The organism is Phenylobacterium sp., from assembly GCF_016793285.1.
Classification (GTDB): Bacteria; Pseudomonadota; Alphaproteobacteria; order Caulobacterales; family Caulobacteraceae; genus Phenylobacterium.
The window spans coordinates 1-41,541 of the sequence record NZ_JAEUMO010000154.1; the positions used below are offsets into that span (position 1 = coordinate 1).

The 41,541-nt window shown below is 70.9% G+C and carries 32 protein-coding genes; 6 read left to right on the forward strand and 26 right to left on the reverse strand.

Features of this window, described 5'->3' with window-relative positions; genetic code table 11:
- The 7 genes from JNL41_RS14175 to JNL41_RS14205 all read right to left on the reverse strand — a co-directional run.
- Positions 1-101 (reverse strand): CoA transferase (locus JNL41_RS14175; RefSeq protein ID WP_293476025.1); only part of this gene is annotated, 101 nt, incomplete at its 3' end.
- 233 nt (positions 102-334) lie between these two features.
- The gene (locus JNL41_RS14180) at positions 335-1,441 is read right to left on the reverse strand and encodes a phospholipase D-like domain-containing protein (protein ID WP_293475967.1); all 1,107 of its coding nucleotides are present in this window, start codon (positions 1,439-1,441) and stop codon (positions 335-337) included.
- A 7-nt stretch (positions 1,442-1,448) separates the two neighbouring features.
- Positions 1,449-3,170 (reverse strand): hypothetical protein, encoded by a 1,722-nt coding sequence (locus tag JNL41_RS14185; RefSeq protein WP_293475969.1) that lies wholly within the window; start codon positions 3,168-3,170, stop codon positions 1,449-1,451.
- Between the two features lie 133 nt (positions 3,171-3,303).
- On the reverse strand, positions 3,304-4,281 hold the full coding sequence (locus tag JNL41_RS14190; protein ID WP_293475970.1) for a substrate-binding domain-containing protein: 978 nt from the start codon (positions 4,279-4,281) through the stop codon (positions 3,304-3,306).
- Positions 4,278-5,033, reverse strand: a complete 756-nt coding sequence (locus tag JNL41_RS14195) for an ATP-binding cassette domain-containing protein (protein WP_293475972.1) — start codon at positions 5,031-5,033, stop codon at positions 4,278-4,280. The genes JNL41_RS14190 and JNL41_RS14195 overlap by 4 nt, the downstream gene beginning before the upstream one ends.
- Positions 5,030-6,040, reverse strand: coding sequence for an ABC transporter permease (locus tag JNL41_RS14200; RefSeq protein ID WP_293475974.1), 1,011 nt, complete (start codon positions 6,038-6,040; stop codon positions 5,030-5,032). The genes JNL41_RS14195 and JNL41_RS14200 overlap by 4 nt, the downstream gene beginning before the upstream one ends.
- A 72-nt stretch (positions 6,041-6,112) precedes the next feature.
- Complete coding sequence (locus JNL41_RS14205) at positions 6,113-8,128, reverse strand: TonB-dependent receptor (protein WP_293475976.1); 2,016 nt, start codon at positions 8,126-8,128, stop codon at positions 6,113-6,115.
- 118 nt (positions 8,129-8,246) lie between these two features.
- On the opposite strand from JNL41_RS14205, the gene JNL41_RS14210 reads away from it, so the two are divergent.
- From JNL41_RS14210 to JNL41_RS14220, 3 genes are read left to right on the forward strand one after another with little or no spacing between them, the layout of a single operon-like run.
- A complete protein-coding gene (locus JNL41_RS14210) occupies positions 8,247-8,567 on the forward strand; it encodes a PepSY domain-containing protein (RefSeq protein ID WP_293475978.1) in 321 nt (106 codons plus the stop codon).
- Positions 8,568-9,227: a response regulator transcription factor gene (locus JNL41_RS14215; RefSeq protein ID WP_293475980.1), complete on the forward strand. Its 660-nt coding sequence runs from the start codon at positions 8,568-8,570 to the stop codon at positions 9,225-9,227.
- Between the two features lie 3 nt (positions 9,228-9,230).
- Entirely contained in the window at positions 9,231-10,577 is a 1,347-nt protein-coding gene (locus JNL41_RS14220) for a sensor histidine kinase (RefSeq protein ID WP_293475982.1), read from the forward strand.
- On the opposite strand, the gene JNL41_RS14225 is transcribed toward JNL41_RS14220, so the two are convergent.
- The 8 genes from JNL41_RS14225 to JNL41_RS14260 all read right to left on the reverse strand — a co-directional run bounded on the left by JNL41_RS14225 (position 10,574) and on the right by JNL41_RS14260 (position 20,707).
- On the reverse strand, positions 10,574-11,368 hold the full coding sequence (locus JNL41_RS14225) for an inositol monophosphatase family protein (protein WP_293475984.1): 795 nt from the start codon (positions 11,366-11,368) through the stop codon (positions 10,574-10,576). The genes JNL41_RS14220 and JNL41_RS14225 overlap by 4 nt on opposite strands.
- Complete coding sequence (locus JNL41_RS14230) at positions 11,368-12,714, reverse strand: MFS transporter (protein WP_293475986.1); 1,347 nt, start codon at positions 12,712-12,714, stop codon at positions 11,368-11,370. Before JNL41_RS14230 ends, JNL41_RS14225 begins: the two co-directional genes overlap by 1 nt.
- Before the next feature lie 21 nt (positions 12,715-12,735).
- A complete protein-coding gene (locus JNL41_RS14235; RefSeq protein WP_293475988.1) occupies positions 12,736-14,244 on the reverse strand; it encodes a CoA-acylating methylmalonate-semialdehyde dehydrogenase in 1,509 nt (502 codons plus the stop codon).
- A 5-nt stretch (positions 14,245-14,249) separates the two neighbouring features.
- Positions 14,250-15,056, reverse strand: coding sequence for a 5-deoxy-glucuronate isomerase (iolB, locus tag JNL41_RS14240; protein WP_293475990.1), 807 nt, complete (start codon positions 15,054-15,056; stop codon positions 14,250-14,252).
- Positions 15,056-15,955, reverse strand: a complete 900-nt coding sequence (iolE, locus tag JNL41_RS14245) for a myo-inosose-2 dehydratase (RefSeq protein ID WP_293475992.1) — start codon at positions 15,953-15,955, stop codon at positions 15,056-15,058. The genes iolB and iolE overlap by 1 nt, the downstream gene beginning before the upstream one ends.
- A gap of 3 nt (positions 15,956-15,958) precedes the next feature.
- Positions 15,959-17,806 (reverse strand): 3D-(3,5/4)-trihydroxycyclohexane-1,2-dione acylhydrolase (decyclizing), encoded by a 1,848-nt coding sequence (iolD, locus tag JNL41_RS14250; protein ID WP_293475993.1) that lies wholly within the window; start codon positions 17,804-17,806, stop codon positions 15,959-15,961.
- Positions 17,803-19,725 carry a 5-dehydro-2-deoxygluconokinase gene (iolC, locus tag JNL41_RS14255; RefSeq protein ID WP_293476027.1) on the reverse strand — a complete coding sequence of 641 codons (1,923 nt, stop codon included), beginning with the start codon at positions 19,723-19,725 and terminating at the stop codon, positions 17,803-17,805. The genes iolD and iolC overlap by 4 nt, the downstream gene beginning before the upstream one ends.
- Positions 19,726-19,831: 106 nt before the next feature.
- On the reverse strand, positions 19,832-20,707 hold the full coding sequence (locus JNL41_RS14260; protein ID WP_293475995.1) for a MurR/RpiR family transcriptional regulator: 876 nt from the start codon (positions 20,705-20,707) through the stop codon (positions 19,832-19,834).
- 130 nt (positions 20,708-20,837) lie between these two features.
- Here JNL41_RS14260 and JNL41_RS14265 point away from each other — a divergent pair, with 130 nt between their 5' ends.
- Positions 20,838-21,821, forward strand: a complete 984-nt coding sequence (locus JNL41_RS14265; RefSeq protein ID WP_293475997.1) for a Gfo/Idh/MocA family oxidoreductase — start codon at positions 20,838-20,840, stop codon at positions 21,819-21,821.
- Between the two features lie 8 nt (positions 21,822-21,829).
- Positions 21,830-22,810, forward strand: a complete 981-nt coding sequence (gene iolG / locus JNL41_RS14270) for an inositol 2-dehydrogenase (protein ID WP_293475999.1) — start codon at positions 21,830-21,832, stop codon at positions 22,808-22,810.
- An 81-nt stretch (positions 22,811-22,891) separates the two neighbouring features.
- On the opposite strand, the gene JNL41_RS14275 is transcribed toward iolG, so the two are convergent.
- Together JNL41_RS14275 and JNL41_RS14280 are read right to left on the reverse strand one after the other, a co-directional pair.
- A complete protein-coding gene (locus tag JNL41_RS14275) occupies positions 22,892-24,142 on the reverse strand; it encodes a histidine-type phosphatase (protein ID WP_293476001.1) in 1,251 nt (416 codons plus the stop codon).
- Between the two features lies 1 nt (position 24,143).
- Complete coding sequence (locus tag JNL41_RS14280) at positions 24,144-26,765, reverse strand: TonB-dependent receptor (protein ID WP_293476003.1); 2,622 nt, start codon at positions 26,763-26,765, stop codon at positions 24,144-24,146.
- Positions 26,766-26,967: 202 nt separating this feature from the next.
- Between JNL41_RS14280 and JNL41_RS14285 the strand changes: the two genes are divergently transcribed.
- Positions 26,968-28,065 (forward strand): phytase, encoded by a 1,098-nt coding sequence (locus JNL41_RS14285; RefSeq protein ID WP_293476005.1) that lies wholly within the window; start codon positions 26,968-26,970, stop codon positions 28,063-28,065.
- 109 nt (positions 28,066-28,174) lie between these two features.
- Here JNL41_RS14285 and JNL41_RS14290 read toward each other — a convergent pair whose 3' ends face one another.
- The 9 genes from JNL41_RS14290 to JNL41_RS14330 form a co-directional block, all read right to left on the reverse strand.
- Positions 28,175-31,171 carry an amidohydrolase family protein gene (locus tag JNL41_RS14290; RefSeq protein ID WP_293476007.1) on the reverse strand — a complete coding sequence of 999 codons (2,997 nt, stop codon included), beginning with the start codon at positions 31,169-31,171 and terminating at the stop codon, positions 28,175-28,177.
- Positions 31,172-34,177, reverse strand: coding sequence for an LpqB family beta-propeller domain-containing protein (locus JNL41_RS14295; protein WP_293476009.1), 3,006 nt, complete (start codon positions 34,175-34,177; stop codon positions 31,172-31,174). It abuts the gene before it with no gap.
- Positions 34,178-34,209: 32 nt separating this feature from the next.
- Positions 34,210-36,414 carry a TonB-dependent receptor gene (locus JNL41_RS14300; RefSeq protein WP_293476011.1) on the reverse strand — a complete coding sequence of 735 codons (2,205 nt, stop codon included), beginning with the start codon at positions 36,412-36,414 and terminating at the stop codon, positions 34,210-34,212.
- A gap of 331 nt (positions 36,415-36,745) precedes the next feature.
- Entirely contained in the window at positions 36,746-37,096 is a 351-nt protein-coding gene (locus tag JNL41_RS14305) for a cupin domain-containing protein (RefSeq protein WP_293476013.1), read from the reverse strand.
- On the reverse strand, positions 37,087-38,070 hold the full coding sequence (locus JNL41_RS14310; RefSeq protein ID WP_293476015.1) for a zinc-binding alcohol dehydrogenase family protein: 984 nt from the start codon (positions 38,068-38,070) through the stop codon (positions 37,087-37,089). Before JNL41_RS14310 ends, JNL41_RS14305 begins: the two co-directional genes overlap by 10 nt.
- A 13-nt stretch (positions 38,071-38,083) precedes the next feature.
- The gene (locus tag JNL41_RS14315; protein WP_293476017.1) at positions 38,084-38,959 is read right to left on the reverse strand and encodes a 3-keto-5-aminohexanoate cleavage protein; all 876 of its coding nucleotides are present in this window, start codon (positions 38,957-38,959) and stop codon (positions 38,084-38,086) included.
- Positions 38,960-38,972: 13 nt separating this feature from the next.
- Positions 38,973-39,731 carry an SDR family oxidoreductase gene (locus tag JNL41_RS14320; protein ID WP_293476019.1) on the reverse strand — a complete coding sequence of 253 codons (759 nt, stop codon included), beginning with the start codon at positions 39,729-39,731 and terminating at the stop codon, positions 38,973-38,975.
- A 5-nt stretch (positions 39,732-39,736) separates the two neighbouring features.
- Entirely contained in the window at positions 39,737-40,594 is an 858-nt protein-coding gene (locus tag JNL41_RS14325) for a dioxygenase (protein WP_293476021.1), read from the reverse strand.
- Positions 40,591-41,541 (reverse strand): MFS transporter (locus tag JNL41_RS14330; RefSeq protein ID WP_293476023.1); only part of this gene is annotated, 951 nt, incomplete at its 5' end. The genes JNL41_RS14330 and JNL41_RS14325, both read right to left, overlap by 4 nt.

Sequence of the window (41,541 nt, forward strand, 5' to 3'; positions counted from 1 at the left end):
ATCACGTCCGCGCCCTGGTCCGCCAGCCACATCGCGCCAAATGGCCCCGAGACCACGCCGGTAAGGTCGAGGACCCGGACATCGTGCAACGGACCGAACATCGTCCCCCCTGAACTCGGCAGACACTTCCACGCCGACTCCCTTATTAACTGACATATTCGTCATTTGCAAAGCGCTCTTGGATCAGGGTTAAGAGCGTCTGTCGAAGCTGCGGCGGAGACGAAATGGACTGACAATCGCGCCACTCGCGAGAGCCGCCGAGGGCGCGGAAGCACCGAAAGTGCAGCCTCCCTGGCCGGGATGCGGGCAGGCGCGCGCCACGCGCGCCTCACGCCTATCGCAGCCGCGAAGGCGCGTCCGCGACGCCTGCGCGATACCCGGCATGGCACGACGCGGCCTCGCGTTCGGCCGTGGCCGAGATCGTCTGGAATCGGGCTTCGAGGTCGGCGATCAGCCGGGGATCGGTGCTGCGCGCCAGGATCTCCTTGTTGAGGAAGCGCGAGGCTCCGTTGAAGTTCAGGCTGCCGAACCAGGCCGAGCGTTCGCCGTTCCGTTGGATAATCAGGAACTTGGCGTGCATCGGCAGGGCCCCGGCGGTGCAGTAGCGTCGGATGCGCGCCCCCGCCTGGTCCAGCGCGTCCACCACGCTGTGCGGCGCCCGGCGTTCGGTGTCGTGGACGATCAGTTCGACGTCGGCGCCGCGGCGGGCGGCGCCCGCCAGCGCCCGCGCGAACGAGCCGCCGTCCATGTGCGAAATCGCGGCCTGCACCCGGTCGCCGTCGCCCAGGCGCGCGACGCGGCGCTCGACGACGTCGGGGTCCAGGCGCGGGAAGTAATAGAAGCGCACCGAACTCAGGTTCACCGCACGGTTCTCCGCGGCGCTGAAGCGGCCGGCCATGCCGATCCACAGGCGTTCGGCCTGCCGGCGGAGCGCCAGCGTCGCGGCGGGATCGCGGAACGCCACCAGCAGGTTCTCCCCGCGGTCCTGGTCGCCGATCTCGGCGAGCACCTCAGGCGCAGGCGTGGCGTCTCCCGATGGGTTGAACGAGCCGATCAGGACCTCGGGCGTCGGCCCGGAGAAGGCGTAGACCTTGGCATGAAGGCGCCCCAGGCCGAACCATGCGCGGTGAACCCGCAACCCGTCGCCCAGTCCGGCGCGCAGCGTCGCGATGACGCGGTCGTTGGCCCGTTCGCGCCGCGGCCGGCCCTCCACGCGCACGAGCACCCGAACGCCGCGCTCGCGGGCCGCGACCAGGCGCTCGGCCAGGTCCTGGTCGCGGAAGTAGTAGGTGGCCCAGATGATCTCGCCGCCGGCCGGCGTGGCGTCCACCTTGGCCACCAGAAGGTCACGCAAGGCGCCCTGCTTCTTGTCCGGGCCTCCGTAGTGGATCTCGGCCGCCACAGCGACGGGCGGTTGCGGCGGAAGGTCGACCGGGGTCATCGCGGCGCTAGCTCTCTTTCCGGCTGCGGCGCGCGATGCGTTCGCCGGGCGCCAGTTCCGCGGCCAGCCGCAGCAGCCGCTCCGCCGGGATCGCGCCGACCACGCCGAAGGCCTGGCCCCGATCCTCCCAGTAGACCACCCGCTCGCCCTTGTAGGTCTCGAGGATCGGCTTCGCGCCGGCCGGGGTGTCCATCCGCATCGCCACGAAGGAGATCGGCTCTCCGCGATCGGTCGCAGCGGCGATCTGGACGATGGGGCCCCGGTTCGACGGGAATATCTGCACGTCGGCGAGGAGGAGCGTGGACGGCAGGCGCGGCACGGACAGACCCGTGGCCGCGCGGATCTCCGCCGGGTCGAACTCTCGCACCTCGGGCTGCGACTTCATCGCCGCGCGGATCAGGGTGGTTCGGTGCGACGTCACCGCCTCGTCGACGAACCCGCGCGCCTCGGCGAGAGGGGCCGGCGCCTTCTCGAGCGCCGCGTTCGCCATCCAGCCCGCGCCGGCCGCCACCGTCAGCGCCGCCGCCTGCCGCCATCCCCGGCCCCGCGCGGGCGCCGGCCTTCGGCCTCCGCGTTCCTGCGCGACGAAGCCGGCGATCGCCTCGGCCGCGCGCGCGGACGCGGGCTCGGCGGCGGTATCGAACGTACCCGCAAACCCTTCGATCTGCGGGGCAAGGAACCGCCAGTGCCCGGCGACCGCAGAGTCGACGGTCTCGACGAGCGCCGCCGGGTCGGTGACGACGGGCCCGAAGCGCCAGTGGCTATAGTTCTCGTCGGCGGCCCAGTCGACGCCATGGGCGTCCAGGAATACGCACGGCCGGGGCGTGCGGAGAAACTCGTAGACCTGGCTGCTCACGTCGCCGAGGTAGACGTCGGCCAGCGTCGTGTAGGTCATGTCGATGCAGCGGTCGCTGCCGGTGTCGAAGTGGATGTGCCGGCAGCCGGCGTAGCGCGCGGCCAGCTCGCGCCAGAGCGCCTGCCGTGCGCGGCCGTCCGTCATGCGCACGTGCGGCGCGACGATGAGGTTGTAGCGCGCCTGGCCCGCGAAGGCCGCGATCACCCGTTCGCCGAAGGCAGCCCACGAGCCCAGGCCCGAGAAGTGAGGGTTGTAGAGCACGGTCGGTCGGCGATCGTCGAACGGTCGCCAGTCCGGATCGCGGATGGCGTCGGCGGCGTCGAACTTGGGATAGCCGGCGACCGCGTAGGCGCCGTCCCGGATCAGTCCCTCCCTCGTCAGCCGCTCGCGATGCTTCTCGCCGGCCATCAGCACGAAGTCGAACTCACGGATGCGGGGATCGAATCCGGCCGCCCGGTCGCCCGCGCCGTGGTCGAGATGCACGAACAGCGGCCCGCGGACGCCCAGCCGGCGCAGCAGGATCGAGGTCCGCTCCGGGACCGCGATGGCGTCGAACCCACTGAGTCGGCGGGCGAGCAGCGCCAGGCTGACCAGCTTGGGCGGGCTCGACGCGCCGGTGGCCTGACGCAGGGCCGACAGCAGCCCGGGACTGACGGTCGAGAACACCACCGGCGCGCCGCCCAGCCGCTCGACCAGCCGGCGACCGTAGGCGACGTGCTCGGGACACGGCGACAGCAGATGCGCCTCGAACCCGGGCGTCCGCGCCAGTTGCACGGCGGTCGAGACGCCGTGCAGCATCTGGTGGCGCTGCGCATTGAAGAAGAAGCACACCCGCAGCGGGCGGCCCGGGGCCGGGGATCCGAGACTCGACATGCGACCACTGTCCGAGGAGACGTCGGACGCGAAGTCGCACGCGCTCTTATCGGCGGGGCGCCGCGAACATTTGCGCGCCGCCATGTTCTGGGGAAGGACGGGCCGTCGGGGGCAGGCCGGCGATCCCGATGGCTCAGCGCGTGCCTTTTGCGGCGAAGCCCTCGAGCTGGTCGACGTTGGAGCGGTCGACGAAGTAGGGTCCGGTCAGCACCGCCGAACCCCCGCCGATGACGTTGCCGTTCATGCGCTGCAGCCAGAGCGCGTCGACGGCGAGGTAGCCCTGCAGGTAGGGCTGCTGGTCGATCGACCATTGCAGCTTGCCCGAGCGGATGGCGGCCGGGACCTGGGCGTTCGTGTCGAAGGTGGCGATGCTGGCCGCGCTGCCGGCGTCGCGCGCGGCCTCGGCCGACGTGAGCGCGAACGGGGCCCCCAGCGCCACGACGAGGTCGATCGACGGGTCCTGCCGCAGCTTGGCCGCGACGGTGGAGCGCACGGACGGCATGTCGGTCCCGATGACGTAGACCTTGTCGAACCGGCCGCCGCCGAACCCGCGCCTCAGGCCGTCGCAGCGCGCTTCCAGCGCGACGTGCCCCTGCTCCTGCGAGACGCAGAGCAGGTGCTTGAAGCCCGAGGCCGCGGCCCGCTTGCCGGCCTGCACGCCCGCCTCGCCGTCGTCGGAGCCGAAGTAGTTCATCGCGCCGGCGGCCTTCCAGTCGTCGAGGCCGGCGTTCAGCACCACCACCGGGATGCCGGCCGCCCGCGCACGCTGGACCGCCGCGGACACTGCAGCGGGCTTGGCCAGGGTGACGGCGATGGCGTCGACGCGGCTGTCGATGGCGTTCTGCACCAGCACCGCCTGGGCCGCGCCGTCCGCGTCGCTGGCGTAGCGCAGGGTGACCTGGTCCTTGGCGGCGGCCGCCTCGGCTCCGCGGCGCACGATGTCCCAGAAGGCGTCGCCCGGGGCGGCGTGGGTGATCAGCGCCACCGTCATCGGCCCCTTGGGCGCGCCCTCGGCCCGCTTCGCCGCCGCCTTGCCGCCCTGCGAGCTGCAGGCGCCGATGGCCAGGATCGCGACGGCGGCCAACGCCGCCGAAAGGATGCGCCGCCTCATGCGCCCTGCTCCGCCAGCTCGCCGGCCATCTGGCGGGCCAGTGCGTCGACGGTGATCTCGGCGCGGCGGAACGCGCCCTGCCCGGCGCCGCGCTGGAGCACGAGGAAGCGGTTGCCGACGGCGTAGGCGTGATTGGGATTGTGGGTGATCAGGATCACGGCCAGCCCCCGCGCTTTCGCCGCCGCCACCTGGCGCAGCACCATGCCTGCCTGGCGCACGCCAAGCGCCGCAGTAGGCTCGTCGAGGACGAGGGCCCGAGCGCCGAAGTGGATGGCGCGCGCGATCGCCACGCACTGGCGCTGGCCGCCGGACAGGTCCGCGACCGGGCGGTCGACGTCCGGCAGATCGGTCCCGAGATCGGCCAGCGCCGCGCGGGTCACCTCGCGCATGCGGGCCACGTCCATGCGGCGCAGCGGCCCCCACCCGGCCTCCAGTTCCTGGCCCAGGAACAGGTTGGCCCAGACCGGCATCAGCGGCGCCAGCGCCAGGTCCTGGAAGACGGTGGCGATGCCGTGGGCCAGGGCCTCGCGGGGCGAGGCGTAGCGGACGGCATTCCCGTCGACCTCGACCACGCCGTCGTCGTGGGGGTGCAGGCCGGCGACGATCTTGATCAGGGTGGACTTGCCGGCCCCGTTGTCGCCCAGCACGCAGGTGACCTCGCCGGCATGGGCTTCGAGGTCGACGGCACGCAGAGCCTCCAGCGCGCCGTAGCGCTTGCCGACGCCGGTGAGGCGGATCAGGGGCGCGCTCATCGCCCCGCCGCCTGCCAGCGGCGCACGCCGGCGTTCAGGAGGATCACCGCCAGCAGCAGGACGCCGACGAAGAACTTGAACCAGTCGGGGTTCCAGCCGGCGTAGATAATGCCCTGGGTAGTCATGCCGAAGATCAGCGCGCCCAGCACCGCGCCCACCGCCGAGCCCTGGCCGCCGGTCAGCAGGCAGCCGCCGACCACCGCGGCGATGATGTAGTAGAACTCCTTGCCCACGCCCTCGCCGGACTGGACCGTGTCGTAGGCGAAGAGCTGGTGCATCCCGACGAACCAGGCGGCGAAGGCGGTCGTGGCGAAGAGCGCGATCTTGACGCGGCGCACAGGCACGCCGACCGCCCGCGCCGTCAGCGGCGCGCCGCCCACCGCGAAGATCCAGTTGCCCACCCGCCTGCGCCACAGCACCCACGACGCCAGGGCGGCGAAGGCCAGCCACCAGAGCACGGTCACCCGCACGTCCACGCCGCCCACGCTGAAGCTGGAAGCGAACACCGCGCGGGCCGAGGCGAAGCCGTCCATGTCGGCGATGCTGCGGGTGGCGACATTGCCGGTGATCAACCGCGTGCCCGCCAGGTTCAGGCCCGCCAGCATGAAGAAACTGCCCAGGGTGACCAGGAAGCTCGGGATGCCGGTGCGCACCACCAGCACGCCGTTGAGCACGCCCACCGCCAGCGCCACAGCCAGCGAGACGCCGACGCCGACCCAGACGTTGGCCGTCATCTCGTAGCTGAACATCGAGGCCGTCAGCGCCGCGGTGATGACCGCAACGCCAGCCGAGAGGTCGAACTCGCCGCCGATCATCAGCAGCGCGACGGCCAGCGCCGGGATGCCGTAGATCGAGCTGACGTAGAGCACGGTCGACAGCGACGACAGGTCCCGGAAGGGCGGCGCGACGGCGAAGAAGAACAGATAGACCAGCACCGCGCCCGCCAGCGCGCCGGCCTCCGGCGTCGCCAGGCGTCGGGTCTTCCGCGACGCGCCCGTCTCGCTCACCAAGCCTCCCCGCAGCCGACTTCGCCGGTCTTGCGGAAACTAGAGCCCAGCCGGGGCGGCAAGGCAACGGCGTCAGCCGCCGAAGGCGCGCTGGACGGTGACGCCGACGAACGGTCCGAAGTCCATCCTGCGGGTCTCGATGCGCCTGAGGGGCGCTGCGCCGCGCACGCCGGCGTACTGCTCGCGGCGACGGTAGACCTTGCCGTCGGTGAGGTTGTCGGCCTGGACGCGGATGTTCCAGGCCGGGGTCGGCCGGTATTCCGCGAAGAGGCCGAGGCGGGCGTCGACCCGGTCGGCCTTCACCTCGTTGAACAGGTACTCGACCTTGCCCTGCGCCAGGATCGCATCGACGCCCCAGCGGGCGCGCCAGCGCGGCAGGTCCTGGGTGAGATGGACGACGCCCTCGAAGCGGGGCTCGCCCGAGATCCCGCGCGATACGCCCGACGCCGGGTCGGTGACGCGGCTACGCCGCCAGGTGAGATCGGACTTCAGCACCACCGCGGGCAGGCCCAGGCGATCCAGCGGCGCGGTGAGCGCAAGCTGGGCCTCTTCGCGGACGCCGCGGCCGATGTTGCCCGGCGCGTCGAAGGCGTAACCCGGCCCGACGACGGGGACCCTGTCGACCACGCCGCGGATCATGTCGCGCCGCACGGTGGCGACGAGCGACCCCGCGCCCGCGAAGCGCCGCTCCCAGGTCAGCGCGGCGCGCCAGGCGCGGTCGGGCTCCAGATCGGGGTTGCCGGCGGTCACGGTGTTGGAGGTCAGCGAGGCCGAACTGACGAAGTCCTCGAAATCGAGCTGGCCCACCCGCCGCTCGACCGCCAGGCGCAGTTCGTCGTTCGCCGAGGGCCGCCAGCTCACCAGCGCGCGGGGCTTCGGATAGACGAATGTCCGGGTGAGCGAAGCGTCCCCCGACTGGGTCAGCCGCGAGACCTCGATCCGACCGCCGGCCTCCACCGTCAGGCTGGGGCGCGGCCGCCAGGTCAGGGTCGCGAACCCCTCGGCGCGGCGCTCCTCGACACGAACGCGGGCGGCCGGCAGGTCGACCTCGACGCCGTTCTCGGCGAGGCCGTTGCGGCTCGAAAGCGTGTTGAGCGCCGCCTCGCCCCCGACCTCCACGGTGGTGGCCGCGCCCGCGCGCCGGGCGACGGCGCGTGCGATGCTCTCACGGGCGTCCAGGGACACGCGGGCCACTTCGCGCTCGGCGCCCTCGTCGGCCTGGTCGCGCGCACGGGTGCGGCTCCACCGGCTGAGCGCCAGGGCCTCCAGGGTCCACGGCCCGGCCAGGGCGCGCTCGTAGTGTCCGCCGAGTTCGCCCTCGGTCACGTTCTCGCGTTCGCCCACGACCTCGGCAGAGGGCGCGGGAAACGTCGCCGTCTCGAGGATGTTGGCGCGTGTGCGCTCGGCGCGCGCTGAGCCGTCGAGGCGCAGCTTCCCCCCGGCCAGGGGCCGCTCGTAGGCCAAGGCGCCCTCGGCGACGTCGGTCCACTGGTTCTCGCGGTAGGTCGCGTCGCGCAGCGGCGCGCCCGCCGGGTCGACACGGTTGCGCGGTCCTTCGCCTTTCTCGGTGTCGATCTCCCGGGCGACCGAGGCCGAGGCCTCCAGCAGGTGTTCGCCGCTGCGTCGGCTCATCTCGCCGGCGAGCCGCGGCGCCTGCCGCCGGCCTGGATAGGCGCCGAGGCCCGCCTCGACGCGACCACGCGTCACCGCCTCGCGACGGCGCACCACGTTGGCGACCGAGGGCCGCCCCTGCAGGTCGAAGCCGGCCGCACCGGCGCGCACCAGGTCGATCCGCTCGACCGATCGCGCCGGGATGCGCCGCAGGATCGCCTCCAGGCCCTCCTGCTTGCTCGTGGGCCGCTTGCCGTCGATCAGCACATTGCCCGACGCGCCGCCGAACCCGCGCACCTCGGCGTCGCCGGGGTCGAAGGTGAAGCCCGGCAGCCGCTGCAGCATGTCGAACGCCGAATAGGGCTGCGCCGGCGCGAAGAAGGCGGCGGGATAGGCGGTGACCGGCCCCTCCTGCGCGTGAGCGGCCAGCGGAACCAGCAGCAGAGCCGCAACGGCGCAGGATCGGATCGCAGACATGAGGCCCCTCGTGCGGGGACAGCGCGTCCCCGGACCTCTTCCTGCGCCCCCGCCCCTGACGGCCCGGCCACGACGGCCGTCAGCGGCGTGTCAGCGTCGGGGCCGTAGGAGAGTGGCCATGACCCAACGCTTCCTCACTCCCCTGGCCGCCGCCGCGCTCCTGGCGCTGGCGGCCATCCCCGCCACCGCCGCCGACGGACACAAGCCCAAGGACCACGAGGCCGCCCGCGCCGCCCTCGCGCGCGGTGAGATCCAGCCGCTCACGAAGGTGCTGACCGCCGCCCAGGCCAAGGCGCCCGGCGACGTCATCAAGATCGAACTCGAAGACGAGAGAGGCCGCCTCATCTATGAGGTGAAGATTCTGGGACGGGACGGCCGCGTGCGCGAAGTGGAGCTCGACGCGCGCACCGCCGCGGTGCTGAAGGTCGAGGACGATTGATTGCGCGCCCTGGTCGTCGAGGATGATCCGCACGTCGGGCCGGACCTCGTCCGCGCCCTGACGGCGGCCGGCTTCGCGGTGGACCTGGCCCGGGACGGCGAAGACGCCTCGTTCCGGGGTTCCGTCGAGGACTATGCGGCCGTCGTGCTCGACCTCGGCCTCCCGCGGCTGGACGGCCTTTCGGTGCTGAAGCGCTGGCGCGCCGACGGCCGGGCGTTTCCGGTGCTGATCCTTTCGGCGCGCGGCGACTGGACCGAGAAGGTCGAGGGCATCGAGGCCGGGGCCGACGACTACATGGCCAAACCGTTCGAGATGGGCGAACTGGTGGCGCGATTCCGCGGCCTCATCCGCCGCGCGGCGGGCCGCCTGACGCCTGTCGTGAGCGTGGGCCGGCTCAGCCTCGACACGCAGCGGCGCTCGGCCAGCCTGGACGGCGCGCCCCTGCGGCTCTCGCCGCTCGAATTCCGCCTCCTCGACTGCCTCGCGCACAACCCCGGACGCGCCGTCTCGGCAGGCGAGCTGGCCGACCACCTCTACGGCGTCGGCGACGGTGGCGACGCCAACGCCATCGAGGCGTTGGTGGCCCGCCTGCGCCGTAAGGTCGGCGCCGAGGTGATCGTGACCCGGCGCGGATTCGGCTACGCGCTGGCGGCGGCCTGAGGCGTGGCCGCGCGGTCGCTGCAGCTTCGCCTGCTGGCCAGCGCCGCGGTGGCCGTGTTCGTCGCGCTGGCCGTCGCGTGGCTGGCGATGACCTGGCTGTTCGAGCGCCACGTGGAGCGGCGCGAGGCCGCCGAACTCGCGCGCACCGGCGACGCGCTGGCCGCCGCGCTCGCCATCGACGCCGCGGGGCGGCCGGGGCTGGAGCAGACGCCGCTCGACCCCCGCGCGATGCGCGCCGCCAGCGGTTTCTACTGGCAGGTGAGCACGGACCGCGGCGTCGTGCGCTCCCGTTCGCTTTGGGATCAGGCGCTGCCCGTCCCGGCGGAGGCCTCGCCCTCGGACTGGGCGACCGACGCCACCCCAGGCCCGTTCGGCCAGCGGCTGCTGCGGGTGGCGCGCGCGATCCGGGCGCCCGGAGCCGACGCACCGGCGGTCATCCAGGTCGGCGTGGACGTGCGCGAACTGACTGAAGCCCGCACCCAGTTCGGCCGCGAGCTGGCGCTTTTCCTCGCCGGGCTCTGGGCGGTGCTGGCGCTCGCGGCGCTCGTACAGGTCCGGCTGGGCCTCGCCCCGCTGGCGCCGCTGCGCGAGCGCCTGCAACGCATGCGCCGCAATCCGACCGCGCGGCTAGGCGAGGATCATCCCCGCGAGGTCGCCCCGCTGGTCGAGGCGATCAACGCGCTGGCCGAGGCGCGGCAGGCCGACGTGGCGCGCGCGCGCCGACGCGCCGGCGACCTCGCCCACAGTCTGAAGACCCCGCTGGCGGCGCTCGGCGCTCAGAGCCGGCTCGCACGCGACGCCGGCGCGACGGAAGCCGCCGACGGCCTCGACAGCGCCATCGCGGCCATGGCGGCTGCGCTGGAGGCGGAACTCGCGCGCGCCCGGGCTGCGGCGGCTCGGGACGCGGCGCAGGAGGGCGCCTCGTCGCCCGCCACCGTCGCCGAGCAGCTCATCGACGTGCTGGAGCGGACGCCTGCGGGCGAGCGGATCGTGTTCGCGCAGGAGATCGACCCTTCCCTCGCCGTCCCGGTGGCGGCCGACGTGCTGGCCGAAGTGCTGGGCGCGCTGATGGAGAACGCCGCCCGTTTCGCGCGCCGGCAGGTCCGGCTGACCGGCGCGCCGTCGACGGAAGCCGTGTCGGTCACCGTAGAAGACGACGGCCCGGGCCTGGACGCCGAACGTACCGAGGCGGCGCTCATCCGAGGCGGGCGGCTGGACGAGGCCGGGCCGGGTCACGGCCTGGGCCTGGCCATCGTGCGCGACCTGGTCGAGGCCACCGACGGCGCCGTGGCGCTGGACCGCTCGCCGCTGGGCGGGCTACGCGTCGTCGTGAGCTGGCCGGGCGCTTAGCCGTCGATCGGCCGAAGGACCTCGAGCAACGCCGCGTGGATGCCCGGCGCCGAGTTCAGGACGTTGCCGCCCATGATGTCGAGCGGGCCGCCCGCGGTGTTGGTGACCACGCCGCCAGCCTCGCGCACCAGCACTGCGCCGGCCGCCATGTCCCACGGGCTCACCGACTGCTCCCAGTAGGCGTCGAAGCGGCCGCAGGCGACGTAGGCCGTATCGACCGCGCCGGCGCCCAGCCGCCTCACCGAGGCCACACGGTGGGTGAGCTGGGCGATCTCATGATGGAACTGCGCCTGGCGCGGCTTGCCGGCGAAGGGGATGCCGATCGCCAGCACCGAATCCTCCAGGCGCGCGGTCCCGGCCACCCGGATCGGCGCGCCGTTCAGAAACGCGCCGCCGCCGCGCTCGGCCCAGAACATCTCGTCCATCATCGGCACGTAGGTGACCCCGGCGAGCACGTCGCCGGCCTTCGCCAGGGCGATGTTGACCGCGAAGAAGGGCACGCCGCGGACGAAGTTCATGGTGCCGTCCAGCGGGTCGACGACCCAGACGTGGTCGGGATCGGACCCGGGGACCAGCCCGCCCTCCTCGCCCAGGAAGCCGTACGCGGGTCGGGCCCGCGCCAGCATCGACTTCACCGTCTCCTCCGCGCGCAGGTCGGCCTCGGAGAAGGGATCGCCCGCACCGTTCTTGAAGCGGACGTCCAGCGACGCCAGGTCTGCGAAGTCCTGCTTCAGGCGGTCGCCCGCGACGCGGGCCGCCTCGATCATGGTCTCCAGAAGCTGCGACGGCATCAGTCCCTCAGTTTTACGCGCCACAGGCTCGACGCCAGCAGCAGAGACACGACCGACGCCCCGATCCAGAAGGTGATGGCGGGGCCGAAGTCGTAGTGGCGGACGCCCGCGACCATGGTCGTGCCGCGGTCGATCAGGATGCCCGAGATCTGTTCCTGCACCGCGGCGCCCAGATAGCTGAAGACGCCGATCAGGCCCATGGCCGCGCCGACGACGCGCTTGGGGCAGATGTCGGTGGCGAAGAGGCCGCCGACGGAGGTCACGAGCCCCGTCATGCCCAGGCCGAACAGCACCATCCCGGCCACCAGGACGAAGTGGTTCTGCGGCCCGAAGAAGATCAGGCCCAGGCCCGCCAGCTCGATGAGTCCGAAGATCAGGTTGGCCGGCGGACGCTTGGCCGCGAAGAACTTGTCCGAGATGTAGCCGAAGGCCACGGCCCCGCCGATGCCGGCGAGGGTGGACGTGAAGAGCAGGCTGCCGGCGGCGGGCAGGCTGTAGCCCCTGGCCTCCTGCAGGTAGAGCACGCCCCAGCTATTGATGGCGTAGCGGGTGACGTAGGTCATGGCGCTGGCGAGCGCGAGGATCCAGACCGCCGGGATCCTGAGGATCGAGAGCTGGGTGGCGAGCAGCGGCGTCTCCGCCTTCAGCGCGTCCGGGCCCTGCCAGTGGTCGTTGCGGTAGTCGGCGACAGGGGGCAGGCCGTAGCTCTTCGGCGCGTCCCGGACCCAGCGGAGCATCCAGACGCCGGCCAGCGCGCAGATGGCCGCCGGGACATGATAGCCCATGGACCAGCCGAAGGCGGCGACGATGGCGCCGGTCATGAGGAAGTTCAGGCCCTCGCCGATCGAGTGCGCGGTCGACCAGATGCCGTAGTAGCGGCCGCGCTCGCGGTTGGAGAACCATGACGTCATCGCCACCACGCAGGCCGGCGCGCCGAAACTCTGGAACCAGCCGTTCAGCCCCCAGAAGATCGCCGCGGCCGTGACGCTGGTCGAGAAGCCCATGCCCAGGTTGCAGAGCGCCGAACCGATGAAGCCGGCGGCGATGAACCGGCGCGCGTTGGCATGGTCGGCCAGGAACCCGTTGAAGAGCTTGCCGATGGCGTAGCTGTAGAACAGCGCCGAACCGATCAGGCCCAGGTCCGCGGCGGTGAAGATGCCACCGTCGATCAGCGGCTTCTTCACCACTCCGATGGCCAGGCGGCCGGTGTACGACAGCCCGTAGCCCAGGGTGATGGCCATCATCACCTGGAAGCGGTAGCGCCGGTACAGCGTGTCGGTGCGCGCCGGATCGTCGATCGGCGGCGCGGCGGCGGCCGGGGCGAAGAAGGCCAGCGGGTTCGGCATCGATTTCCCCCGGATCTGCCGTTAGCGCATCGTCGGAATGACGAAACTCTGGTCGGCGACCTCGCCGTCCGCGACCCGCTTCGGCCAGCGCTGGGTCACGATCTTCTGGCGCGTGTAGAAGCGCACGCCGTCCATCCCGTACTGGTTCAGGTCGCCGAAGCCCGAGCGCTTCCACCCGCCGAACGAATGGTAGGCGACCGGCACCGGTATCGGCACGTTGATGCCCACCATGCCCACCTCGACCTCGGCGGCGAACTCGCGGGCCGCATCGCCGTCGCGGGTGAAGATGGCCACGCCGTTGCCGTAGGCATGGCGCGTGGGCAGGCTGACCGCCTCGGCGAAACTCTGGGCGCGCACGATCTGCAGCACCGGACCGAAGATCTCGTCCTGGTAGGTCTGCATGGCCGGCGTCACGCGGTCGAACAGCGTGGGCCCCACGAAGAAGCCGCCTTCCGAGCCCTGGAGCGTGAAGCCGCGGCCGTCGACCACCAGTTCGGCGCCCTCGTCGACGCCCATCTGGATATAGCCTTCGATCCGCGCCTTGTGGGCGGCGGAGACCACGGGGCCGTAGTGGGCGTCGGGATCGGTGGAAACCCCGATCCGCAGGCCCTCGATCGCGGTCACCAGCTTGCTGCGCAGTATGTCCGCGGTGTCTTCCCCCACCGCCACGACCACCGGCAGCGCCATGCAGCGTTCGCCGGCCGAGCCGTAGGCCGCGCCCACGATGTCGGCGACGGCCTGGTCGAAGTCGGCGTCGGGCAGGACCACGCCATGGTTTTTGGCGCCGCCCATCGCCTGGCAGCGCTTCCCGCCGGCCGCGGCGCGCGCATAGACCGCCCGGGCGATGTCGGAGGAGCCCACGAAGCTCACGGCCTTGACCGCCGGATGATCGAGGATCGCATCGACCGCGACCTTGTCGCCGTGGACGACGTTGAGCACGCCCGGCGGCAGGCCCGCCTCGATCATCAGTTCGGCCAGCCGCAGCGGTACCGACGGGTCACGCTCGGACGGCTTCAGGATGAAGGCGTTGCCGGCGGCGATGGCCGGCCCGAACATCCACATCGGGATCATGGCCGGGAAGTTGAACGGGGTGATCCCGGCCACCACGCCCAGGGGTTCGCGGCTCGAGAAGACATCGATGCCCGGCCCCGCGCCGCTGGTGAAGTCGCCCTTCATCAGGTGCGGGATGCCGCAGGCGAACTCGATGACCTCCAGCCCGCGCTGGATGTCGCCGCGGCTGTCGGCGACCACCTTGCCGTGCTCGGAGGACAGCAGCGCGGCCAGTTCGTCCATGTGGACTTCCAGCAGCCGCTTGAACTCGAACATCACCCGCGCCCGCCGCTGCGGGTTCACCGCGGCCCAGGCCTTCTGCGCGACGCGGGCGTTCTCGACGGCGGCGTCGAGTTCGGCGGCGTTCGCGAGCGGGACGCGGGCCTGCGCCCGGCCCGTGTTGGGATCGAAGACGTCGCCGAAGCGGCCCGAGGCGCCCGCGACGGCGCGGCCTCCGATGAAATGGGGAATGTCACGCACGGGGGTCAGGCCTTCTTCGCAATCCAGTCGTGGGCGGGGTCGTTGCGGAAGATCCACTGCCGTTTCGGGCCGGCCATGACGTTCAGGTAGTAGAGGTCGTAGCCGTGCGGCGCGCCGACCGGATGATAGCCGCGCGGCACCATCACCACGTCGCCGTCCTCCACGGAGATCGTCTCGTCCAGGCTGCGGTCGTCGGTGTAGACGCGCTGGATCGCGAAGCCCTGCGGCGGGTCGAGGCGGTGGTAGTAGGTCTCCTCCAGCGCGGTCTCCTCCGCGGGCGTGGCGGTGTCGTGCTTGTGGGGGGGATAGCTCGACCAGTGGCCGCCCGGCGTGATCACCTCCACCACCAGCAGGCTCTCGGCGGGCTCGGTCTCGGGCAGGATGTTGCGGACATAGCGGGTGTTGGTGTCCTTGCCGCGAACCTCGCGGCTCATCCGCGCGGGGTCGATCAGGCGGGGCGCGCCGGGGCCGGTCCCCGGCGCAGTGCAGACGGCCAGCTCGACAGGTCCCCTGGCCGTCACCGTCCAGGCCACTCCGGCGGGGACGTACACCGCCGCTGGCGCCCGGTCCTCGAACACGCTCCCGCGGCCGCCGACGCCCGGATAGTCCGTTCCGCCGGCCTGGACGTCGGCGGTCCCCGTCAGCACCACGAGGCAGGCCTCGCGGCCCGGCGCGCCGCCGCGGGCGACGCGCCCGTCGGCCAGTTCATGCACAGCGAAACCGACATGGTTCCAGCCGGCGCTCTGCGGGCTGACGTCCAGGACCTGGCCGTTGGCGTCGGGGGCGTGCGGGCGGACGCGCAGGTCGGGCATCAGGCGGCCTCCTCTAGTCCGGCGGCCGCCGCCTCGCGTTCGAGGGTGCGCAGGCCGAGTTCGCCGTAGGTGCGCGGGTTGGCGATGGCCGGGTCCTGCTCGGCCTCCACCACGATCCAGCCGGAGTAGCGGATATCGGCCAGCGCGCGCATGACCTTGGCGTAGTCGATGCCGCCGTCGCCCGGCACGGTGAACATCCCGGCCAGCACGCCGTCCAGGAAGCTCTGGCCGTTGCGGCGCACGCCGGCGAACACAGGGCCGCGGACGTCCTTGCAGTGGACGTGGGCGATGCGGCTCGGGTGCGTGCGGATCGCCGTCACCGGATCGACGCCGCCCAGCGCCGCGTGACCCGTATCCAGCGTCAGGCCCACCGTTTCACCCGTGGCCCCGATGAAGGCCTCCAGGTCGTCGGACCGCTCGACCACCGTGCCCAGGTGGTGGTGGTAGGCGAAGCGCAGGCCGTGGCTGGTGATATGGTCGGCGAAGGCGGTTAGGCGCGCGCCGAACGTCTTCCACGCCTGCGCGTCCAGGCGCGGCGTCCCGCTGAGCGGCGCGCCCCTCTGGCCGTGGATGGCGTTGGACGTCTCGGCGTGGACCCACACGGTCGAGCCCATGGCCTTCAGCAGGCGGAGATGATCTTCGGCCGCCGCGATCTCGGCGTCGACGTCGTGGGCCAGCAGCGCGCCGCTGAACCAGCCTCCCACGAGGTCGAGGCCGTAGGCGTCCAGCTTCGGCTTCAGGACCGCCGCGTCGCGCGGGAAGATCCCCCCCAGCTCCACGCCGGAGAAGCCGATGTCGCGCGCGTCGCTGAGGATGGTCTCCAGCGGCGTGCCGGCGCCCAGCTCCGGCATGTCGTCGTTGACCCAGGCGATCGGGCTGACGCCGAAACGGATGGACATGCGCTACTCTCCGGTACGCTGCTCTTTGACGGCGGCTTCGTAGGCGGCCCGCGCGGCGCGGACGGACCCGCGGCTCGACACTTCGGGAACCGCCACGTCCCACCAGGCGCCGCCCGCCTCGGTGGAGATCATCGGATCGGTGTCGATGACGATGACGGTGGTGCGCTCGTTGTCGCGGGCGCGCGCCAGGGCGGCCTCCAGTTCGGCGATGCCGGCCACCTTCTCGGCCAGCGCCCCGAGGCTGGCGGCATGGGCGGCGAAGTCGATCTGGGGGAGCGTCTCGTGCGCCGCGTCGGCCAGCAGGTTGTTGAACGGCGCGCCGCCGGTCCCCTGCTGCAGCCGGTTGATGCAGCCGAACCCGCGGTTGTCGAGGACGGTGATGGTCAGCTTCTGGCCCAGCATCACCGACGTCGCGATCTCGGAGTTCAGCATCAGGTAGCTGCCGTCGCCGACCATCACATGCACGTCGCGCTCGGGCGCCGCCATCTTCACGCCCAGACCGCCGGCGATCTCGTAGCCCATGCACGAATAGCCGTACTCGACGTGGTAGCCGCCAGGTCGCGCCGTGCGCCACAGCTTGTGCAGTTCGCCCGGCAGGCCGCCGGCCGCGCACACGACGACGGCGTCGGGCCCCGTCGCGCGCTGCACGGCGCCGATGACCTGGGCGTCCGAGGGGAGGGCGGCGCCGGGAGATGCGGTCACCGCATCGGCCGCCGCGTTCCAGGCGATGACGGCGTCGCGGCCATGGGCGCGCCAGGCGTCCGGCGCGCGCCATCCGTTGAGGCGCGCCTCCAGCGCCTCCAGCACGACGTCCGCATCGCCTACGACGGTCGCAGCGCCGTGCTTGTGGGCGTCGAAGGCGCCGACGTTGATCTGGAACAGCCGCCGGTCCCTGGCGGCGAACAGGGCCCGCGAACCGGTCGTGAAGTCCTGGAGGCGCGTGCCGATGCCGACGACGACGTCGGCTTCCGCCGCCGCGCCGTTCGCGGCGCTGGAGCCGGTGACGCCGATCGAGCCCAGGTTCATCGGATGATCCCAGGCGAGCGCGCCCTTGCCGCCCTGCGTCTCGGCGACCGGCACGCCCAGCGTCTGGGCCAGACGCGCAAGTCGGCCCTCGGCGCCGGCGTAGAGCACGCCGCCGCCCGCGACGATCAGGGGCCGCTCCGCGGCCCGCAGCGCGGCGACGAGGTCGTCGAGCTCGCGTGCGTCCGGGCCCGAACGGCGCACGCGCCAGACGCGCCGCTCGAAGAAGGCCCTGGGCCAGTCGTAGGCCTCGGCCTGAACGTCCTGGCAGAACGCCAGCGTCACGGGCCCGCAGTCGGCCGGATCGGTCATCACCGCCATCGCGCGCGGCAGGGCCGCCAGCAGTTGTTCCGGCCGCGTGATGCGGTCGAAGTAGCGCGAGACCGGACGGAAGCAGTCGTTGGCGCTGACCGTGCCATCGGCGAAGTCCTCGACCTGCTGCAGCACCGGGTCGGGCCGACGGGACGCGTAGACGTCGCCCGGCAGGAACAGCACCGGCAGGCGGTTCACGTGCGCCAGCGCCGCGGCCGTCACCATGTTGGTCGCGCCCGGCCCGATCGAGGTCGTGCAGACCATCGCGCGGCGCCGCCGCATCTGCTTGGCGTAGGCGATGGCGGCATGCGCCATCGCCTGCTCGTTGTGCGCCCGCCAGGTCGGCAGGGTGTCGCGCAGCCCTTCCAGCGCCTCGCCCAGGCCGGCGACGTTGCCGTGGCCGAAGATGGCCCACACGCCCGCGAAGTACGGGACCTCGACGCCGTCGACCTCGATGAACTGGCGCGTCATCCAGCGGACGGTCGCCTGGGCGGCGGTGAGGCGCAGCGGGCTCATGCGGCGCGTCCCACCCCGGCGCGTGCGCGCCGCCAGGCGTCCCACAGGAACGACAGCGTCTCCGCGAGGCGACGCACCGCCACGGCGTCGTCGATCTCGCCCGCGAGCCAGGCGCGCGCAGGCTCGTGGAAGATCGTCCGCCCCACGGCGAAGCCCTTGACGACCGGAGCCTTCGCCGTGGCCTCGAAGGCCGCGACCAGCGTCTCCAGCGGCTGCGACAGGCCGAGCAGCACCACGCCGCGGCAATACGGATCCCTGCGGGCGATCACCGCCTCGATGTTGCGCCAGGCGGCCGGGTCGTCGAGCGGCTCCAGCTTCCACCAGTCGGGCTTCACGCCGAGGTCGTAGAACCGGTCGACGGCGCGGGCGATGGTCGCGGCGTCGCAGGCCATGCCGGGCGGCGCGATGATCTCCAGCAGGAGTTCGTGGCGGGTCTTGCGGCAGGCGTCGTACAGCCGCAGCACCTGACGCTCCTGGCGCTCGCGCAGGTCGGCCGGATCGTCGGGGTGGTAGAAGACCAGCACCTTGACCACCTGGTTCAGCGGCCAGGTCGCCAGTTCGGTCGCCACGTCGTCCGAGCATTCGAACTGGACCGGCCGGGAGCGAGGGACCTCGATACAGCGCCCGATCCAGTAGGGATGATCGGCCGCGGCCGCCAGGGCGTCGAAGCCGTAGCCGCCGTCGAGGAGGATGCCGAAGCGCCGGTCGCCGGCCGCCACCTGATGCAGCGCCTGCAGCGCCAGCATCTTGAACGCCGGCAGGCGGGCCGGATCCGCGCCGACTTCGACGGCCAGTTCCTCGAGCTGCACGCGGTGGTCGATGGCCAGGACGGCGAGTTCGTCATAGGTCCCCGCGCGCGTCGTGGCCCAGTGGACGTGCTCGAGTTCGGCGTCCTCGCGCAGGCGGAACGGGCGGTCGCGCTTCGTCAGGAACGCTTCCATCTCGGGCCAGGTCGGCATGGCGGGCGCGCAGCCGTGGCGCGAGACGACGATGGCGCCGGCGGCGTTGGCCAGTTCGCAGCAGCGCTCCAGCGGCAGGTCGCGCAACCAGCCGCGCAGGAAGCCGCTCATGAAGGCGTCCCCCGCGCCCAGGACATTGAACACCTCGACTTCGAAGCCCGGACCGACGACGCCGTCGTCCAGGCTGTCGGGGATCGCGCCGGGGAAGGCCGAACAGCCCTTGGGCCCGCGCTTGCAGACCAGGAGCGCGCCCGTCCGCTCGCGCACGGCTCTGAGCGCCGCGACGGTGTCGGTCGTGCCGCCGAGGATATGGATCTCCTCTTCCGTGCCGACCACGAGGTCGCACAGCGGCAGCACCTTCTGCAGGATCGCGGTGACCGCCTGATGGGCCACGAAGCGGTCCTCGCCCATGTCGCGGGACGTCAGCCCCCAGAGCACGGGCCGGTAGTCGATGTCGAAGACGACCTTGCCACCCGAGGCCTTGGCCAGTTCCGCCGCCTTCATCGAGGCTCCGAAGACGCCGGGTTGCGACAGGTGGGTGCCGTTGATCAGCACGGCGCGCGCGGCGCGCACCTGCGCCTCGTCCACGTCGTCCGTCGAGAGCGCCATGTCCGGGCAGTTCTCACGGTAGAAGATCAGCGGGAAGCTCTCGCGGTCGCGGATGCCCAGGATGACCAGCGCGGTCAGCCGGTCCGGGTCGGCGATGACTCCCGACACGTCGACCCCCTCGCGGACGAGCTGCTCGCGGATGAACCGGCCCATGTGGTCGGCGCCCACCCGCGTCAGCAGCGCACTCTTCAGGCCCAGGCGCGAGACGCCGATGGCGGTGTTGGTCGGACTGCCGCCCACGTACTTGGCGAACGACCCCATGTCCTCGAGCCGGCCGCCCACCTGCTCGCCGTAGAGATCGATGCTGGACCGGCCGATGGCGAGCAGATCGATCGACTTTTCCTCGGCCACCCGGTTCAACACGCCCTCCCCGTCGCGTTCATCGCGACGCGTCTTGGAACGTGTATTCCAATGACGGTCGGATTGCAATGTTCATTTCATGCCCGGAACGGATGTTTCAAGCCTTCCGCCGCCGGCCCTTTGCGTCTTCCCTGCGCGAGTTTTCGAAGGCGAAGCCGATCACCAGGGCCTGGGCGAGGCACATCGACGCCGAGAGCGAACGGAAGGCGCGGATCTCCGACTCGCGGACCTGCAGCGTCACGGTGGCGGGCTTGGCGATCGGGCTGACCAGGCTGTCGCTGATCGACAGCACCTTCGCGCCGCGCGCCGCCGCCGCCTCCACCGCGTGGACCGTCTCCTCGGCGTAGGGCTGGTAGCTCACGGCGAGCAGCAGGTCCCCGGGCCGGACCATCCCCACCTGCTGGCGCGCCAGGCCCGCGACGCCATCCACGAAGATCGTTCGCTTGCCGGCCTGCTGCAACGAATAGGCGAGGTAGGCGGCGATCGGGAACGCCCGGCGCACGCCCACGACGAACACGGCTTCCGCCGCCTCCACCAGCTTCACTGCGGTCGTGAGGTCGCTGTCGCTCACGGTCTGCGGCAGGTTCTGCAGCGCGATGGTGTTGCCTTCCACGAACTCGGAGAGCAACTCCGCGCCGCCCGACGCGGCGCTGTTGTCGACCGCGCGGCTGAAGTTGCGCACCCGCTCGGAGTAGCCGAGCGCCGCGTGCCCCGAGAGCAGGCCGTCGCGGAACAGGCGCTGCATCTGGCTCGCGCCATCGAACCCGAAGCTCTTGGCAAACCGCACGATGGCCGAGGGCTGCACCCCGCTGCGCTCAGCGATCACCGCCAGGGTCTCCAACGCGAGTTCGTTCGGCTCGTCGAGCACGTAGCGGGCGATCTGTTGCAGGCGCTTGGACAGCCCGTCGTAGCGTTCGAGAATCGCGGCGCGCAGCTCATCGGCCGTGGCGGGCGGGGTCTGCGCGTCGGACATGCTGCCTCGGATACGGATATTCCTAGTCTAGAATATCTGTTCCGCCCGGAACCGCAACGCGCTCGACATCGCGTTCCATTTCACTTGTGAACGGAAATTTTGTTCCATAGAACGGCGGCACGGAGGGCCCATGCACAGAATCGCCCAGATCGGCGCCGGACGGATGGGTTCCGTCCACCTCAGGAACGCCGCCGCCAACCCGAGCCTGGACCTCGCCTTCGTGGTCGACCCACGTCCCGACGTGGCCGAGGTGGCCGCGGGCGTGGGCGCCCGCCCGGCGCGCCTGGAGGATGTGCTCGCCGATCCGTCGGTGGAAGGCGTGATCGTCGCCAGTTCCACCGACGCCCACCTCGATCACGCGCTGGCGGCCCTCGACGCCGGCAAGGCGGTCTTCTGCGAGAAGCCGCTGGACCTGGACGCGCGCCGGCTGAGAGCGTTCGAAGGCGTGCTGGCCAAGCCGGCGGCTCCGCTGTTCGTCGCCTTCAACCGTCGCTTCGATCCCCACTTCCGCGCGCTCAAGGCCAGGCTGGACGGCGGCGAGATCGGCGACCTCGAGACCCTGCAGATCGTCAACCACGACCCGGCGGCCCCGCCCGCTCACTTCCTTCCGACCAGCGGCGGTCTCTTCAAGGACTTCACCATCCACGACTTCGACATGGCGGGCTGGCTGATGCCCGACGCGCCGAGCGAGATCTTCGCCTGGGCGAGTTGCCTCGTGGACCCCGCCATCGCCGCAGTGGGCGACGTCGACACCGCGCGCGTGATGCTGAAGGACGCCAGGGGGCGGCTCTGCGTGATCTCCAACACGCGCCGCTCGGGCTGCGGCTACGACCAGCGGATCGAGGCGTTCGGGTCCCGCGGCATGGCGGTGGCCGGCGACCTCGTGCAGGACACCGTGCAGGTCTGGCAGGACGACGGCGCCCGCGGCGCGGCCCTGCATCCCGGCTTCATGGCCCGCTACGCCGAGGCCTACGCCGCGGAGATGGCCCACTTCGCCGCCATCCTCGCCAGCCAGGCGACGCCCGAGACCGGATACGAGGCCAGTCTCAGGTCGCTCGAACTGGCCGAAGCCGCCGCCGAATCGGCCAAGACCGGCGCGCCGGTTCGTCTCTAGGAGTTCCGATGCACAAGATCGCTCTCATCGGCGCCGGCCGCATCGGCCGCATCCACGGCGCCAACGTCGTCGCTCATCCGGGCCTGACGCTCAGCCACATCGTCGATCCGTTCGCGGAGAACGCCCAGGCGGCCGCCCGCGACCTCGGCGGCGCCGTCGCCGACCTCGACGCCGTGATGGCCGATCCCTCCGTCGCCGGCGTCATCGTGGCCAGTTCCACCGACACGCACCTGGACTACAGCGTCCGCGCGCACCAGGCCGGCAAGGCGGTGTTCTGCGAGAAGCCCATCGACATGGACCTCGCGCGCGCCCGTGCGGCCGCCGACAGCCTGAAGGGCGCGCGGATGTTCCTGGGCTTCAACCGCCGCTTCGACCCCAACTTCCGGGCGCTCAAGGCGGCGCTGGACGCCGGTCGCGTCGGAGGGCTGGAGAGCCTGCAGATCACCTCCAACGACCCCGCCCCCCCGCCTGTGGCCTACGTGAAGGTCTCGGGGGGGCTGTTCAAGGACATGGCGATCCACGACTTCGACATGGCCCGCTGGATCCTGGGCGAGGAACCCGTCGAGGTGTTCGCCTGGGGGAGTTGCCTGGTCGATCCGGCCATCGGCGAGGCCGGCGACATCGACACCGCCCGGTGCGTCCTGAAGACCGCGTCGGGCCGGCTCTGCGTCATCGCCAACAGCCGCCGTTCCGGCTTCGGCTACGACCAGCGCCTGGAGGCCTACGGCGCGGCCGGCATGATCCGCGCCGACAACGTCACCGAGAGCACGGTCCAGGTCTGGACCGAACAGGGGTCGCAGGCCGACCGGTTCCAGAACTTCTTCCTCGACCGCTACGCCGCCGCCTACCGCGCCGAGATGGCCCACTTCGCCGACATCCTGGACGGCAAGGCGGCGCCCGAGATCGGCTACGCCGACGGCGTGGCGGCGCTCGCCCTGGCCGAGGCGGCCGCGCAGTCGCTGCGCTCGGGCAAGCCCGTCCGGCTCTGATCGCCCAGGAAAACGGCCACGTCCCGCCAGGGACGTGGCCAACAGTCGGTCGGGGAAGGAAGGCCCCGCGCCCCGGGTTGCTCAGGGCGCGGGGTGGTCCAGCTTGCGCTGGACGATGGCCCGGAACCGGGCAAGCGGGCACGGGTCCGAGGCCAAGGTCGTGCAGCCGGGAAGGGGCAGGTAGTCGTGCGCCGGCGGCGCCTCGAGCGTGAGCGGCGTCAGGTTGCGGAGTTGGTCCATCGTCTGCGCCTGGTAGAAGGCCCTGACGAACCGATGGCCCCTGGCGTCGCGGAGGAGTTCGAAGCCCAGCGCCCCGCCGGGCGGCGGATCGTCGGGCGCGTAGTCGCCGGCCTGCCAGTGCAGGTCCAGCATCCCGCCCAGTTGGGCGATGTTGGTGTCGTGGCCCACGAGCAGGGTGAGCTTGCCGGTTCCGGGTTCGCGCGTCATGGCCTGCAGGATACGGCGCGCGATCGGCGCCGCGGCCCGCTCGGCGACGTAGGGCGTCCGGGCTTCCCACTGGAACTTCGTCGCGTGGAACCCGAGCAACTGGGTCAGGTCGGCCTTGGTCGCCCGGCCCCAGCCCACCTCGGACATCGGCTTGCCCTCGACGTAGGAGAGCATGAGCGTGCTGCCCGCCGTGGAGGCCGTCCCCAGCGCGCCGGTCAGGTCGGGCCCGTCGTGCGGACTCGACTCGAACTGCGATGGGATGTCGGCGAGGTTGCAGCCCGGCGCGGCGCACTCGGCGGGCTTGCCCAGGATGCGCTGCAGCAGTGCGAAGTCCTCGGCATGGCCGGCCTGCACCGCCGCCAGCCCGCCCGCCGGCAGGCGCGCCTGCGTGGCCGCCAGCGCTCGCGCGCCGTCGATCGTCGCGCCGGAGTCCAGGGGGTGGAACACCGGGTCGTTGTTCTCGTCGACCGGATGGTCGACCTTGACGCCACAGCCCGGGAACATCGCCTCGGCGTAGTTTTTCGCGGTGTCGATCGAGCGGCTCTTGCCGCTGGCCCAGACCGCGATGTCGCCGCGCCGGGGACAGCCCTGGGCCGCCAGCATGCCGCGCGCGGCGAACGCCTGGCGGTCGTAAGCGCCCATCAGCCGGGCGCCGGCCGCGCCATGCGGCGTGAGTTCGCCGAACGGCGTGGACCACGCCGGCCAGGCCTCGGCGGCCCAGCCCGGCGGGGTCACCTTGGCGCTGGTCGGCGGACGCACGCTGTGGCGCATCAGCATGACCACGCGCTCCAGCTTGAGCGCCGCCGGCGCCGGCTCAGCGGCAGCGGCGGCGGCGGGCGTGGCGATCGCCGCCGCGCACGCCAGCATCAGGGCCCTCGCGCGCATCCTAGTAGGTCAGCGTCAGGCCCAGCCGCATCGAGCGGCCGTACTTCTCCGCTTCGCGGAAGCGGTCGGAAGTGCGGAAGAAATAGTAGTCCTTGGCGTCGGTGAGGTTGTTGCCTTCCACGAACACCTCGACGTTGCGGTTGAACCGGTACGCCGCCCGCGCATCGAAGGTCGACAGCGCGCCGAAGTAGCCGTCGGACCGCCCGGTCGGGTCGGCGACGTTCAGGCCGCCGTCCGTGTCGAGGTAGGACGAGTGGTAGGTGTAGGCCAGTCGCGCCGAGACACCGTACTTCTCGTAGTAGAGCTGAACGCTGGCGATCTTGTCCGCCTGGCCGATCAGCGGCGTCTTCACGGTCCGGCCGGGCACCTTGAGCTTGCCGTCGGTCAGGGTGAGGTTCGCGTTGACGCCGAAGCCGTCCAGCGGCGACGGCAGGAAGGTGAGCGGCTTCTGGAAGGCGAGTTCGAGGCCGGTCAGCTCGGCCGAGTCGCCGTTGCCGAACGAGTTGACGATGGCGTTCGTGAGCGCCACGCCGCCGAAGGTCCCCGTCTGGCCGGTCATGGTGGTGGCGAAGACCGGATCGTCGATCTTCTTGTGGAACAGGGCCACCGAAACGCCGCCCTCGCTCTCGAAATAGTATTCCAGCGAGATGTCGAAGTTCAGCGACTTCTGCGGCTTCAGGTTCGGATTGCCCTGCGAGACCGTGTTCGAGCCGGTGTCGACCGTGACGGTCGGAGCCAGGTTCACGAACCCGGGCCGGCCGATGGCGGTGGTGATCGCCGCGCGGCCCAGCAGGTGGTCGCTGAACTCGTACTTGGCGTTCACGCCCGGGAAGAAGTCCGTGTAGCTGTAGTGACCGAAGGAATCGAAGGTGCTGGTGAGCGTCGTCACGCCGGCGCGGTAGATGATCGCAGCGGTGTCGCCCTCGGTCCGCTCCATGCGCACGCCGGGGATGATGGTCAGCGGCCCGCGGACGATGCCGGCCATGATGTAGGCCGCGGTGACCTTCTCCTTGACCTTGTAGTCAGACGTCTTGGACTGCGAGACCTGGTCGGCCGCGTTGACCGTGAACTGCGTCGGATTGCCGAACACGAAGGCCTGGGCCGAATCGATGCTCGTGGTCGGGCCGAAGGTGAAGCGGTTGTCGAAGATCACGCCGGCGTCGCGGTCGAGGTCCGAGGCCAGGGTGCGCGTGCCCGCGGTGGCCGCGACGGCGGTGAAGGTGCGCCCGGTCTGGTCCTGGAAGCGGTCGCGCTTCAGGTACTTGGCGCCCACCTTCAGGTAGCTGCCTTCGCCCAGCGCCTCGACCGGCAGCTTGTAGTCGATGCGGACCTGGTCGAGATCCTCGCCGGCTCTGCGCGATACCTGCTTGTAGTTATTAAGGCGATAATTCCCTGCATTGAGGGCCGCGGCGTTCGCCGTGAAGGTGTCGAGCAGCCGGTCGCCGGTCGTGAAGGTGGCGCCCAGCCCCGTGGAGGCCGCCGCGCGGTACTCCACCTCGTCGCGGATCGGATCCTTCTTGTTCGATTCCGCGTGGGTGGCCTCGATCTTCAGTTCGCCGGGCCCGACGTTGAACTCGCCGCCGACGTTGATCGTGGTGGTGTCGGTGATCTCCTGGCGCTTGCGCAGCAGCCGCCGCGCGGTCGTGGAGTTGATCGTGCCGCCCGAGGCGCTCAGCGCGGAGTAGCCGGGCGGCAGGGTCGTCGTGTCGGCCGCGTTGTTGTCGGCCGGGAAGAAGAAGCGGAAGCGGTTGCGGAGCTCGCGGTCGGCGAACTGCGAATACAGCAGGCGCGCGTAGAGCTTCACGTCGTCGGTGGGCCGGTAGTCGAAGTTGGCGACCGCGCCTTTGCGGGTGCGGATGGCGGGATCGTAGATCCGCATGTCCATCTCCGCCGGCAGGTCGATGCCGTTCACGAGCTGGCGGCTCGTGGAGAGGATGTCCTCCGAGTACGAGGGCCGGCGCGAGTAGTTGCCCGCCAGCACGGCCCCGAACTGCCTGTCGGCGCCGAACAGCCCGCCGATCGAGGCGTCGCCTTCCTTCGCGTTGCGGTTGGTGTCGTCGTAGATGCCGTAGACGCCGCGCGCGCTGCCGAAGAAGCGGCCCTTGTCGAAGGCCGACAGCGTGTTGATGTCCACCTGCCCGGCGATCGCGTTGGCGTCGAGGTCGGGGGTCAGCGACTTCACCACGGTGACCGAGCCGATCAGCGCCGAGGGGATGTCGTCCAGCTTGACGTTCCGGTTCTCGGGTTCCGGCGCGGAGGCGGTCTGATTGTTGATGGTGACGTTGGCGAGGTTCGGCTCGATGCCGCGGATGATGAGATAGCGGCCTTCGCCCTTGTCGGTCGCGACCGACACGCCCGTCAGGCGGCGGACGGCCTCGGCCACGTTCTGGTCGGGCAGCTTGCCGACATCGTTCGCCGACACCACCTCGACCTGGCTGTCGGCGGCGCGCTTGGCTTCCAGCGACGCCTTGTCCGAAGCCCGCTGGCCGGTGACGACGACCTCGTCCACCTGGTCCGACGCCGCCTGCGCGAGCGCTGGGCCCGCGCCCAGACACACCGCCATCGCCAGTGCGCTTGCGCCTGCGAGGCAGCCGTTGCGCAGCGCCATTCCCCGATCGTTCATCGTCGCCTCCCCTGGCCGACGCCCTGCCCGCACGACATCCGCGAGTCTTTCAAGCGTCAGCCCGGAAACGATACGAACAAAAATTCCAAGTTTCAAGCGAAATGGAATTTCTCTTGCACGTATGGAATGGCCGACTAGTTTTGCGCTGACGCTCGACAGACAAATCGCGAGCGCGCCAATCGCATGGGGAGATGACACGCCGATGACGCCCGCCCGCTTCCGGACCCTCCCGGCGCTCGCCGCCGCCCTGGCCCTCGGCGGCGCGGCCCGCGCGGCCGAGGTCGCGCCCACGCACGATCTGCCGTTCCCCGTGGGGACGCCGGCGGTCATGCCGACACTCGAGACCGTTCCGGTCGCGCGCGCCGAGGACGCGGCCGACGATCCGGCGATCTGGGTGAACCCCAGGGACCCGGCGCTCAGCGCGGTGATCGGCACCGACAAGAAGGGCGGGCTCTACGTCTACGACCTCGCCGGCAAGCCGCTGCAGTTCCTGCCCAACGGCCGCATGAACAACGTCGACCTGCGCGCCGGCTTCAAGCTGGGCGGCCGCGACGTCGTGCTCGTGACCGCCAGCGACCGGACCAACAAGGCGATCGCGATCCTGGCGCTCGATCCCGACAGCCGCCAGCTCACCGACGTCGCCGACGGCGTCCAGGAGTCGGACCTGTCGGACCCCTATGGCCTCTGCATGTATCGCGACCGCAGGAGCGGCCAGACCTATGTGTTCGCGAACGATCCGACGGGCCTGGTGCGCCAGTGGCGACTGGTCGCCACGCCGGCCGGCAAGGTCCGCGCCGAAGTGGTCCGCTCGTTCGCGCTGAACAGCCAGGTGGAGGGCTGCGTCGCCGACGACGACAACGGCGCGCTCTACATCGGCGAGGAGGACGTGGGGCTCTGGCGCTTCGCCGCCGCGTCGAAGGCGGGCGACAAGCGCCGCCTCGTCGCCGCCATCCGGGACAATCCGAAGTGGAAGGACGACTTCGAGGGCGTCGGCCTCTGGGCCGGCAAAGGCGGCCGCGGCTACCTGGTCGTCTCCAGCCAGGGCAACAACACCTACGCGGTGTTCGAGCGTCAGGGCCGCAACCGCTACCGCGGTTCGTTCGCCATCGCGCCCGACCCGGCCAAGGGCATCGACGGCGTCTCCGAGACCGACGGCCTCGACGTCGTGAGCGCGCCCCTGCCCGGTTTCCCGCGCGGCCTGCTCGTCACCCAGGACGGCTACAACGTCAGTCCGTCGGAAAACCAGAACTTCAAGTTCGTCTCCTGGGCCGACGTCGCCGCCCAGCTCAAGCTCGACTGAAGAAGATCGCGCCGGCGTGAAAGGCCGCTCCGGAACCCCCGCTCACGGCGCCGCCTTGGGCGGGGGCGCCCGGCCGGGCCGAGTTCCCCCACACACCGTCACGGCCGCTCTAGTTGGGCGTCTTGAGCAGCTCGCCCAGCGGGATGGCACGGCCGTCCTTCACGACCGTGTCGACCTTGAAGAGGTCGGCCACGTCGGCGAGGGGATCCCCGTCCACGATCACCAGGTCCGCGAGCTTGCCGACTTCCACGCTGCCGAGATCCTTGTCCACGCCGGTGATCCTGGCCGAGTCGATCGTCGCGGACTGCAGGGCCTTGTAGGGGCCGAACGCCTCCGCAAAGTGGATCGCCTCCATCACCACCGAGAAGCCGGTCTGCACCGTGCCGCCGTCCGTGCCCGTGCCGATGAGCACGCCGGCCTTGGACATGGCGGCGAGCGACGCCTGTTCGCCGCGGGTCTGCTGCTCGTCACGTCCCCCGTAGGCTCGGCGCAGGAAGGTCATCATGTCCGCGTGCGCCGACTGGTACTTGGGTGCGAACGCCCGGAACTGCGGCGAAGTCAGGATGCCGGGATGGCGATCCATCTGCGTCAGGTACGAGGGCCCCGGCGCGCGCCCGGCCGCCGTCGGGCTGATGTACATGCCCGAGTGCGCGAGCAGTTGGACCACGTCGTCATAGGAGCGCCGACGGATTGAAGCGCGATCCGAGAACTCCATACGGTCCCGCGTGCCGAGGTGCTCGATCGCGTCGACCCCGTAGGTCGCGGCCGGATAGAGCTCGTGGGACGCCACCATCAGTCCGTGGCCGTGGGCGAAGTCCACGATGCGCTTCTGCACCTCGTGATCCATCGTCTCGTATGTCTTGATAAAGTCGTAGTCGAGATCGATCGCCCGCTTCAGTTCGCGGTTGAGGTGGCTCTCCGAGTCGATCGCCGAGTTCATCCAGTAGTAGAGGCGCGGCCCCTCCAGGATGTTGGAGAAGAACTGGCGTGGACCGAGCCGCTGGCCGCTCATCCAGGCCTCGCGCCGCTCCAGCGCCTCGTAGGGTTCGGCGCCGGGCTCGCGCACCGAGGTCACGCCGAACGACAGCCAGATGCGGCCGACCTTCTCGCCGTCGCTGACGAACTGGTGGATGTGCGTCTGGAACAGGCCCGGCACGACCGTCTTGCCCCGGGCGTCGATGACGTCGGCGCCGGGCCACGCGGCGCGACGCGGCGCGATCTCGACGATGCGGTTGTCGTCGATGACGATGTCGACGTCCTTCAGGTAGTCGGGGGACACGGCCGTGAAGACACGGCCCGCCTGGATCACGGTGCGGCCCCGCTGAGCGGGCCGGGTCCAGTTCATCCGGAAGGGGATGTCCTCCACCGCCCGGTCGGCGACGCGCACGCGGCGGAACCGATTGTTGTCGAGGTACACCAGCGAGCGGGAGTCGCCCGTCCAACTGGGATAGGAGGCGTAGTCGTCCGTCAGGCGGACGGGCGGCTTGAGGAACCTGCCGTCGGCATCCGCCTCGCCGGACCAGAGGCGGCCCTCATGCACGTAGGCGATCTGCTTGCCGTCCGGCGACCAGATCGGCCCGAACTGGCTGCGGGTCGAAACCGAGCCGTCCGTCTGCGGCGACGAGAAGACGCCCTTCCCGGTCGCCAGGTCGATCGTGAAGAACGCATTGCCGCCCTTGCGGAAGCGCGCCGACCAGGTCCTCAGGGCCAGCACCGAGATCTTCTTCCCGTCGGCCGTCCACGACGGCGGAGACGGCAGGAACAGCGCGTCGTGCGCCTTGCGCATCGCGCCCGTCTCGACATCGACGACATACAGCGTGGCCGCATGCCAGTCGTCCGCATCGCGCATGAAGACCGCGATCGAGCGGCCGTCGGGCGACCAGCTCGGCTGCATCAGATCGTCCTCGGTCGTGGTCAGCCGCCGCTCGGCGCCGTCAGCCATGTTCCGGACGATCAGGTCCATGGCGCCGGTTCCGCGGCGGTCGGAGACGTATGCCAGCCGCTTGCCGTCGGGCGACCACGCCGGGTCCACGTCGAGGAAGGGGTCCCTGGTGAGTTGCGTCGGCTCGGGGTCGCCGACCTTCAACAGCCACAGATCGCCCAGGGCGGTGAAGGCGATGCGGCCCCCGTCCGGCGACACCATCGGCCGCATCACGCCCAGCAGCGGACGCGGCCCCGTGGAGTTGAAGTCGAAGACCTTCTTCCGGAACTCGGGGCGGGACATCACGTCGAAATGCGCCTGAAACGGGATGCGGCCAGCCTCCCCGCTCGCCGGCGTCCACGTGCGCAGGCCGCCATCGGCCGCATAGAGGATGCGCTCGCCGAGCCAGGCCGCGCCGGTCGGGAAGATGTCCTCGTCGCCGCGTCGCGTGGCGACCACCTTGCCGGTCGAGGCGTCGACGACATCGATGCGCGTGTCGCCGCGCTCGGGGTTGTAGACGTTGACCGAGATCCGCGCCCCGTCCGCACTCCACAGGGGCCTGCCGAGTTGCTCGGCCGACGCGAGCAGCTCGCGGCTCCCGGCGTCGTCCAGCACCATGAGGCTGACTTTGCGACCCTCGGCCCGGATATAGGCGATCCGCCGGCCGTCCGCGGAGACGCTGGGGTAGTAGTCGTCGGCCGGGCCCGTGGTGAGCGGCCGGGCGGGGCCCCCGTCCACGGACAGCTCCCAAAGGTCGAGGCTGCGCGTGCGGTCGGAACTGAACACCAGCGTGCGCCCGTCGGGTCGCCAGGCGGGCTCGCGATCATCGACCCGACCGGTGGTCAGTTGCCGGAGCGCGGAGCCGTCGCGGCCGGCGACGGCCACCCGCCAATTGCCCTGAGCATAGTACTGGAAGGCGATCCGGCGGCCGTCGGGCGACCAGACGGGAAACCGCGCCTCGCGCATCAGCGGGGTGATGGGCCGGGCGCGCCCGCCCGCCGCCGGCAACGTCCAGATGCGCCCCTGCAGGTCCATCGCGAGCGTCTTGCCGTCGGGCGACGGGGCCGCAGCGAACATGGTGCCTTCGCTGACGTCGAACCCCACGGTCTTCGCGGCCGCCGCGGCCGCCAGCGAGGCCGCGGCCGCAAAGGCGGCGAGGAAGTGTGCCAGAGCCGTCGGCCTCATTCAGTGCGCTCCCAAGTTGGCGCCTGCCGCAAGCTCGTCGAAGCGGTAGGGCCTGCCATCCTTCATCACCAGGTCGACGTTCAGCACATCGAGCACGTCGGCGAGCGGATCGCCGTCGACGACGACCAGGTCCGCGAGTTTTCCGGGCTCCAGGCTTCCCAGCCGGTCCTCGACACGGTTCAGCCGCGCCGAATCGAGGGTCGCGGCGCGCAGCGCCTCCCCCGGGGTGAACCCCTGATCGACGTAGTAGCGCAGCTCTGCCACGATCCCGAAACCCAGGTTGAAGAACGATGTGTCGGTTCCAGGGGGCAGCGCGACGCCGGCCGCCTTGAGACGCCCGATCGGGTTGTCCGCCGCGGCGCCCGCGCTCGGATCGTTGAGGCCTTCGCCCGCGATGGCGGACCTGAGATACCGCGAGGCCCGCACCCGCTGCGGAAGCAGGCGCAGTTGCTTCAGGTCTGCGAACGCCTTGCCGTCGCGCCTGAGATAGAACGCGCCGACGGCGGGGTTGCCGCCGACCGCCGTGGGGACGACCGCGACGCCGGAGGCGACGTAGAGCTGCAGGACGTCGTCGTAGAGGCGCGCGGTGAGCGAGAGCCGGTCGCCGGCGATGATCCGGTCACCGCTGACCAGGTGCTCGATGGCGTCCACGCCGAAGGTCGCCGCCGGGTAGAGGTCGTGGGAGGTCACCGGGATTCCCCGCCGGTGCGCCCACTCGACGACATGCTGGAGGTCAGCGCTGTCGAGGCGCTCGTAGGTCTTGATGAAGTCGTAGTCCAGGCGCGCAGCCCGCTCGAGCTCGAGGTCGAGCACGGCGCGGGAGGTCACGGGCAACGACATCGGGTAGTACAGCCGCGGGCCTTCGATGAGGCCCGTCGTGAACAGGCGCGGTCCGGCGCGACGACCGCTGGCCCAGGCCTCCCTCGTCTCGACGGCTTCGCTCGGATCGGCGCCGGGCTCGCGGATGGAGGTGATCCCGAACGACAGGGCGATGCGGCCCGTCTGCTCGCCGTTCACGATGAAGTTGTGGATGTGGTTCTCGAACATCCCCGGCATCACCGTCCGCTTCGTCGCGTCGATGATCCGCGCATCCGGCCAGGAGGCCCGTCGGGGAACGACCTCGGTGATGACGTTTCCATCGATCACGATATCGACGCTCGTGCGGTAGCTGAGGGTCTTGCCGTCGAACAGGCGCCCCGCCTGCACCACCGTCCGTCCCGTGGGACGGACGGGCGACCAGTCGAGCCTGAGAGGGATGTCTTCGACGCGGCCATCGGCGACATGCACCCGCTTCAGCCGGTCGGTGGCCAGGAAGACGATGGTCTGCGAGTCGCCCGTCCAGCTCGGTTCGTCTGCGAGTTCGCGGGTGAGCCGCCGCGGCTTGCCGAACGCGCCGCCAGGACCCACGGGCGCGGTCCACAACACCCCGTCCTGCACGAAGGCGAGGCGACGACCGTCGGGCGAGAGCATTGCGCCCGCCTTCGCGCGGATGCCGAGGGTGCGGCCCGGGGTCGGGGTCGTGAACCGCGGCGGCCCGCCATCGACCGGGATGGTCAGGATCTCGTTGAGGCCGTGCCGGAAGCGCTGCGACTTGGGCTCGAGCGAGACGTAGCTCACCGCGTCGCCGCCCCTCGACCAGCTCGCGACGCTCGGCTTGAAGAGCCAGTCGTGGATCTTGCGCAGCTCGCGCGTCTCCAGGTCCAGAACGTGCGGAATGTTGGCGTGCCAGTCGCTGGAATCCAGGACCGTGAGCGCGATCCGCCGTCCGTCCGGCGAGAACACCGGGGCGCTGACGCTCTCCGAGGTGTCGGTGAGGCGCTCCTCGCGACCGGTCCGCATGTCGCGCAGGTAGAGGTCCATGGTCCCGGCGCCGCGGCGGTCGGACGTGTAGGCGAGCTTCGATCCGTCCGGAGACCAGGCCGGCTCGATGTCCACGAAGGGGTCGTCTGTGAGGCGAACGGGCTTCGGGTCGCCGATTGTCAGCAGCCAGAGGTCGCCGAGCGCCGTGAACGCGATGCGCTTCCCGTCGGGCGAGACGACCGGCCGCAGGATGCCCTTCGCCGGCTCCGGACCGGACGCCGCCAGACCCGGCGTATGGCGGCGGTAGTCGCCCGCCGGCCGGACCCGGAACTCGGCCGTCATCGGTATGGTCGCGACACCCGATGTACTGCGGCGCCTGATCCCTCCGTCGGCGGTGTAGAGCACGTCGCCCGCGCCCCAGGCGGCGCGGCCGATGAAGACGTCTTCGCCCGGCGCGGAAACCGCGGTGACGGCGTTCGTCGCGAGGTCGACCCTTTGCAGGGCCGCACGGCTCGCACGCCCGACGCGTCCCGGCATGTAGACGACCGCCGCGACGGACTTGCCGTCCGCGGTCCACGACGGCAGCGCAATCTCATCGGCGGTGCTGAGGATCGTGCGGGTGGCGCCGCCCGCCGCCATGACGCGCAGTTCCTGCCCCTTCGCCGTGTCGGCGACGAAGGCGATCGACCCGTCCGCCGGCGACTGCACGGGCTGGCTCTCGTCCACCTCGCCCGTCGTGACCTGGACCGGCTCGCGGTCGTTCAGGCCGGTGCGCCAGACGTCGAAGTTGCCCGCTCGGTCGGACGAGAAGAGGATCGTGCGGCCGTCCGTCGACCAGGTCGGCTCGCGGTCGTCGGCCGACCCTGCGGTGATCTGGCGAAGGCCGGTCCCGTCCGGGCGCACGACGTAGATGTGCCAGTAGCCGCCCTGGTAGCCCTGGAAGGCGATCCGCTTGCCGTCCGGAGACCAGGCGGGCAGGCGTGCTTCGCCGGTGAACCCCGGAATGACGACCGCCGCGCCGCCGGTGGCGGGCAGCAGCCTCAGTTCGCCCTGGAGGTCGAGGACGATGGAGCGGCCATCGGGCGAAGGCGCCGCCGCGAAGTTGGTGCCTTCCATGACGGTGACCCTGCGGGTCCCGGCCGCGTCGGCGGTGGCCGCCCAACCCGCGAGAAGCACGGCGAGAAACGCAACCTTCGCCCGGACCATACGCATCTCCCCCCGCCCCGCGGGCTCCACGCCTAGTAGCGCACGCTCAGGGTCACACCGTAGGTGCGCGGCGGCGCATAGAGAGCGTAGCCGTCGCCGGTGACGTCGGAGATCGTCGTGATCTTCAGCTCGTTCGACAGGTTCTTGCCCCAGATTTCGACGCTGTAGGGCTTGCCCGCCGGCGTGAGCGTGAGACCCGCGTCCCAGTTCTCCTGGCTCGGGATGACCTCGGACGGCAGGTTGTTGATCGAGCTGAAGAAGTCGGACTGGTGCGAATAGTCGACCCGGCCCGTCACCGTCACGGGGCCGAGATCCCGCGTGAGGCTGGCGCCCAGGAAGAGCTTGTTCTTCGGCGCGCGCGGGATCTCCTTGCCGGCGAGGTTCAGCGTGCCGCTCACCAGGCTTTTGATCTTCCCGTCGGTGTAGGTGTAGTTGCCGTAGATGTTGAGGCCCGGCAGGGGCACCGCCGTCCACTCGAGCTCCAGGCCCTTGATCGTGGACTTGCCCGCGTTGCCGCTCACGCCGGTCGGCGGCAGGCCGGGCGTGACGGTGGTGATCACCGTCACCTGCAGGTCGGTGTAATCCATGTAGAAGGCCGTCGCGTTCAGGCGAAGGCGCCGGTCGAACCACTCGGTGCGCGCGCCGAACTCGTAGTTCCAGACGTACTCCGGATTGAACGGCCGCAGCGCCGACTGCAGATCGTTGTCCGTGTCGTTGAAGCCGCCGCTCTTGAAGCCGCGCGAGATGGTCGCGTAGACGAACGCGTCGTCGGTGACCTGGTAGTTCACGGACGCGGTCGGGGTCCAGGCGTCCCACTTGGCGCGGCCTGGCGCGGTGTAGCCCGGAATGGTGACGCCCGCGTTCCGGAAGCGCGAGAAGTTCGCGCCGGAGCCGACGGTGACGTGGTCCTTCTCGTCCTGGCTCCAGCGGATGCCGGCCTGCACCTTCAGGCGATCGGTGACCTCGTAGATCCCGTTCAGGAACACCGCATAGGCCTTCGTCTCGTTCGTCGAGGCGAAGTTGAAGCGGCCGTCGAGCGGATTGGCCCCGAAGTTGTAGAAGCGATAGTCCGTCAGCCGGTTATGGAAGACGTCGTCCTGGTAGTAGTAGAGGCCGGCGACGTAGCTGAAGTTCTCGCCGATGTTCGAGGCGAGGCGGAACTCCTGGGTGAACTGCTCCGTGCTTTCGTCGTCCTGCTGGATGAAGAGGGTGTGGTGGAACACCCGCCGGTTCGCGACATCGCTCAGCGGCGCGACCAGGAGCCCGGTGGTGTTGGCGCGGTTGTGGTTCTGGGCGTTCCGGTAGGCCGAGATCGAGGTCAGGGTCCCGAGCGGCGAATCCCAGGTCGCGTTCAGGCTCGCGCCCGCGTTGTCGATGTCCGCGTAGCCGTCCTCGGCATGGCCGCGGCCGCGGCGCGGATCGGGATTGGACTTGCCCACCGAGGCCGGGCCTTCCACGGCGAGGTCCCACCACGGTCCCGTGCCGCGGCGCTGCGACCCGTCGAGGTTCAACTGGATGTCCAGGTCGTCGTTGGGCCGGAAGCGGATCGCGGCGCGGCCGGCGATCACACGCTCGTCTTCGATGTCGCGCCCGGTGGTGGTGTTGAAAGCGTAGCCGTCGTGGGACCTGGCGACCAGCGCGATCTTGGCCGAGGTGGTGTCCGAGAGCGGCCCGCTGACCGCGGCGCTCACCGCGCGCAGATCGTAGTTGCCGGCGGTGACCTTGCCGTCGAAGCGGTAGCTGTCGCCGGGGCGCCGCGTGAAGAAGGAGACGGCGCCGCCCACCACGTTGCGGCCGAAGAGCGTGCCCTGCGGCCCGCGCAGCACCTCGACGCGGTCGAGGTCCACGAACTCCGTCGAGGTCATGGCCGGGCGGCCCATGTAGACGTCGTCCACGAAGAGGCCCACGGCGCTGTCGATGCCGCCCGACCGGTTCGTGTTGCCGATGCCCCGGATGAAGTACCGCGGCTGGCCCGGCGCGAATTCGTCGAACGTCAGGCTCGGGATCCGTGTGCGCAGGTCCAGGAAATTCTCGATCTTGGACTTCTCGACGAAGTCGCCGGTCAGGCCGGTGACGGCCAGCGGCACCTGCTGCAGGTTCTGGCTGGTCTTCTGGGCCGTGACGATCACTTCCTCGACCGCCGCGGACGCCGATTCGTCAGCCGCGAACGCCGGCGCGCCGACGCCGAGCGACAACAGGACGACCGACGAGACCGTGCTCAACTGAAGCGCTTTCATTTTTCTTCCCCTCCGTCCCGGCTTGCGCAGGAACTGCATGACTTCCCCCGGCCGCCGATCCGGCCAGTCATCGGCGCGCCACGATCTGTCGAAGCGGCGCTCTCGCTTTGGTTGAACTCCGTCCATGGCCTTCCACCGACTGGACGAACTCACGCGAGACCTTCCGGAGCCGGGCCCATTACGGATTTCCATTGCGACGGTGCCATCGCGCCGGCCATAAACTCAATTCACTTCGCTTATCGCCAATATTCCAAAACCTAATGCGACGAAGCAGGTTGAAGGCGGGCCGGCGGCCGGGATTCCGGGAGGCCGTCCGCGCGGACCCGGGCGCCTAGATCGCGGGCCGGGCCGGGTCCGGCATGGCCAGCAGAACGGTGGCGTTGCGGGACGTGCGGTTCTGGACGCAGCGGGCTTCGCCGGCGGCGATCCGGCAGGAATCCCAGGCGCGCAGTTCGACCTCCGAATCGCCGTTCGAGATCACCACCTCGCCGTCCAGAACGACGTAGACCTTCTCGACCGGAGACGCGTCGAGCCCGGTCGTTCCTCCCGGCAGGAGGTGGCAGAGGTTCAGGATCAGCCCGTCGCTTGGCCCGACCTCGCGCCCCTGGAGCCGCAGGCAGCGCATGTCCACGTGGCCCGGCGGATGATAGGCCGGCGCATCTGCCAGGCGGACTACATGCATGGTTGCAGCACCACCCGATCCGGCCCGCCCTGCAGCACCAGCCGGTAGGCCTCGGTCGCGCGGCCGATGGGATAGCGCGAGGTCTCGGGAACCTCGAACGGTCGAAGCGCGCCCGTTGCGAAGCCCGGTGTCAGGGCGTCGAGGATCTTCGCCGAGGCCGCACCGTCGAGCGCGAGCGTGTCGATCCCCACGTAGGTGTGCCGCGCCCGATAGAACGCGAGGATGTCGAAGGGGACGTTCCGGTCCAGCGTGGCGATGAGGATCGCGCGGCCGCCGTGCGCGAGCGCGGCGTTGCCTGCCGCGAAGTACGGGCTGCCGACCGTGTTGAAGACCACATCGACGCCGCGCCCCCCGGTCAGGCGCCGCACGTCCTCGCCCAGATCGCCGCGCAGGCCGTCGAGCATCTCGACCGGCGCCGAAGCGTGCCCGCGGTAGCCGCCCTCCCCTCGGGCGACGCCGATGACGCGGGCGCCGAGCATGCTGGCGATCTGGCAGGCGGCCTGCCCCACGCGACCGTTCGCGCCCATGACCAGGACGACCTCCTGCGCCGCGGGCATGCCGGCGCGGCGAAAGCCTTCGTAGGCGGTGACGAAGGGCACGCCGATGGAGCCCGCCTCCTCGAAGGTCAGCGCGGGCGGCATCTCGCGGACGAAACTGCGATCGACGAGCAGGTAGGCCGCATGGCTGCCGTCGCGGGTGATGCCCACGTCGCCGCCTGTGCCCCAGACCGCCTTGCCGACCAGGTCCGGCGGGCCGGCGGCGACGACCCCTGCCCAGTCGCGACCGGGCGTTCGAGGCCACACAGCATGGGGCATCATGCCGAGGGCGGCCTTCACGTCCGACGGATTCACCGCGGCCGCCCGAACCTCCACCGCGACCTGGTCGTCCCGGACCTCGGGCATCGTCATGGGCTCGACCGGCAGATCGAGCGCCTCCAGGCTGGGCGACTTCTCGGTGATCCTGATCCTGACCATCGCGCGTCCTTCCTCAGGCCAGGCCCAGGAGGCGGCGAGCCTCCGCCGGCCGCGCCGGCTCCGCGCCCAGGCTTGCGAGGATCTCGCGCGCCCGCGCCACGAGCGCCGCGTTCGAGGGCGCGAGCACGCCCTTCGAGATGAAGATGTTGTCCTCCAGCCCCACGCGGACGTGCCCGCCCAGCAGCCAGGACTGAGCCACCATCGGAAACTCGGCGCGGCCGATCCCGAAGCCGGTCCAGACGGCACCGGCCGGGAGCTTGTCGCGGGCGTACATCATGGTCTCGGGCGACGGATCCCAGCCGTAGTTCACGCCCAGGACGAAGGAGAACAGGCCCGGCCCCTCGAGTTCGCCCGCCGCCATCAACGCCCGCGCAAGATGCAGGTCGCCGGTGTCGAACAGCTCCAGTTCGGGCTTCACGCCCGCGGCCCGGATCTCGCGCGCCATGACGGTGACGTTGCGCGGCGTGTTGATCACCACCTCGCGCCCGGAGTTCATGGTGTTGAGGTCGAGCGTGCAGATCTCGGGCCTGAGCCTGGCGATATGGGAGACCCGCACCTCCGGTCGCACCAGGGTCGTGCCGGGCCCGGCCACCTTCGGATCGTCCTCTCCGGGAACGAAGCGGCCGCCCGGGCCCGTCGTGATGTTGAGGATCAACTGCGGGTTCCGCGCGCGGATCAGTTCCACGGTCTCGCGGTAGTATTCGAACGCCATCGAGGGCCGCCCCGTTTCGGGATCGCGCACGTGAAGATGGACGACCGACGCCCCCTCCTCCGCCGCCAGCAGGGAGGCCTCCGCGATCTCCTCTGGTGTCACCGGCAGGTCCGGGTGCTGCTCTCGCGTCGTGATGTTGCCGGTGACGGCGCAAGTGATGACGACCTTGGGATGCATGTCTTCTGTCCGGCTAGAGGTGGCGGCCGCCATCGACCTGGATGACGCTGCCGGTCGAGAAGCGGAGCTGCGTCGCGCAGGCCAGCACCGCATCGGCGACGTCCTCGGGAGTCGCGAGACGCCTGAGCGGCGTGGAGGCCGCGATCTTTTCGGACGCCGCCTGGTCGCGACCCGGTACGAAGGCCGTGTCCACCGCGCCGGGCGAGACGTTCAGCACGCGGATGTCCGGAGCCAGCGCCCGGGCAAGGGCCGCGCCCATGGTGTCCATGCCCGCCTTGGCCGCACAGTAGGCGACGTTCGAGCCGACCGCCGTGGATGCGGCGATCGAGGAGATGTTCACGACCAGGCCGTCGCCGTGCGCCCGCAGTGCGGCCTCGAAGGCGCGGATCGCGGCGAACGGGGCCCGCACGTTGTGGATCAGGAGCAGGTCGATCGTGGCGTCGTCGAGCGCGGCCAGGTCGCGATGAGCCACCGCGGCGGTCACGCCCGCACTGTTGACCAGGATGTCGGTCCGGCCGAGGTCCGCAGCGACGGCGCGCGCGACCTGCTCGACCTGCGCGCTGTCGGCGATGTCGGCGACGTAGGCGCGATGCCCCTCGCCGGGCAGGCTCTCCACGACCTGGCGGGCGCGGGCCAGGTCATGCCCGGCCGACACGGCCACGGTGGCGCCGGCGCCGGCCAGTGCGCGCGCCGACGCCGCGCCGATTCCGCCCGAGCCGCCGAAGACGACGGCGACCTTCCCCGCGAGGGGGCCATGCATTGCGGACGACATCGGGCTCACGGAATCGGAGGGGTGGGGACGCGGGACTCGCCTTCTTCCAGGACGAAGTCGTAGGCGAGGCGGAAACCCTCGGGGCCGGACGCCAGTCGGCCCACGAGCGAGCGCACGACGCTGAAGGTGACATCGGTTTCGAGGTGCTCCCCATCGTCCGCGAACACCTGGGTCACGAGAGTCCGGTAGCCGGGCGCCGTGACCATGAAGTGGATGTGGGCCGGACGATACGGATGCCGCCGCTGCGCGCGCAGCAGGTCGCCGACCGGACCGTCCGTGGGTACGGGGTAGCCGGCAGGCCGCACCGTTCGGAGGGCGAAGCGGCCATCCCCGTCGGCCGTGAACACGCCGCGCAGGTTCATCGTCGGCTGGCCCTCGTCCTGGTTCTCGTAGAGCCCGACGGGCGACGCCTGCCAGACGTCGACCTTGGCCCCGGCGATCGGCCTGCCAGCTCGGTCGCGCACCTGGCCGGACACCGTGAGCGGCTCTCCCGGCGTGTTGTCGCGCGCGATGCAGTCGCCGGACGCGCAAGCCGGCGCATTGAGCCGCCAGAACGGGCCCAGGAGCGCCGTCGCCGTGACGTCGTCGCCCAGCGGATTGTTGAGCAGATCGACCAGCGTCGAGACGCCGAGGACGTCGGCGGCGAGCACCACCTCGTTCGTGGTTTCGCCGGTCGCATGCCCGAGCGCGATCAGGAAGCCCAGGCCGCGCTCGAACTCGGCGTCCGTCGGCCGCACCTCGCGGACGAAGGCGTGGGCGTGGCGAACGAAGGCGGACATCACTTCGCGGAGCCGTGGATCAGGCGTCGCCTGCATGGCCTGTTCGACGGCCAGGGTGAGGTCCGACTGGTGCTCGACGATCATGCGGAAACCTCCGGGGCGCGCTGCGAACGCAGGGCCAGGAAAAGGACGGTGCTCACGAGGGCCGGCGATGCGACCGCGGCGAAGATGCCCTGCACGGCGAGGCCCGACGCCAGCAGCGCCCCGCCGGCGACAGGGCCGATGACGGAGCCGATGCGCCCCACGGCGAGGGCCGACCCCAGACCCGTCGAACGAACCGACGTGGGATAGAGGCTGGCCGTGAACGCGCACAGCGCGGTCTGGGCGCCGACCGAGCAGAAGCCCGCGCCGATCACCGCGAGGGTCAGCAGCCACGGCTGGTCGGCCACCATCCCGATCGCGAATATGCACGCGGCGCCGACGCCGTAGGCGCCGCCCAGCACGGTCACCGGATTGTACCGGTCGACGAACCGACCGAGGATGACGCCGCCCACGGCCCCGCCGAGGTTCAGGGCGACCGAGGCGCTGATCGCGCCCTCGATCGTGAGCCCGCGCTGCTTCAGGAGCAGCGGCAGCCAGCTCAGCAGGAAGTAGATGACCAGCAGGCTGAGGAAGAAGATCGGCCAGAGCGTGAGCGTGCGGGCCGCCCGCCCCCCGCGAAAGAGCTCGATCAGCGGAAGCCGCTCCACCTTCGCCTCCTCCGCCGTGAAGCGTGTTCCGGCGTCCAGATCGCGTCCCGTGATGCGCCGCATCGTCGCGATGAGCGCAGCCTGACGGTTCGGCCGTTGAACCAGGAAACGCGGCGACTCCGGCAGCAGGATCAGCAGCAAGAGGGTCAGCACGACCGGCGCGATACCCCCCAGGAAGAAGACCGACGGCCAGCCGTGCGTCGGGAGCATCAGGATGCTGAGATACCCCCCCACCACGGCGCCCAGCGGAAAGCCCGCGAAGACCAGGGCGATCAGCGTCGCCTGGTGTCTTCGCGGCGCGAACTCCGAGGTCATCGCCATCACGTTGGGAATGGCGCCGCC

What these genes read in the sequence shown, in the direction of transcription:
- JNL41_RS14295 (WP_293476009.1), bottom strand. Translation starts at nt 34,177, where the DNA reads ATGGTCCGGGCGAAGGTTGCGTTTCTCGCCGTGCTTCTCGCGGGTTGG.
- JNL41_RS14260 (WP_293475995.1), bottom strand. Translation starts at nt 20,707, where the DNA reads ATGTCCGACGCGCAGACCCCGCCCGCCACGGCCGATGAGCTGCGCGCC.
- JNL41_RS14185 (WP_293475969.1), bottom strand. Translation starts at nt 3,170, where the DNA reads ATGTCGAGTCTCGGATCCCCGGCCCCGGGCCGCCCGCTGCGGGTGTGC.
- JNL41_RS14310 (WP_293476015.1), bottom strand. Translation starts at nt 38,070, where the DNA reads ATGGTCAGGATCAGGATCACCGAGAAGTCGCCCAGCCTGGAGGCGCTC.
- JNL41_RS14265 (WP_293475997.1), top strand. Translation starts at nt 20,838, where the DNA reads ATGCACAGAATCGCCCAGATCGGCGCCGGACGGATGGGTTCCGTCCAC.
- JNL41_RS14225 (WP_293475984.1), bottom strand. Translation starts at nt 11,368, where the DNA reads ATGCCGTCGCAGCTTCTGGAGACCATGATCGAGGCGGCCCGCGTCGCG.
- JNL41_RS14290 (WP_293476007.1), bottom strand. Translation starts at nt 31,171, where the DNA reads ATGAGGCCGACGGCTCTGGCACACTTCCTCGCCGCCTTTGCGGCCGCG.
- JNL41_RS14190 (WP_293475970.1), bottom strand. Translation starts at nt 4,281, where the DNA reads ATGAGGCGGCGCATCCTTTCGGCGGCGTTGGCCGCCGTCGCGATCCTG.
- iolB (WP_293475990.1), bottom strand. Translation starts at nt 15,056, where the DNA reads ATGCCCGACCTGCGCGTCCGCCCGCACGCCCCCGACGCCAACGGCCAG.
- iolD (WP_293475993.1), bottom strand. Translation starts at nt 17,806, where the DNA reads ATGAGCCCGCTGCGCCTCACCGCCGCCCAGGCGACCGTCCGCTGGATG.
- JNL41_RS14275 (WP_293476001.1), bottom strand. Translation starts at nt 24,142, where the DNA reads ATGCGCGCGAGGGCCCTGATGCTGGCGTGCGCGGCGGCGATCGCCACG.
- JNL41_RS14210 (WP_293475978.1), top strand. Translation starts at nt 8,247, where the DNA reads ATGACCCAACGCTTCCTCACTCCCCTGGCCGCCGCCGCGCTCCTGGCG.
- JNL41_RS14300 (WP_293476011.1), bottom strand. Translation starts at nt 36,414, where the DNA reads ATGAAAGCGCTTCAGTTGAGCACGGTCTCGTCGGTCGTCCTGTTGTCG.
- JNL41_RS14320 (WP_293476019.1), bottom strand. Translation starts at nt 39,731, where the DNA reads ATGTCGTCCGCAATGCATGGCCCCCTCGCGGGGAAGGTCGCCGTCGTC.
- JNL41_RS14205 (WP_293475976.1), bottom strand. Translation starts at nt 8,128, where the DNA reads ATGTCTGCGATCCGATCCTGCGCCGTTGCGGCTCTGCTGCTGGTTCCG.
- JNL41_RS14325 (WP_293476021.1), bottom strand. Translation starts at nt 40,594, where the DNA reads ATGATCGTCGAGCACCAGTCGGACCTCACCCTGGCCGTCGAACAGGCC.
- JNL41_RS14315 (WP_293476017.1), bottom strand. Translation starts at nt 38,959, where the DNA reads ATGCATCCCAAGGTCGTCATCACTTGCGCCGTCACCGGCAACATCACG.
- JNL41_RS14180 (WP_293475967.1), bottom strand. Translation starts at nt 1,441, where the DNA reads ATGACCCCGGTCGACCTTCCGCCGCAACCGCCCGTCGCTGTGGCGGCC.
- JNL41_RS14280 (WP_293476003.1), bottom strand. Translation starts at nt 26,765, where the DNA reads ATGAACGATCGGGGAATGGCGCTGCGCAACGGCTGCCTCGCAGGCGCA.
- JNL41_RS14305 (WP_293476013.1), bottom strand. Translation starts at nt 37,096, where the DNA reads ATGCATGTAGTCCGCCTGGCAGATGCGCCGGCCTATCATCCGCCGGGC.
- iolG (WP_293475999.1), top strand. Translation starts at nt 21,830, where the DNA reads ATGCACAAGATCGCTCTCATCGGCGCCGGCCGCATCGGCCGCATCCAC.
- JNL41_RS14195 (WP_293475972.1), bottom strand. Translation starts at nt 5,033, where the DNA reads ATGAGCGCGCCCCTGATCCGCCTCACCGGCGTCGGCAAGCGCTACGGC.
- iolE (WP_293475992.1), bottom strand. Translation starts at nt 15,955, where the DNA reads ATGTCCATCCGTTTCGGCGTCAGCCCGATCGCCTGGGTCAACGACGAC.
- JNL41_RS14230 (WP_293475986.1), bottom strand. Translation starts at nt 12,714, where the DNA reads ATGCCGAACCCGCTGGCCTTCTTCGCCCCGGCCGCCGCCGCGCCGCCG.
- JNL41_RS14285 (WP_293476005.1), top strand. Translation starts at nt 26,968, where the DNA reads ATGACGCCCGCCCGCTTCCGGACCCTCCCGGCGCTCGCCGCCGCCCTG.